At 65.6% G+C, this 56,662-nt stretch carries 54 protein-coding genes, 1 tRNA gene and 1 pseudogene (1 of these 56 cut by a window edge); 21 read left to right on the plus strand and 35 right to left on the minus strand.

Features of this window, described 5'->3' with window-relative positions; all coding sequences use genetic code 11:
- The first annotated feature begins 75 nt into the window (after nucleotides 1–75).
- The 11 genes from ABQF30_RS17215 to ABQF30_RS17265 all read left to right on the plus strand — a co-directional run bounded on the left by ABQF30_RS17215 (nucleotide 76) and on the right by ABQF30_RS17265 (nucleotide 20,162).
- Nucleotides 76–12,438 (plus strand): toxin glutamine deamidase domain-containing protein, encoded by a 12,363-nt coding sequence (locus tag ABQF30_RS17215; RefSeq protein WP_448465904.1) that lies wholly within the window; start codon nucleotides 76–78, stop codon nucleotides 12,436–12,438.
- A complete protein-coding gene (locus ABQF30_RS17220) occupies nucleotides 12,435–12,692 on the plus strand; it encodes a DUF7161 family protein (protein WP_448465906.1) in 258 nt (85 codons plus the stop codon). The genes ABQF30_RS17215 and ABQF30_RS17220 overlap by 4 nt, the downstream gene beginning before the upstream one ends.
- 2 nt (nucleotides 12,693–12,694) lie before the next feature.
- On the plus strand, nucleotides 12,695–12,925 hold the full coding sequence (locus ABQF30_RS17225) for a hypothetical protein (RefSeq protein WP_448465908.1): 231 nt from the start codon (nucleotides 12,695–12,697) through the stop codon (nucleotides 12,923–12,925).
- Nucleotides 12,926–12,930: 5 nt separating this feature from the next.
- Nucleotides 12,931–14,460 (plus strand): hypothetical protein, encoded by a 1,530-nt coding sequence (locus tag ABQF30_RS17230; protein WP_448465910.1) that lies wholly within the window; start codon nucleotides 12,931–12,933, stop codon nucleotides 14,458–14,460.
- Nucleotides 14,461–14,655: 195 nt separating this feature from the next.
- Nucleotides 14,656–14,988, plus strand: a complete 333-nt coding sequence (locus ABQF30_RS17235) for a hypothetical protein (RefSeq protein ID WP_448465912.1) — start codon at nucleotides 14,656–14,658, stop codon at nucleotides 14,986–14,988.
- A gap of 29 nt (nucleotides 14,989–15,017) precedes the next feature.
- Complete coding sequence (locus ABQF30_RS17240; protein WP_448465914.1) at nucleotides 15,018–16,496, plus strand: hypothetical protein; 1,479 nt, start codon at nucleotides 15,018–15,020, stop codon at nucleotides 16,494–16,496.
- Nucleotides 16,493–17,494 carry a beta-ketoacyl-[acyl-carrier-protein] synthase family protein gene (locus tag ABQF30_RS17245; RefSeq protein WP_448465916.1) on the plus strand — a complete coding sequence of 334 codons (1,002 nt, stop codon included), beginning with the start codon at nucleotides 16,493–16,495 and terminating at the stop codon, nucleotides 17,492–17,494. Before ABQF30_RS17240 ends, ABQF30_RS17245 begins: the two co-directional genes overlap by 4 nt.
- A gap of 4 nt (nucleotides 17,495–17,498) precedes the next feature.
- The gene (locus tag ABQF30_RS17250) at nucleotides 17,499–18,323 is read left to right on the plus strand and encodes a hypothetical protein (RefSeq protein WP_448465918.1); all 825 of its coding nucleotides are present in this window, start codon (nucleotides 17,499–17,501) and stop codon (nucleotides 18,321–18,323) included.
- 143 nt (nucleotides 18,324–18,466) lie between these two features.
- Nucleotides 18,467–19,420, plus strand: coding sequence for a WXG100-like domain-containing protein (locus tag ABQF30_RS17255; protein ID WP_448465920.1), 954 nt, complete (start codon nucleotides 18,467–18,469; stop codon nucleotides 19,418–19,420).
- A gap of 2 nt (nucleotides 19,421–19,422) precedes the next feature.
- Entirely contained in the window at nucleotides 19,423–19,869 is a 447-nt protein-coding gene (locus tag ABQF30_RS17260) for a YbaB/EbfC family nucleoid-associated protein (protein ID WP_448465922.1), read from the plus strand.
- Complete coding sequence (locus ABQF30_RS17265; RefSeq protein WP_448465924.1) at nucleotides 19,866–20,162, plus strand: WXG100 family type VII secretion target; 297 nt, start codon at nucleotides 19,866–19,868, stop codon at nucleotides 20,160–20,162. Before ABQF30_RS17260 ends, ABQF30_RS17265 begins: the two co-directional genes overlap by 4 nt.
- Here the strand turns inward: ABQF30_RS17265 and ABQF30_RS17270 are convergent.
- The 13 genes from ABQF30_RS17270 to ABQF30_RS17330 form a co-directional block, all read right to left on the minus strand.
- Nucleotides 20,154–21,917, minus strand: coding sequence for a hypothetical protein (locus ABQF30_RS17270; protein ID WP_448465926.1), 1,764 nt, complete (start codon nucleotides 21,915–21,917; stop codon nucleotides 20,154–20,156). The genes ABQF30_RS17265 and ABQF30_RS17270 overlap by 9 nt on opposite strands.
- Nucleotides 21,918–21,948: 31 nt before the next feature.
- Nucleotides 21,949–22,269: a hypothetical protein gene (locus ABQF30_RS17275; RefSeq protein WP_448465928.1), complete on the minus strand. Its 321-nt coding sequence runs from the start codon at nucleotides 22,267–22,269 to the stop codon at nucleotides 21,949–21,951.
- 39 nt (nucleotides 22,270–22,308) lie between these two features.
- Entirely contained in the window at nucleotides 22,309–23,325 is a 1,017-nt protein-coding gene (locus ABQF30_RS17280) for a 3-oxoacyl-[acyl-carrier-protein] synthase III C-terminal domain-containing protein (RefSeq protein ID WP_448465930.1), read from the minus strand.
- A complete protein-coding gene (locus tag ABQF30_RS17285) occupies nucleotides 23,312–24,091 on the minus strand; it encodes an ESX secretion-associated protein EspG (protein WP_448465932.1) in 780 nt (259 codons plus the stop codon). Before ABQF30_RS17285 ends, ABQF30_RS17280 begins: the two co-directional genes overlap by 14 nt.
- Nucleotides 24,092–24,192: 101 nt before the next feature.
- Nucleotides 24,193–24,483, minus strand: coding sequence for a hypothetical protein (locus ABQF30_RS17290; RefSeq protein WP_448465934.1), 291 nt, complete (start codon nucleotides 24,481–24,483; stop codon nucleotides 24,193–24,195).
- A 20-nt stretch (nucleotides 24,484–24,503) separates the two neighbouring features.
- Complete coding sequence (locus tag ABQF30_RS17295; protein ID WP_448465936.1) at nucleotides 24,504–24,773, minus strand: WXG100 family type VII secretion target; 270 nt, start codon at nucleotides 24,771–24,773, stop codon at nucleotides 24,504–24,506.
- A gap of 77 nt (nucleotides 24,774–24,850) precedes the next feature.
- Nucleotides 24,851–25,663: an ESX secretion-associated protein EspG gene (locus tag ABQF30_RS17300; protein ID WP_448465938.1), complete on the minus strand. Its 813-nt coding sequence runs from the start codon at nucleotides 25,661–25,663 to the stop codon at nucleotides 24,851–24,853.
- The gene (locus tag ABQF30_RS17305; protein WP_448465940.1) at nucleotides 25,660–26,733 is read right to left on the minus strand and encodes a PPE domain-containing protein; all 1,074 of its coding nucleotides are present in this window, start codon (nucleotides 26,731–26,733) and stop codon (nucleotides 25,660–25,662) included. Before ABQF30_RS17305 ends, ABQF30_RS17300 begins: the two co-directional genes overlap by 4 nt.
- Nucleotides 26,734–26,780: 47 nt before the next feature.
- A complete protein-coding gene (locus ABQF30_RS17310) occupies nucleotides 26,781–27,074 on the minus strand; it encodes a PE domain-containing protein (protein WP_448465942.1) in 294 nt (97 codons plus the stop codon).
- A 25-nt stretch (nucleotides 27,075–27,099) separates the two neighbouring features.
- On the minus strand, nucleotides 27,100–28,155 hold the full coding sequence (locus ABQF30_RS17315) for a hypothetical protein (protein ID WP_448465944.1): 1,056 nt from the start codon (nucleotides 28,153–28,155) through the stop codon (nucleotides 27,100–27,102).
- Between the two features lie 249 nt (nucleotides 28,156–28,404).
- Nucleotides 28,405–28,689 carry a hypothetical protein gene (locus ABQF30_RS17320; protein ID WP_448465946.1) on the minus strand — a complete coding sequence of 95 codons (285 nt, stop codon included), beginning with the start codon at nucleotides 28,687–28,689 and terminating at the stop codon, nucleotides 28,405–28,407.
- Nucleotides 28,690–29,164: 475 nt separating this feature from the next.
- A complete protein-coding gene (locus tag ABQF30_RS17325; protein WP_448465948.1) occupies nucleotides 29,165–29,518 on the minus strand; it encodes a YbaB/EbfC family nucleoid-associated protein in 354 nt (117 codons plus the stop codon).
- Nucleotides 29,515–29,835 carry a hypothetical protein gene (locus ABQF30_RS17330; protein ID WP_448465950.1) on the minus strand — a complete coding sequence of 107 codons (321 nt, stop codon included), beginning with the start codon at nucleotides 29,833–29,835 and terminating at the stop codon, nucleotides 29,515–29,517. Before ABQF30_RS17330 ends, ABQF30_RS17325 begins: the two co-directional genes overlap by 4 nt.
- Nucleotides 29,836–29,976: 141 nt before the next feature.
- Here ABQF30_RS17330 and eccA point away from each other — a divergent pair, with 141 nt between their 5' ends.
- Nucleotides 29,977–31,794 carry a type VII secretion AAA-ATPase EccA gene (gene eccA, locus ABQF30_RS17335; RefSeq protein ID WP_448465952.1) on the plus strand — a complete coding sequence of 606 codons (1,818 nt, stop codon included), beginning with the start codon at nucleotides 29,977–29,979 and terminating at the stop codon, nucleotides 31,792–31,794.
- A 40-nt stretch (nucleotides 31,795–31,834) separates the two neighbouring features.
- Nucleotides 31,835–32,854 (plus strand): annotated as a pseudogene (locus ABQF30_RS17340) (MinD/ParA family ATP-binding protein); the annotation flags it as partial.
- Here the strand turns inward: ABQF30_RS17340 and ABQF30_RS17345 are convergent.
- Nucleotides 32,811–33,554: a class I SAM-dependent methyltransferase gene (locus ABQF30_RS17345; RefSeq protein WP_448465954.1), complete on the minus strand. Its 744-nt coding sequence runs from the start codon at nucleotides 33,552–33,554 to the stop codon at nucleotides 32,811–32,813. The pseudogene ABQF30_RS17340 and the gene ABQF30_RS17345 overlap by 44 nt on opposite strands.
- Nucleotides 33,555–33,612: 58 nt before the next feature.
- Between ABQF30_RS17345 and glpK the strand changes: the two genes are divergently transcribed.
- Nucleotides 33,613–35,130 carry a glycerol kinase GlpK gene (gene glpK / locus ABQF30_RS17350; RefSeq protein ID WP_448465956.1) on the plus strand — a complete coding sequence of 506 codons (1,518 nt, stop codon included), beginning with the start codon at nucleotides 33,613–33,615 and terminating at the stop codon, nucleotides 35,128–35,130.
- A gap of 45 nt (nucleotides 35,131–35,175) precedes the next feature.
- On the opposite strand, the gene ABQF30_RS17355 is transcribed toward glpK, so the two are convergent.
- The 3 genes from ABQF30_RS17355 to ABQF30_RS17365 all read right to left on the minus strand — a co-directional run bounded on the left by ABQF30_RS17355 (nucleotide 35,176) and on the right by ABQF30_RS17365 (nucleotide 37,202).
- Nucleotides 35,176–35,853 (minus strand): hypothetical protein, encoded by a 678-nt coding sequence (locus ABQF30_RS17355; RefSeq protein ID WP_448465958.1) that lies wholly within the window; start codon nucleotides 35,851–35,853, stop codon nucleotides 35,176–35,178.
- 20 nt (nucleotides 35,854–35,873) lie between these two features.
- A complete protein-coding gene (locus tag ABQF30_RS17360) occupies nucleotides 35,874–36,596 on the minus strand; it encodes a PadR family transcriptional regulator (protein ID WP_448465960.1) in 723 nt (240 codons plus the stop codon).
- Nucleotides 36,597–36,680: 84 nt separating this feature from the next.
- Nucleotides 36,681–37,202: a PadR family transcriptional regulator gene (locus ABQF30_RS17365; protein ID WP_448465962.1), complete on the minus strand. Its 522-nt coding sequence runs from the start codon at nucleotides 37,200–37,202 to the stop codon at nucleotides 36,681–36,683.
- Nucleotides 37,203–37,259: 57 nt separating this feature from the next.
- On the opposite strand from ABQF30_RS17365, the gene ABQF30_RS17370 reads away from it, so the two are divergent.
- Entirely contained in the window at nucleotides 37,260–38,579 is a 1,320-nt protein-coding gene (locus ABQF30_RS17370) for a carotenoid oxygenase family protein (protein ID WP_448465964.1), read from the plus strand.
- Here the strand turns inward: ABQF30_RS17370 and ABQF30_RS17375 are convergent.
- Nucleotides 38,576–39,505 (minus strand): AraC family transcriptional regulator, encoded by a 930-nt coding sequence (locus ABQF30_RS17375; protein WP_448465966.1) that lies wholly within the window; start codon nucleotides 39,503–39,505, stop codon nucleotides 38,576–38,578. The two genes, ABQF30_RS17370 and ABQF30_RS17375, sit on opposite strands and share 4 nt — an antisense overlap.
- A gap of 16 nt (nucleotides 39,506–39,521) precedes the next feature.
- Nucleotides 39,522–40,280 (minus strand): methyltransferase domain-containing protein, encoded by a 759-nt coding sequence (locus ABQF30_RS17380; protein WP_448465968.1) that lies wholly within the window; start codon nucleotides 40,278–40,280, stop codon nucleotides 39,522–39,524.
- A gap of 76 nt (nucleotides 40,281–40,356) precedes the next feature.
- Between ABQF30_RS17380 and ABQF30_RS17385 the strand changes: the two genes are divergently transcribed.
- On the plus strand, nucleotides 40,357–40,836 hold the full coding sequence (locus tag ABQF30_RS17385) for an anthrone oxygenase family protein (RefSeq protein WP_448465970.1): 480 nt from the start codon (nucleotides 40,357–40,359) through the stop codon (nucleotides 40,834–40,836).
- Nucleotides 40,837–40,960: 124 nt separating this feature from the next.
- On the opposite strand, the gene lfrA is transcribed toward ABQF30_RS17385, so the two are convergent.
- From lfrA to ABQF30_RS17400, 3 genes are read right to left on the minus strand one after another with little or no spacing between them, the layout of a single operon-like run.
- Complete coding sequence (gene lfrA, locus ABQF30_RS17390) at nucleotides 40,961–42,490, minus strand: efflux MFS transporter LfrA (RefSeq protein ID WP_448465972.1); 1,530 nt, start codon at nucleotides 42,488–42,490, stop codon at nucleotides 40,961–40,963.
- Between the two features lie 50 nt (nucleotides 42,491–42,540).
- Nucleotides 42,541–43,116 carry a TetR/AcrR family transcriptional regulator gene (locus tag ABQF30_RS17395; RefSeq protein WP_448465974.1) on the minus strand — a complete coding sequence of 192 codons (576 nt, stop codon included), beginning with the start codon at nucleotides 43,114–43,116 and terminating at the stop codon, nucleotides 42,541–42,543.
- 52 nt (nucleotides 43,117–43,168) lie between these two features.
- Nucleotides 43,169–44,047: an RDD family protein gene (locus ABQF30_RS17400; RefSeq protein WP_448465976.1), complete on the minus strand. Its 879-nt coding sequence runs from the start codon at nucleotides 44,045–44,047 to the stop codon at nucleotides 43,169–43,171.
- 32 nt (nucleotides 44,048–44,079) lie between these two features.
- On the opposite strand from ABQF30_RS17400, the gene ABQF30_RS17405 reads away from it, so the two are divergent.
- Entirely contained in the window at nucleotides 44,080–45,072 is a 993-nt protein-coding gene (locus ABQF30_RS17405; RefSeq protein ID WP_448465978.1) for a stage II sporulation protein M, read from the plus strand.
- Here ABQF30_RS17405 and ABQF30_RS17410 read toward each other — a convergent pair.
- From ABQF30_RS17410 to ABQF30_RS17430, 5 genes are read right to left on the minus strand one after another with little or no spacing between them, the layout of a single operon-like run.
- The gene (locus ABQF30_RS17410; RefSeq protein WP_448465980.1) at nucleotides 45,069–46,391 is read right to left on the minus strand and encodes a DUF58 domain-containing protein; all 1,323 of its coding nucleotides are present in this window, start codon (nucleotides 46,389–46,391) and stop codon (nucleotides 45,069–45,071) included. The genes ABQF30_RS17405 and ABQF30_RS17410 overlap by 4 nt on opposite strands.
- Nucleotides 46,391–47,362 carry an AAA family ATPase gene (locus ABQF30_RS17415; RefSeq protein WP_448465982.1) on the minus strand — a complete coding sequence of 324 codons (972 nt, stop codon included), beginning with the start codon at nucleotides 47,360–47,362 and terminating at the stop codon, nucleotides 46,391–46,393. Before ABQF30_RS17415 ends, ABQF30_RS17410 begins: the two co-directional genes overlap by 1 nt.
- On the minus strand, nucleotides 47,359–48,501 hold the full coding sequence (locus tag ABQF30_RS17420; protein ID WP_448465984.1) for a DUF4350 domain-containing protein: 1,143 nt from the start codon (nucleotides 48,499–48,501) through the stop codon (nucleotides 47,359–47,361). Before ABQF30_RS17420 ends, ABQF30_RS17415 begins: the two co-directional genes overlap by 4 nt.
- A complete protein-coding gene (locus tag ABQF30_RS17425; protein WP_448465986.1) occupies nucleotides 48,498–49,151 on the minus strand; it encodes a DUF4129 domain-containing protein in 654 nt (217 codons plus the stop codon). Before ABQF30_RS17425 ends, ABQF30_RS17420 begins: the two co-directional genes overlap by 4 nt.
- Before the next feature lies 1 nt (nucleotide 49,152).
- A complete protein-coding gene (locus ABQF30_RS17430; RefSeq protein WP_448466585.1) occupies nucleotides 49,153–50,289 on the minus strand; it encodes a DUF7847 domain-containing protein in 1,137 nt (378 codons plus the stop codon).
- Between the two features lie 81 nt (nucleotides 50,290–50,370).
- On the opposite strand from ABQF30_RS17430, the gene ABQF30_RS17435 reads away from it, so the two are divergent.
- Genes ABQF30_RS17435 through ABQF30_RS17445 form a run of 3 tightly spaced genes read left to right on the plus strand, consistent with a single transcriptional unit; the run spans nucleotide 50,371 to nucleotide 51,697 of the window.
- On the plus strand, nucleotides 50,371–51,051 hold the full coding sequence (locus ABQF30_RS17435) for an SIMPL domain-containing protein (RefSeq protein ID WP_448465988.1): 681 nt from the start codon (nucleotides 50,371–50,373) through the stop codon (nucleotides 51,049–51,051).
- A 9-nt stretch (nucleotides 51,052–51,060) separates the two neighbouring features.
- Entirely contained in the window at nucleotides 51,061–51,525 is a 465-nt protein-coding gene (locus ABQF30_RS17440; protein WP_448465990.1) for a GatB/YqeY domain-containing protein, read from the plus strand.
- Nucleotides 51,526–51,571: 46 nt separating this feature from the next.
- Nucleotides 51,572–51,697: a hypothetical protein gene (locus ABQF30_RS17445; RefSeq protein WP_448465992.1), complete on the plus strand. Its 126-nt coding sequence runs from the start codon at nucleotides 51,572–51,574 to the stop codon at nucleotides 51,695–51,697.
- A 1-nt stretch (nucleotide 51,698) separates the two neighbouring features.
- On the opposite strand, the gene ABQF30_RS17450 is transcribed toward ABQF30_RS17445, so the two are convergent.
- The 6 genes from ABQF30_RS17450 to ABQF30_RS17475 all read right to left on the minus strand — a co-directional run bounded on the left by ABQF30_RS17450 (nucleotide 51,699) and on the right by ABQF30_RS17475 (nucleotide 55,473).
- Nucleotides 51,699–52,373, minus strand: coding sequence for a PIN domain-containing protein (locus ABQF30_RS17450; protein WP_448465994.1), 675 nt, complete (start codon nucleotides 52,371–52,373; stop codon nucleotides 51,699–51,701).
- Between the two features lie 42 nt (nucleotides 52,374–52,415).
- Nucleotides 52,416–52,604 (minus strand): three-helix bundle dimerization domain-containing protein, encoded by a 189-nt coding sequence (locus ABQF30_RS17455; RefSeq protein WP_448465996.1) that lies wholly within the window; start codon nucleotides 52,602–52,604, stop codon nucleotides 52,416–52,418.
- Nucleotides 52,605–52,688: 84 nt separating this feature from the next.
- Nucleotides 52,689–53,483 carry an acyl-CoA thioesterase gene (locus ABQF30_RS17460; protein WP_448465998.1) on the minus strand — a complete coding sequence of 265 codons (795 nt, stop codon included), beginning with the start codon at nucleotides 53,481–53,483 and terminating at the stop codon, nucleotides 52,689–52,691.
- A gap of 68 nt (nucleotides 53,484–53,551) precedes the next feature.
- A complete protein-coding gene (locus ABQF30_RS17465) occupies nucleotides 53,552–54,364 on the minus strand; it encodes a class I SAM-dependent methyltransferase (protein WP_448466000.1) in 813 nt (270 codons plus the stop codon).
- A complete protein-coding gene (locus ABQF30_RS17470; protein WP_448466002.1) occupies nucleotides 54,361–54,999 on the minus strand; it encodes a TetR/AcrR family transcriptional regulator in 639 nt (212 codons plus the stop codon). Before ABQF30_RS17470 ends, ABQF30_RS17465 begins: the two co-directional genes overlap by 4 nt.
- Before the next feature lie 63 nt (nucleotides 55,000–55,062).
- A complete protein-coding gene (locus ABQF30_RS17475) occupies nucleotides 55,063–55,473 on the minus strand; it encodes a nuclear transport factor 2 family protein (protein ID WP_448466004.1) in 411 nt (136 codons plus the stop codon).
- A 78-nt stretch (nucleotides 55,474–55,551) separates the two neighbouring features.
- Here ABQF30_RS17475 and ABQF30_RS17480 point away from each other — a divergent pair, with 78 nt between their 5' ends.
- Nucleotides 55,552–56,331: a TetR/AcrR family transcriptional regulator C-terminal domain-containing protein gene (locus ABQF30_RS17480; RefSeq protein ID WP_448466006.1), complete on the plus strand. Its 780-nt coding sequence runs from the start codon at nucleotides 55,552–55,554 to the stop codon at nucleotides 56,329–56,331.
- Between the two features lie 55 nt (nucleotides 56,332–56,386).
- Here ABQF30_RS17480 and ABQF30_RS17485 read toward each other — a convergent pair.
- Together ABQF30_RS17485 and ABQF30_RS17490 are read right to left on the minus strand one after the other, a co-directional pair.
- Nucleotides 56,387–56,460 (minus strand) — tRNA-Pro (locus ABQF30_RS17485).
- Nucleotides 56,461–56,546: 86 nt separating this feature from the next.
- Nucleotides 56,547–56,662: the final stretch of an SHOCT domain-containing protein gene (locus ABQF30_RS17490; protein ID WP_448466008.1), read on the minus strand. The gene runs 148 nt beyond the window's last position; the window shows 116 of its 264 coding nt (coding positions 149–264); its start codon lies off the right edge, out of view; its stop codon occupies nucleotides 56,547–56,549.

Raw genomic sequence — 56,662 nt, forward strand, 5'->3', positions numbered from 1 at the left:
GACGAACGGCGCCGGCCGCTGACGGGTGGGGTCCGGCAGCAGACTGTCGAGCCTGCGATCGGCCGCCCGCTGCAGTTGGCCGACGATCCGGCCGCCCGCCACTCGGTCCATGGCCGCAACCGGTGGAACCCGGATTTCCTGCGCAGCACCAACTGTGCCTACACCGTCGCAGAGGAGCTGTCGGTCCGCTACGGGCGCGACTTCAACGTCGACGCCCCTATCTCGCCCCGCGGCGTCCCGGCCAGGAGCTTGTTCGAGGCGGTCGGGTCGGCTGCCCGGTTCGGATCCTATTCTGAGGTGGAGGCCACCCTGCAACGCCTCGGCCCGGGCTCATCGGCAGTTCTGGCGTCCCGTTGGAGCGGCCGGGGCCAGGGTGGCCACGCCTATCTCGCGGTCAACGACAGTGGCACCATCTACTTGCTCGACCCGCACAGCGGTCAACGCTCGGGATGGCCGCCGCACTGGGGCCGGGACGCCGTCAAGCGCACCGCCGTCGGGTATCTCGATGCCGACGGTGTCGCCGTCAACCCGCTGGACGGCAATACCGACAGGCAACTGCTCGACGCCGATGCCGTCGGCCACGTACAGGGTGATCGGACCGACAACGCTGACCACGCGATTGCCGAGGAGGCGCTGGCGCAGCGCACACCGGCGGTGCGGCCCGATGAACTCCGCAATCCGCTCGGGGTGCCCGAAGAGGCCGCTGCCCGCGCCAGGAACAACGCTGTCTGGTGGGCCGGTCTGTCCGAGACGCAGCAACAGGCACTGATCGGGACCTATCCCCAGCACATCGGGAACGCCGAAGGGATCCCGGCGGCCGCCCGCGATGCGGCCAACCGCAATGTGCTGCAGGAACTTCGCGATCGTGCCGATCTCATCCAGACCAAGATCGACGAGTTCGAACGACCGTCCCGGGCCGAACGCAAGTTCCTGGCGAAAATCAATCAGTTGGACCGCGCTCTGGACAAGGCCCGCGCCGACGCTGCGCGCGCCGGCGAAGATGGCCCTCTACTGCTGGCCTTCGATCCTCAGGAGTTCGGCGGCGACGGACGCGTCCTACTGAGCTTCGGCCATGACCCCTATTCGGCGGACTCGGTGTCCTGGCACGTGCCCGGCGTACAGACGACGATGCACTCCCTGCTCGGCTTCTACAGCCACTCAGCGCTCAACCATCTGCAGTCGGTGCGGGCGGAGAATGCCGAGCTCAAGGCTACATCGATCGCGTGGGTCGGCTACGACGCGCCCAGCGGCAGAAAGTTCTGGCGCGCTGCCGGTCACGGATACGCACGCACTGGCGGCGACATGCTGTACAGCGACATCACCGCCTTCAATGCCGTACATGAATCAACCAGTGGCACAGTGGTTTTCAACGGGAACCACATCTTCGGCTACTCCTACGGGTCGACCACAACCGGTTACGCCGGCCGTGACGGGCGGCTGGGCGATCACGTCAGCACCGTGACGCTCGTGGGGTCGCCCGGGGCCGGCCCGATCACGCACGCATCCGCCTTCGGCATCGGGGCGGACAACGTCTTCGCGGCATCCTCGTCGCGTGACGTGGTCACCGCGCTCGGTGGACGCACACCTGAGTCCTCCGGCCGGATCCTGGGGATCGGCCTCGGCATCGATCCCGCCATGCATTCCTTCGGGGCGGTGCGGGTCACCGCCGAGTTCCCGTCCGGGCTGAATCACCTGCTCACCGGCGGCACACATCACGCCTACTTCCTGCACACCCCTTCGTCGGGACGCAGCGAATCGCTGGTGAATCTCGGCCGGATCGCATCGGGCCATTCCGGCCGGGTCGCGGTCGAACCGCACCGGACCGTCGATGGCCGACACACCGTCGAGCCCGCTGCCGGGTCGTCGGCGCGTCGAATCTGGAACCTGCCGTGGCGATCTGGCCAGAACTGCGCTCTAGGTGTCGCCCAGGAGTTGTCGGCGATGTACGGGCGCGAAGTTCAACTCGCGACCCAACCGACGCGAAGCGGCGTCCCGGCCCGCGTGTTGTTCGAAGCGGTCGGGACCGATGCGACGTTCGCGACCTACGCCGAGGTCGAGCAGCGCTTGCGCGAACTCGGTGACGGGTCGTCGGCTGTCCTCGCGTCGCGGTGGAGCGGCGGGCGGGGTGGTGGGCATGCCTATCTCGCGGTCAATGTGGGCGGGGAGATTCATCTCGTCGATTCGCACCGGGGCCGTTCGGGATGGCCGCCGCACTGGGGACAGGACGCGGTGAGCCGCACCGCGGTCGGTTACCTCGATCCCACCGGAAAGCCGGTGGGGCGCAGCACTGTCGATGCCGCGCTGAGCCTTGCGGCGGCCGACGACATCGGCCATGTGCGGGGGCACCGCGATGAGCCCGACTTCGGGCGGCGTCAGGCCGAATACCGTGCACAAAACCCCGCCACCCGACCGGTGGACAGCCGATACGCCCAGTCGTTGGACGAGGTTGTCGGCAGCCTCGACCCTGCCGCGGTACATCAACTGGCCGAAGACCTTTCGGGCACATACGGGCCGCATCGGATCCAGCTCGAGGGCGAGATCGTCGGCCGTGAGGTCATGCTCACCGGCACGATCTTCCACGGCAACCGTAAGATCGGCACGATCCAGCGGACCTTCCAACGGGAGGCTGATGGGAACCTCGTCGCTTATCACAACGGGCTGGTGATCGAGGAGGAATTCGAATACCTGCGTGGTAAAGGCTTCTCGAAGGCGGTGACCGCCGAGCTCGAGCGCTACTACGTGGATTCCGGTGTTGACCATATCGAGCTGAAGTCGCATGACACCGGCAGTAATGCGTGGGCGCGCAGAGGTTTCACCTGGGATCCGAAACCACACCGGCTGGCCGAATCGCTGGGGAGCATCAAGAGTGCGGCCACGCGTCTGGCACCGAACCTCAGCCCGGAGGGGCGCGCGGTGCTGGCGGACATGGTGGCCCGGCTCGAACCCGGCCATCCGCGGCTGCCCGAGCCCATCGAGGTGGCCACCCTGGCCACCGCCGCCGAGCCTGGGCTGGGCACGAAACTGTTGCACCGCACCGAAGTCAGCTTCGTCCGGCACCTGCCGGTCGCCGAGGAACGAGTTCAGCCGAACACCGGGTTGATGTCCCGGCTGCAACGCTGGCTCGGGCTCGGCGGACAGCAGTCCTCGGCGCAGAACTGCGCCCACGGCGTTGCCGCGGAGCTGACGCAGCGGTACGAGCGGCCCTTCCGAGTGGACGTGCGGGCTTCGCGCACAGGGGTTCCGGCGTGGGCACTGTTCCGGGCCGTCGGATCAACCGCCCAGTTCGCGACCAACGACGACGTGGCCGCGACACTGCACGATCTCGGCGATGGCTCGTCGGCGGTGTTGGCCTCGCGCTGGGCGGGCAGCCAGGGCGGCCACGCGTATCTCGCGGTCAACGACGGCGGTCAGATCTATCTGGTCGATCCGCACACCGGAAAGCGCTCGGGTTGGCCGCCGCACTGGGGCCAGCAGGCGGTGGACCGCACCGCAGTCGGGTACCTCGACACCGACGGCACCGCGGTGCGTCCGCTGCAACAAGCGCCGCTGCACGTTTCGCTCAGCGTCGCCGACGGCATCGGAGATGTCCGGGGCCACGGGGCGGCCAGCGATTTCCCGGGCAGACAGCAGGAATACCGCGCGCAGGATCCCCTCACCCGGCAGGTGGACACCCGCTACACCGAACCGCTCGGTGAGGTCGTGGACAACCGCGAGCCCGCGCAAACCCGCCGGCTCGCCGAGGATCTCTCCGGGGTATACGGCCCGTACCGCGTGGAGTTCCAGGCGTTCGAACACCCGCGCGGGGTCGTGCTCAACGGTTCGATCTTCGCCGGCGATGTCGAAATCGGCTCTGTCGAGCGGATGTTCAGCCGTGACGTGTCGGGAAACCTGGTGGCACACCACACCGGAGTCGTCATCGATCAGCCGCAATTCCGCGGCAAGGGATTCTCCACGGCGCTGTCATCGGAACTGGAGCGGTTCTACACGCGTGCCGGAATCGACCGAATCGAGCTCGAAGCACAGCACGACGGCGCACACGTGTGGGCGCGCCGCGGCTTTACCTGGGACCCCCAGCCGCAGAAGCTGCAAGGGTCCCTCGACGACATCAAGGCGTCGGCGCGCGAGCTGGCACCCGGGCTCGATGAGCACAGTCGCGCCGTGCTCGACGAGATGGTTCAGCGCCTGGATCCCGAACGGTCCGATCTGCCGGAGCCCGTGGAGATTGCGTCGCTGAGCACCCCCGAGGTGACAAATCTCGGCCAGCAGTTGCTGGAAGGTTCGACCTGGCAGGCGGTCCGGTATCTGGACGGTTCTGACCCGCACGCGGCCGGTCAGAACTGCGCCCACGATGTCGCCGGCGAACTGTCGTCGAGATACGGCCGTGAGTACCGGGTGGCGGTGGCACCCTCGCGCACCGGGGTGCCCGCCTGGTCGCTGTACCAGGCCGTCGGATCGCGGGCCCAGTTCGCGACGTACGACGATGTGGCGGCGACGCTGCGGCAGATGCCCGATGGTTCGTCGGCCGTCTTGACTTCGCGCTGGGCCGGGGGACGCCACGGCGGCCACGCCTACCTGGCGGTCAAGGACGGCGGCCGAATCTTCCTGGTAGACCCGCACACCAGACAGCGCTCGGGCTGGCCACCGCACTGGGGCCGGCATGCCGTCGACCGCACCGCGGTCGGATATCTCGATGCCAACGGCGATCCGGTAGAACCCCTGCACCGCACTTCCTCGCAGCAGGCGTTCGGCGCCGCCGACACGATCGGTGACGTGCGGGGCACCGTCGACACCCGCTACGCCGAACCCTTGGGTGAGGTGATCAACGAGTCGGGGGACCAGGCTCGGGCGCAGCGACTGGCCGACGATCTGTCGGGTGTGTACGGGCCGTACCGCGTGCAGTTCAGCGCCGAAGCGCTGCCGAGCGCGGTACAGCTCAGGGGAGAAATCTTCAACGGTGACAAACGAATCGGGGAGATCGACCGGATCTTCATCCGCGATGACACCGGAACACTCGTTGCCCACCACAACGAGATGAAGATTGAGGACGAGGCCTTCCGCGGCAAGGGCTTTTCCAAGGCATTCCTGTCCGAATTCGACCGCTACTACGTGCGTTCCGGGGTCGACCGCATCGAGCTGCTGGCCGCGTGGGACGGCGCCTACGCATCGGCCCGGCGTGGGTTCACCTGGGATCTACGCACGCATGAACTGCAAGAATCTCTCGACTCGGTCAAAATCGGGGCAAGGCGGCTGCTGGGTTCAGTCAGTACTGAAGCCCGCGAGGTTCTCGAACAGGTCATACCGCGGTTGGAGCCCGGGCACCCCCAGCTTCCCGAACCCTCGGACGTCGCGAATCTCACCGCTCCCGGTCACCCCGAGTTGGGACGCGAGATACTCCGCCGCGCGACCTGGCACGCGGTCAAGTACGTCGACAAGACCCCGGGTCACCGATCGCCGGACGACGTGGAACTGGCCGGATTCTGGGACCGCATCGGGCAATTGGATCAGGACGCATTGTCGCCCGAGGCGCTGGCCGATGCGGTTTACCGCTCGGTACCGATCGATACGGTCACCGGCTTCTACGAAGGGCGCGTATCGGGGTTCAAGAGTGCAGAGGTCCTGCGCGCGCAACGACATGTTGAAGACACGCTCGACAACGCGTTCTTCGTGTCAGCTGACATCGCGAACCTCAGAGGCTTGAATCAAGCGGCTGCGAACCGGACCGAGGCGAACGCGCACTTCTCCGGCCTGTCGGCGGTCTTCCATGCCGCACTTGCGGAATCCGGGGCCGATGTGGTGCCGATGCGAATCGGCGGCGACGAACTTGGTGCGGTGGTGGTCGGCGACATCGACGAGTCGACCATCGAGTCGGCCATCGCCACGATCCGCGCGCGTGCCCAGCAGTATGCACAGGAACACGGTCTGGCTGACATCCCGCACCCAAAGCATCCGGGGCAGCCCGAATACAACGGTGTGGGATTACACGTTGGATACGCTGGGGTTCAGCCCGATCTCGATGTCCGCGATATCTTCGATGACGCGGATCTCGGGGTGGACCGCAGCAAGACGAGGAGGTCGCATGTCGCAGGAGGACCGGGACGAGCGACTGGGATTGACCGGGCTGACACCGCAGGAGAGGCAACGCCGGGTCGAGGAGATGGAACGCGAACTGGCTCGCAAGCAGCAGGAAGCGAAAGCCAAGTTGCAAGCCGCGCGGGCACGGAAGGCCAAGCTGGACAACGGCTGAACGGCCGCACCGCGTATCAGCAGCCCGAAGACCTGAAACGTGCCACGTTCCTGGCCGACGCAGCCCGGCTGGGTGCGGAGGGTCGCAGCGCACTACAGGCCCTGTACGAACCACAGGGTCGCGACGAGGTTTCGGGCTTTTATGACGGCCGCGCTTCGGAGTTCAAGACCGGAGAAGTCTCGCGGGCCAGGCGGTGGATCACCGAGTCAGGTGAAGCCGGCATCCTCGTCTCGGCTCAGCTCGACAACCTGTCCGGTCTCAATGCATACGTTCAGAACCGCGCTGAGGTAGCCAATGCCCACTACCGGGCGATCACCCAGATCTTCCGCGCTGAAATCGAGGCGACCGGCGCGACGATTGTCCCGATGCGCACGAGTGGCGATCGGTTCGACGCCGTCGTGATCGGAGCCGTCGACTCCACCGCCGTGGACGCCGCGCTCGACCGGATCGGCAGCCGCACCGCCGCCTACGCACAGAACGAGGGCCTGACGGACATCGCGAACCCGTCGAATGCCGACCGGCCAGGCGTGCGGTTGTTCTTCGGATACTCCGACCTCACGTCGCACGGCACTGTCGACGAGGTCATCGAGGCGGCCGAGCGCCAGATGTTCGGCCGCCAGGACTCGGGTGATCCCAGACGAGTTTCGCAACCCGAGGTCGACATCCCCAACCCTCGCCAGCCGTACAACGCGGCGGATTTCGTCGGTGACGTCCAAGGACACCCGGACGACAGCGAATTCCTGGCCAGGCAACAGGAATACCGGGATCAGGACCCCGCAGGCAGGCCGGCGGACAGCCGGTACGCCGAACCCGTGGGCGACGTGGTGGACAACGCGTCCGACCCGCAGCGGGTGCACCAGCTGGCCGAGGATCTCTCCGGCGTCTACGGGCCCTTCCGCATTGAGCTCCAGCGGGTCCCCGACGAGGCCGCGGGTATCGCCGGTTACATCCTGAGCGGCGGTAAACGAGTCGGGAACATCTACTGGTCGTATCGCCGAGACGCCGAGGGCAATCTGGTCGCCTTCCACGGGATGATCCAGATCACCAGTGCATCCAATCGAGGAAAGGGATTCTCCAAGGCTCTGGCGAAGCAGCTGGAGCCCTTCTATGCGCACTCGGGCGTCGACCGGATCGAGATGGAAGCCGCCTGGGACGGTGCATATGCTTGGGCCAGTTGGGGTTTCAACTGGGCACCGGAACTTGCAAAACTGCAGGAGTCGCTGAACAGCATCAAGAGTTCGGCCCAGCGGCTGCGGCCGCAGGTCGGCCCTGAAGCGCAGGCCGTCCTCGATGAGGTCGTGCAGCGGCTGGATCCCGACCACCCGCGCCTGCCAGAGCCCATCGATCTGGCGCGTCTCACCGCGCCCGGTCATCCCGATCTGGGCCAACGTCTACTCACCAACACCAACTGGCATGCCGTCAGGTACCTCGATCCCAATGCCGGCGATGTCATCGGCGACGTGCGGGGGTACCCCGAGGACGGTGAATACCTTGCACGGCAGCAGGATTACCGGAATCAGGATCCCGCCATCCGCCAGGCCGACACGTCCTTTGCCGATCACATGGCCGAAGCGATCGACAGCTATGACCGTCAGGATGCCCGCCAGCTCGCCGAGGATCTGTCGGGGCGCTACGGGCCCTATCATGTCGATTTCTCGGTCGAGCGCTCCATCGGTGGCGAAAGCGTGTCGCTGTACGGGCAGATTCGCAGTGGTGAGTCCGGAATCGGCTACGTGTCCCGCAAGTTCTCGCGTGACGACGACGGCAACCTCGTGGTCCACAACACCATCATCAAGATCGAAATCGCCGAATATCGCGGGCAGGATTTCTCGAAGGCGCTGACCTCCGAGCTGGAACGGTATTACGCGCGATGTGGTGTCGATCGCATTGAGTTGGTGTCCAAATGGCAGGGCAGCAATGCCTGGGCGCGTAGAGGTTTCACCTGGACCACCGATCAATACCATCTCAACGAGTCCCTGAATCACATCAAAGAAGCGGCACGTCAATTGCGCGGCCGGGTCGGTACCGAGTCCCAGGCATTGCTCGACCAGACGGTGGAGCGCCTGGAAGTCGGTCATCCACGGTTGCCCGAGCCGATCGACCTTGCGAACCTAGCCACCAGCGAGGAACCTCAGCTGGGCCGCAAGCTGCTCGACAACACCTCGGTTCACTTCGTGAAGTACTTGCCCAGCCTGCCCAGCGCAGACCTACAGGCACCTGATCAGAACTGCGCACACGGGGTCGCCGACGCGCTGTCGGAAAGGTACGGACGCGAATTCCGTGTGGCCGCAGAGCCATCCCGCACCGGGGTGCCTGCGCGCGCACTGTATGAGGCCGTCGGTTCGGCTTCGCGATTTGCCACCTACGACCAGGTGGAGGCGAGTCTGCGCCAACTCGGTGACGGCTCATCGGCGGTGCTGACGTCGAGATGGCGTGGTGGACGCAGCGGTGGACACGCCTACCTGGCGGTCAACGACGGTGGGCAGATCTACCTACTCGATCCGAGCACCGGAGAGCGCACAGGGTGGCCGCCGCACTGGGGTCAGTTGGCCGTCGACCGCACTGCTGTGGGCTATCTCGACGCCAACGGTGATGCGGTCAACCCACTGCACGACGTTCCGCTTCGGCTCGGCACCGCCGAGTCTGTCGGCGACGTCCAGGGCCTTCCGGCTGAACCACCATCTCCTCAGCAGATCGCCGGCGAGGCGTTGGCGCAACGGAACCCGGCGGTGGACGCCACGGAGTTGGTCCGTCCTACCGGCGATGTTCGGCTGGCGGTAGAACGGGCCCAGGCCAATGCGGTGTGGTGGCAGGGACTGAGTGAGGATCAGCAGCAGGCGCTGATCGAGGCCTATCCGGTGCAGATCGGCAACGCCGAAGGTATCCCGCCGATGGCTGCCCACGAGGCGAATTCCCGTGCCATGCAGGATTGGCTGGCCAAGGGTCGTGAGATGCAGTCCAGGCTGGACAGCGGCATCCGTCTGGGTTGGGAAAAGCACCTGGAGATGCTGCGTGCCAAGGCGGTCGGGGATGCCCTGCAGCGGGCGATCGATGCCGCACGGCGGGCCGGCATCGACGGTCCCTACCTGCTGCGGTTCGACCCCGATGCACATGGCGGCGCCGGTGTCGCGGTCGTCGGATTCGGCGTCGATCCGTATCTCGCGGAGTCGGTTTCGTGGCATGTCCCCGGTAGAGGCATGACCATCCAGGAACTCGGCCCCGGCATGGGTTCGGCGCTCAACCATGCGATGTCGGTCCTGCTGGAGAACCCCACTGCGTCAGTGGCCTCGATGTCCTGGATCGGGTACGACACGATGGCAGACGATGCAGCTCAAGTCGGTGGTGACAGCCTTCGTAGCGACATCAGCGGATTCAACGCCGGCCGCGATGCCTGGACATCAGGCGAGCGGTTCATTGACAACCACGTGTTCGGGCACTGCCAGGGATCGACGGTCGCTGGTCATGCCGGCGAGGCGGGGCGGTTGAGCGGCCAAGTCCGCACGGTCACCCTGTTCGGCTCGCCCGGGCTGGGCCCGATGGACCACGCCGGGGAATTCGGTCCTGGCATCGATGTCTACGTGGCCTCGTCGTCAACTGACACCTTTACTTGGCACGGCGGCACGACGCCGGGTGCACGCGGAGACTTCCTCGGCGGATTCGGTGTCGACCCGGCGATGGATTTCTTTGCTGCACAACGAATCACCGCTGAATTCCCGCCGGTCGAGATGACAAGGGCGGGGGACTACGACATCCACAACTTCTATTACAAGTTCGTGGACAAGGACGCGGGTGTGCGCAACGAGTCGCTCGCCAATTTCGGTCGCATCGCCGTCGGGCACGTCGAGCGCGTCGGAATCGAAGAACACCGGACTGTCGTCAGCGGGCCGGATCAGGAGACGAAGGTCCGCGACCCGGCTGCCTCGAGGTCGGTGCTACTTGACGATCTCGGGGTGCCTGATGCCGACCCGGCGGGCAACTGCGCCTACGGCGTCGCTGATGCGGTGTCGCAGAGGTACGGGCGTGACATTCGAATCGAAACCGCGGTCACCGCAACTGGGGTGCCGGCGCGTTCGCTGTTCCAAGCGGTGGGATCACAAGCCGATTTCGCGACATACACGGAGGTGTCCGAGAGATTGGCGCAGCTGGGGCCGGGCTCGTCGGCGGTGCTGACCTCTCGCTGGACCGGCGTGCGGCAAGGTGGCCACGCCTACCTCGCCGTCAATGACGGCGGCGAGATCTACCTGATCGACCAGCGCACCGGGCAACGTTCGGGATGGCCGCCGCATTGGGGACAGGGAGCGGTGGATCGCACTGCGGTGGGCTACCTGGACGAGAACGGCAATGCCGTTGCCCCGCTGGACGATCCATCGTCACAGCTGGTCGCCCCGCACGCCGTAGGCGACGTGCGGGGCCTTCCAGCTGATCCGGAATTCCTACGGAAACAACAGGAATACCGAGATGACCGTTCCAAAACCCGCGAGGTCGACAGCCGCTATGCGGATCCGCTCGCAGAGCTCGTGGACAACCCCGATCCCCAGCGCGGTCAACAGTTCGCCGATGACCTGTCGGGCGTGTACGGCACGTACCGGGTCGAGCTCGAAGCCGAAGCCGTACCAGGCAGCGACATGGTTGCCATGTCGGGTTTGATCTTCGATGGCGATACCGAAATCGGTTCGCTCGATTGGTCATTCAACCGAGACGACGACGGCAAGCTCGTCGCGTACAACGGCCTTGTGAGCCTTAGCCATGGGTATAGAGGACGCGGGTTTTCCAAGGCGATGCTGGGCCAGTTCGAGCCCTACTTCATCCGCAGCGGTGTCGACCGCATCGAACTGACCTCCGATTGGCAGGGCAGCAATGCCTGGGCGCGCCGCGGGTTCACGTGGGGGCCTGATCTCTACCACCTCCAGGGCGCATTGGACCAGATCAAGATGCGCGCCCAGGACTTGCGGGATCGGGTTAGCGCCGAGGGTGAGGTTGAGCTCGACGAGATGGTGGAGCGTCTGGAAATCGGTCATCCCAGGTTTCCCGAGCCCATCGATCTGGCAATCCTCGCCACTGAGGAAGAACCGGATCTGGGCCAGCGCCTGCTGGACAACACCTCGATCGACTTCGTGAAGTATCTGCCGTCTGACCCGCTCGCCGCGCTGGCACTCCCGCATCACGTTCCGGGCTCCCTGCCCGAAGGCGAAGCCATCACGGCCTTCACCGATGGCGAACTGAGGCTGCGCGCGCTCAACGAAGAACTCGTGCGCAACGGGGTCACAGCGGAGGACCGCGCCCGGCAGCTGACCGAAACTCGGAATGCCCTGCGATCCTGGGCATATGGGTTGATGACCAACCGGGTAGCCGCCGATTGGCTCTCGGCCACTACGGCGAACCCGACATTCGAGGAACTGGTCGCCCGCAACGAGGAACGGGGCCTGACCGGCGATGCGGTGTACGACGCGATCGTCGAGACCGCCACCCACAGTCGCCTCGCCCCCGGCAGCCTGTCCGACATCGAGACCGGCGCGGTGTATTCGCAATTCGAACTCGGAATGCGGGCGCTGGACGAGCAGATGATCCGCGATGGGGCCAGCGCCGAGGACCGCGCCAGGACCCTGTCCGGCCTGCGCAGCTCGCTGCGTGCCTGGACCCGTGAACTGATGGAGAACCGGCCCGCGGCCGAATGGCTGGCGGCCAACGAGAGTGCTCCGGCGTTCGAGGATCTGGTTGCCCGGTACGAGGCCAAGGGACTTACCGGCGACGACGTCTACCGAGCCATCATCGACGGCGCCACCCACAGCCATTACGCTGCGGGAACCCTGTCCGACGAAGAGACCCGCACCGTCTACACCACCTTCGAGCTCCGGATGCGGGAGCTCCGGGAACAGCTCCTGCGTGACGGCGTCGGGGCCGAGGAACGGGCCAGGACCTTGTACGGGATGCGGAACACCATCCGCAGCTGGACCCGGTCCCTGATGGAGGACCGCCGGCTGGCCGAATGGCTGAATGACAATGAACCCAATCTCACCTTTGACGAGCTGGTGGCGAGAAACCGCGCGAAAGGTCTGGTCGGGGACGAGATCTATGAGGCCATCGTTGCCAGCTCCACCCGCAGCCGTGGCAGTGTGAACGCAGACCTGGGCATCGACCCCGACAACCCGCCCGACTTGCCCCCGATGAGGGGTCCGACCGAGGAGCCGACATGACCGACCAGCGGTACACACCGCTGCGCTACAACCAGTCCGGACTGCGCGGTAAGCGCGCCCGGGTGCTGGTCGAGGAGCCCACCGACGAGATCGACTGGCCCGCCAACCTCCCGGCCGGGATCAAGACCGTGATCATCGTGGACGATGCGCCGAACCCCCACCACACGCTGCGGGTGCACCCGACCGATGACCCAGACCGCGTGGCGTTGGTGGTTTTCGACCAGTTGGCGCTGTACGAAGGTGACGAGGAGTAGGCATGGACCCGCGACGGATTGAGCTCAATCGCAAGCACAGCAGGGAGATGGGTGCACTGTTCAACCAGTTCCTTGACCTTCATCCGGACATCGAATCCGAGATCAACGATGCCCAGATGACGCCGGAGCAGGACGCGGCCTGGACCGAGTTCAGCGCCCAGTTGCTCGCACGTCAACAGGCTGAGCGCGCTGCGCTCGCCGACGTCATCGAAGCTGAACGAGAGGGAAGGTAGACGCAATGGAAGCGGCACAGGCAATTTCGTTGGTCACGGACTGGATCCGTTCGCGAGGGCTCGACTACCCGACTGATGGACTCGCAGCTGATCGGTTCGACGCCGGCTGGAGCGTGTACGCACCGGTCGAGATCGACGACAGCGATCCGATGGCGTTCCTCGACATCCCGGTCGGACGGTCGATTTTCCTGGTGGGCGACTCCGGACGGATCGAAGAAGTGTCGTCGTCGATCCCGCCGCAACAGGCACGCGACCAGTTCAGCGCCACGGAACGCACCACGGCTACGGCCCCCGGTCCCGCCGACGAAGCCGCCTTCATGGCCGAGTTCGAGAAGCAGTTCAACGCCGCGGCCGGTGACGGGCCGGCGCCGATCGCCGATTTCACCGTCGTCGACACACCACCGGCTGAGTCGAGTTCCCGTGATGACGCGCTGGCCGGGGACGAGGCGATCGCCGCGGAAGCCTCGCAACTGCTGGAGCCCATCGCACAGCAACTGGCCGCGCTCGGGCCGGCGGGCTGGGAGGAGTTCTCCGCCGAGTTCGCCTTCACAGTGTCGTCGCAGATCGCGCAGTTGCAGTTTTATGCGGCTGACCGCGCGGGTCTGGTGCCGGTGCCGCAATCGATCGCCGAACTCGTGCAAAGGCAACGTGAAGTCTCGGCGCGCATGAGTGCCGGACCGTGGTGGCGGCTGCTGCTGAACGTGACCAACCGCGGCGAGATGTCGGTCAACTACGACTACGGCGACGAGCCGTTCCCAGAAGACCAGTTGGTCACTCCCGAGTATTACCGCAACGATCTGGAAACCTATCCACGCGCTCAACTGCCGGTCTGGCTCGCCGCGTATGTCGCCGGGCCCGAGGCGCAGGGCCGCGACTCCACGCAAGCCGCTGCCGCAGCGGCCGCAGACAAAGTCGCAGGGCGGACGGCCGTCATCACCGACGAGATCCCGCCGCTTCCCGACCTGCTCGCTCGTTGGGCGTCGCTGTCGGCCGCGTACGCCGGGGCCGGATCGGAGTGGGGACCACGGATCTATCCCGGGTACGCGTGGTTCGAAAGCGACCGCCGCAGCGGGGCCACGTTGTACCTGCTGCCCGGCGACCGGGCGGTGCTTTCCGGGGGCAAGTGGAACTCCGCCTTGCTCGACGCCGCATACAACGGCGGGAAGCCGCTGCCAGACCTCTACACTGGGGCGCCGGCCTGGGTGAACGACAGTGTGCTCAACACCCGAAACCGCAACGGCCTCTTGAGCTTCTGCTTCTGGTGGGCCGACGGACGGTGGCATCGGGGCAGCAGCGACACCTCCGGTGAGCTCGAAGCGGCGCTGCCCGCGATCTGGACCGAGGATGCGACCGCCGCGGCGATGGCAGCTCAAACAGGTTCCGTCACAACGGATCAATGCCGGGCGGTGTTGGCCGCGGCAACCAGGGGTGGTGCCGCCTTCGATGACGTCGCCGCGCTGTTCGCCAACCTGCCCGACGCAGAGGTGGACGTGGCCGCAAACCAACTCAGCCTGGCCGGTCTGCTGGAGGTGTGAGCCAACACAGCAATCGAGTACTTCTTAGCCGAGTGATTCATTCGTGGTGAACCGTTGACCTGTCGAATGAATTCATGCAAAGTTAACCTCGACTTGCACGTGGGTCGGTGGCGTAAACAGCTGTACGCAGAAAGCGTCGACTCGCGACACAATCGACGCGGTCGGCCATGGTGCGCCACCGCATAGGACGTGGCAATGGCGATCGAGGACTTGACGTATCAGTTGACGGCGCTCAAACAGGGCGGTCAACCCGACCTCCAGTTGTCGGAGGCGGCCCGGGACGATTACGTCAACGCAATCAAGGAATACCGGCAGGCTCTCGTCGAGCAACGCGACAACGTACTCGTACTCAATGATTTGGGAAACGCGGGCGGGTATCGGTCTGCGCAGCAGACAAAGCAGGAGCTGGAGTTGAATGCTGTCGGCCTGGTTTCGATATATGAATCGCTGAACAAATACGTCGAATACCTCGATGAGCTTGAGGAAACGGTGAACGCAGCGTTCAAGCGGATGCAGGCCGAAGGCTAGAGATTCGGAAAACCTGACAGGGGGCTTCGGTGTGCGGTGATGCGATACAGGATGCGATCGTCGAACCGGTCGCCAACTTCATGGTCCAGAACCCGTTTGTCACCGACATCGTCAGTAGCCTGGCACCAGGCATGCTCGGACATGTCCTGCCACTGGCTGTGCGAGCACTCAGCGACTTCTCCAGCATCGATCCAGAGGATGTGAAAAAAAGCGAAACCAGACTGGACGAACTCAAAGAGCTTTCGTATGAGACCAATCCGACCGGTGTAACTCCCGAGGATTTCAGCAATGTGACGTTCGAGGAAGTCGCCTCAAAGTTCACCGACGCTACCGCAACATGCGGCGTGCCCGAAGCATGGCGCGATGTGAGCGGCAAGATCATCGATGCGACACAGAATTTCAATCGCACACTCGCTACTTTGGAGCGTCGGGAGGGCGAGGACAGCTGGACGGGTGCGACGCATGACGCGGTGATCGGCAATATTGAATCATCTTTTACGGAGCCGGATTCGGCGAGTAGCGGAGCGGCCGCGATGGAGATCTTGGCCGACGCCTGGGCGAAGACGATCGGGTCGATACATGCGAACATCCTGGCAAATCAGGAGACGTATCAAAACGATCTCGCTGCTCATCCAGAGTTCGTGGACGACATAAAACACGATTACGACACGTTTGCGCAGTCAGTCATGCAGGACGTATACGCACCGAACATCACCGATATCGCCAACAAGAACCCGGCATTCACCGCCGGTGGGCCACCCGAGGTCGGACCTCAGGAACCGGGCGGGCCGCAATTGCCCGGCGGTGTCGGACCAATGTCCAACCCCGGGTTGACACCGCCATCGTTCGATCGTCCGAAGCTGCCCACCACCTCTGCTGCAGGACCGAAAGCGTCCGATCCCGGACTCAGCGCCCTCACCGATCCGCTGCGAACCGTCGGCGATGCGGCACGTAACGCCGTCGGCCAGGCCGTGGACGCGGCGAAGAAAGCCGCTGCGGCAGCACAGACCCCACCCGATCCAAAACTCGGCGGGCCACCCGAGGGAGTGCTGGGCCTGGGGCCGAAAGGTTTGGCCGGCACGTCGAACGCCGGGGGCGGTGGAAAGACGGGTGCGGGTGCGGGTGCCTTGCGGGGCATGCCGACCGCCAGGCCGGTGGGGCTACCGTCCACAGCTTCTCCGAAGATGGCTGCGCCTGTTGCCGGTGCCGGCCTGAGCAATCAGTCTGTTCCCCCCGGGGCCGGGCCGGCTGCGGGGCAGCGCGCCGGGGACAACAACAGCAAGGGCCACCAGATCAACAAGGCTCTGCGACACAAGAAGAACGGCAACGCGGTCGCGGGCGAGGCAGGGGCAGTGGTTCCGGTCATCGGCGCGAAAGAACCCTCCGAGGAAGCCCAGAACGAGCGATCCCACCAACCCGACCGCCCCACCGACGTCGAGGGACCCACGAAAACTCCGCCTCGGCCGGTGCGTCCGTCCCCTCAGCCGATACCGATTCCCGGGCAATGACCGATATCCGCGCGATCGGGCTACTGGTACCCACCGCACGGTCGACAAGTCCCGAGGAGGTTGGCTCCGCGCCTGACTGGCGGGCGGTGTGTGAGCTACCGGGACGATCACCCGCACAGATGGCCACACAGGTGGGACAGGCAGTGCTCGCGGCAGCTGAAGTTCCGGCTTCGGGAATCGGCTGGGTGATCCACTGCGGCTCCTGCTACCAGGGCAGCGCCGGGTGGCCCGTGCACCACGAGATCCAATATGGCGTCATCGGCAGTCACGGAAACGCCATCGAGATCCGCCAACACTGTAGTGGTGGACTGACATCGTGGTTGGTCGGTGACCGGATCGCCGGGAAGCCGGGCGCGGTCATCTGCACCGGTGCCGACAACTGGTCGTGGGCCGACCGGTTCGCGACGTCCCGATCCGATGGTGGGGAGCCGTTCTCAGATGCCGCGCACGCGGTGGTGTTGTCAGCCGGCGAGGGTTTCGCGAGGGTTTTGGGCACCGGCACCGCAAGCTGTCCGGAACAGGCGCAGGATTGGAAAACTCGCGAATGGTACTGGGAACACGCAACGATGGCCGACTTTCAGACGACGTTTGCGCGGGTCGCCGGCACGAGGACAGAGGGCGCCGGCCGTGATTCCTTCGAAATGCTCTCCCGGGCGGTGATGGCGGCCCTGTTGGACGCAAAACTCAGCGCGCAGTATGTAACCCATTTCGTCCCGCACTCGTCATACAGTGGCGAACCGTACCGAGCGGTGGCGAAGGCCCTTGGTCTGCCCTGGTCGGACGCCCTGCATCAGAACAACCTCGACCATGGCTACCTCGGGGTCAGTACCCAGGTCGCCGGACTGATCGCACTCGCGGAATCCGAAAGCCTGCCCGCCGATTCCATCGTGATTCTTCTCGCCGCGGAGTACCAACTGAGTGCGACCGCGGTGGTGCTTCACATCGTCCGCCGACCCGTCGTATCCGCTGAGGGTCTGATCCGGACGATACGGGGGTGAGCAGGTGAAATCTGACGAGCGACATCCGCACCAACGGACGGTCAACCGGGCACCGATCAATTCGGTATCCCTGCAACCGGTGGGCAGCATAGGGCTCACCGACGTCGATATCCTCAGCAAGTCGTACGGGCGCGATTTCCTGCCGTATCCGTTCATGTCGACGCAGCCATCGCGCTTCGCCTCCCGCGACGAATACGTCGAGTACGCGATATCGGTGCCTGATCGATTCAACTACGGTGACCTACAGGTCTTTCGACGGTGGGCGGCGTCATACGCGTATGCCGATATCCGCGTCGAATGCCACGTCCAGTACATACCCTCGAGTCGGCCCAGCGTCCGAATCGTCGCCAACCGAGTCGGCGAGATCGGATATCTGGCACGGCAACGCCCGGAGGATGACGCCATCGACGTGTATGAGGTCTCCCCCTACGACCTCGGCGCCGCGGTGGCCCAGTGCGCTGAACTCACCAGGCCAGGTCGTCACCACACGGTTGTCATACCCGAGTACGGGCTGCCCGCCGAGGAACTGCCCGACGACGAACCGTTTACGATCCAGCACATGGTCGAGGTGACCACCGCGGAGGCGATCTGTCGTGCTCAGGTGACCACATTCGGCACCGTGCAGAGCCATTGGCGGCCCACCCGGCGTTGGGGCTTCGATCGCGGCAAGGCCGCCGCGGTGTGGGTCGGGATCAAGGATGACGGCGACTATCTCTACCCGGAAGACAGTCATCAGGCCCAGCCGATGACCCGACGTCATCTGGCAGATCGGATTGACGAACTGATCGCCGCCGACGTCTCTGTGTTGCGAGAGTTCCGGAATCGTTAAGCCACCAATGAGATCGGTATCGCAGCTTCCTCGTCATCCAACTGACCGGTAGCTGAACTCTCGGCGAACAAGACCGTCCGCCGTGGCGGACTTTGCAAACGCGGAATAACGTGAAACCCAATGCTGCATGGAATCTTTCGGCGATGGGGGATCGCGTGACCCTGCAGATTCCGGGCTACCTGCAGTGGGTGTCGTACCTGGTGGGCTACCAATGGCCGCAGGGCGACGAGGACGCCATGTACCGCATCGGCGGTGAATGGGGTGTTCGTGCGGACCAAATGACGGAACTGATACCCGAACTGAACCGGATGCGGGCGAGCACGAGTGCCGTCCTGCAGGGCGTGACCGCCGGAGCGGCTGACGGGGAGTTTGCGTTGTTGTTCGACGGGGACGCCTCTGTCGACAAACTCGCCGAGGCGATGGCTGCGCTCGGGACTCTTTCCGAAAGCACCGGCAAGAACATCGAATACACCAAGCTGCAGATCCTGACTTCTCTGGCGATCGCGGCATTCGAGATCGCCTGGGCGCTGGCGCAGACCTCGGTGACGTTCGGCGCATCGGCAGCCGCGATCCCGGTCATCGAAGGCACCACATACGCAGCGATCCGGCAGGCGGTAGCGATGCTGATGAAAGACGTCATGACCGACCTGGGCAGGGCCATGACGAAGACGACGGTGCACCGGATCGTCAAGAAGTCCGGCGTCGAGGCGTCTGAAGCCGTGGGCCAGGAACTGTTCATCCAAGGAGTGCAGCAGTCGAGGGGTCATCAGCAGGGTGTCGACTGGAATCGACTGGGAACGGTCGCGGTGGCGAACTCGGTCGGGGGTGCGGCTCAGGGCACCGTCAGCATCTACGGCCAGCGCGCACTGGGTAATTCAACGTTGAAGGGCGCGGTCGTCGGCTACGCCGCCGGCATGTCCAAGGATGTGGCAGGCTCGCTGGCCACCGGTCAACCCGTCGACGTCGTTTCTGTACTCGGCTCCGCCAGCACCGCGGCGACCGGTGGAATTCGCGGTAGAGCCGCGGCGCGCAGCAATACGGCGTCGACGGCGGATGGGGGCGGTGCTGCGGCGGCGAGCGGGGGAGACGGGGACTAGGCATGGACAACGACGCGGCGCGACACGAACTGATCGAGGCATTGGCCCTTTTGCAGGAACAGATGGCCGATCTGGCCGCAGTGGAGACCGCGCGGGCAACCTTGTCCGCGACGGCCACTCGCGCCCACGGGACCGTCACGGTGACCGTGAACGCAGATGGTGTCGTCACCGGCACTATGGTCAGCGAATCCTATTTGGATAACCACGATCTCACTGATCTCGGAAGCCATATCACCGCTGCGGCCCAGGATGCCACCCGCGACGTCGAGCGGAAAGTCTCGGAGCTCCTTGCACCGCTGGCGCGGCGGCGCGAGGAGATGCCCTCGCTGTCGGACATCGTCGACGGCGCCCCCGACATCAGAGATCTGTTGTCGACGCCGGTGCCCGTAGCGGCTAGCGACGGCGAAGAAGAGCGAGACGATTACCCCACTGTGAGGAGTGCGCGATGACGGTACCGCTGGGTGTCACGCCGAATGAGTTGCGGGCCACCGCGCGGTACCTCGCCCAGGTCAGCGGCGACATGAAAGCCGTGCAGTCCGGGCTGATGCAGACGCTGCGCAGCGAAGGCGAAGCTTGGGGGGACGACAAGATCGGCAAGCAATTCGCCGACGGCGCCAAAGGCTACGTAGCGCAGCGGGATTGGGTCGACGGGTCGATCACCGCCAAGACCGACCTGCTCGACTTCTACGCGAACGGCTTACAGGTCACTGCTGACGCGCTCGAACAACAAGACTCACCCTGATTGCCCCGGCGTGAACTTCGGCGTCCGGGGCGGTTGCGCCGGCGAGGTGTGAACAGCCGAGTCAGGTTGCCAACTGGTTCCCCGCTGCGGAATGCGGCGGCGGGACTCGGGCTGCTCGGCCGGCGCGCTCTCGGCCTGCGCCAGTTCTTCGTCGGCGCCGACCACCGGCACCGCCGCCTCGGCGCCCCCGATGACGTCCTTGCCATTCTTCTTGCGCCGCAATGCCTTGTTGACCTGATGGCCCTTGCCGTTCTGATCGCCCGCGCGCTGGCCGGCGGCAGGGGCGCCCGCACCGGGGGAGCCCGCCCCGGCACCCAGACCGGCGGCGGCCGCTGGGGCCGTCACCTTCGCCGCCGTAGTCGCAGGTGCCGTGGTAGGAAGGCCACTCGGCATGCCGCGCAGGGGAACTCCGCCACCGGCTCCGCCGCCGCCCTTGCCCGCGCCGGCACCCCCGAGTCCTTGCGGCCCGAGCCCGAGGACACCCTCGGGCGGGCCTCCCATCCCTGACCCCAGCGGATTCTGCCCGCCTTGGGCAGCGTTCTTCATGGCATCTGCGAGCTGGCCGGCCGCGTCCTTGCCGGCGCTTGTAGCCGAGTCGATCGCGGACTTCACCGGATCGGTCAAGCTGTCGAGAGCGTCGGTCTGATCGGAGTTGTTGGTGGAATCATTCTGGTCAATCGGCTTGAGCTCGTCGAGCGGGTTCTTGTCCAGGTTGAGCTTGTCCAACGGGTTCTTGTCCATGTTCAGCTTGTCGAGCGGCTGGGTGCCGCCTGGACTCGGCATGTTGGGGCTGCCCGGACCACCGGGGCTACTCGGACCACCCGGACCACCCGGACCGCCGGGTGCCGTCGGATCCCCGTACTTCATGTTCGGTGGCGTCGGAAGGTTGGGGAAGTTCTTCGTGACCGCCACCACGGCCGGGGTGTACACGTTCTGGAATAGCTGAACGGCCTTCTGGTACGCATCGATGGAGCGGTTGATCTCGTCGAGCTTTCTGAGCGCATCGGCCGCCGTCACGTAACCGTCATCGTTGTTCCGCAGGTATCCGCTGCCGTCGATGTGGTACTTGGAGTTGAAATCGTTGATCGCCGAGTCTAGTTCTTGCTTGTTGAACTGGCCCTTGTCGATCAGCTGATCGTTGGCGTCGTCGGGGAAATCGTCGCGAACGCGGGTGAACGCGTCTTTCAGCACGGTCAGCCGGTCGGCTATGGCGTCAGAAGCCGGTGTGAAGTCGTAGATCGCACTGTTCGTAACCTGCTTGGATGCCGCTTCGGCCGCCGCGGCGCTGTCGCCGGACCACTTTCCGGTGATTGCGGTGGTGACGGTTTCCTTGAAGTTTTCGGACTCTGTCTTGAGGGTGTTTCCGTGGCTCGTCCAGTCCGAAGCCAGCTCTTCGATCTTGGCGGGGTTGAGTGAATCCCGCTCCGCACGCATGAAAACGAACTCTTTGTCCTCCCAGTTCAGGGATTCGGGACCGGTGAGTTCGTCCTGGACCTCCAGGTACGTGCTGTTGTCGGATATCAATCCGGGGACCTCGCCGAGGAGATCACTGTTCGGCTGATATTGAGCGACTTTGTTCTCGTCCTGCAAATCTGAATCCAGCTGGATGAACTCGCCGTCATCGCCGATCAGCGCAGCGCGTTGGGGGTAATTGGAGTTGGTGACGAACGCGTTGTCATAGATGGCACCACTTTCGCCTTCCTCGTTGGTGCTGGTGCCCAAGGTCGCGCCGAGGTGATTTCCGAAACCACTCATGATTTCCCCAAGCTATTCGTTCGTGGTAAGACTAGCCGTTCTGCGAGGCGCGCATGGCTTCGGCCGCGTCCCGGGCGGTCTTGACGAAAGCCTGTGACTGCGACAACTGTTCGGTCAGATACTCGGTCAACGCCTTGCCGCGGGCATCGAAAACCTTCTGCACCAGGACCGCGAGGGGATTGGCCGCTGTCCCGAAGTATCCGGTGGTCTCGTCGAGGGCATCGTTGATGAGCGTTTGGAGGCTTTCCTCATACGGCTCGAAGACCCGGTTGACCTCTGCGATGACGGTCGGGTCGAGGTAGAGCTTCTTGTTCGTGGTGTCGGCGTTCAGGCCGCCCCAAGGGTTGGTCATCATGCTCCTCTGCGCTGATCGTTCATGCGAATATCGGTGTCACGCTGGCACATTGAATGGCAGGGTCACCTCTTTCTCGATGCGGAGGAGGACCGCCGCCGAGTTGACGAAATTCCCGGCCGCGAACAGCATGACCAGGTCGCCCACTTTGGCGATCTTGTTGTTCATCAGATAGGCGAGGTTCACGCCGAAATCTGAGACGGTCAGATGTCCGAATTGCGCAGCGAAGGAATACAGACCGGGTGCGGGTTGCAGGAACGTCTGTTTCGCCAGCATGTCCGTGACGTAGCTCGGCTCGATGAAGGATGGAGCGAACCAGTCGATGTCCTCCGGGCGCACGCCTGCGCGTTCGTAGCATTCGGTCACGGTTCTGACAGCCACCCGAAAACTGGCTATCGCGTTGTCTTTCACAGTGCCCGGGCCACGTTGGTCATAGTTCTCCCACCGGGCGATCCAATCCGCCAACGTCGGAAACCCCGGATCGTCGATGCCGCTCTCAGCACTGCCGTGCATCATGCCGGCCGACGGATTATGCGACCGTGCCGCGGCTGACACGATGCGGGCGAAACCTTCATTCCTGTTCACGAGCGCGCAGAATCCGCTGTCGCCCAGCAGTGATCCTTCGGTAGCCGGGCTTGCCGCATACTCATGCCGGTCGAAGTAGAAGATGCTGTCGCCGCCCGTGACCATCGCGTAGTCGCCGGCCCAACCCGCTTGCAGCACCGCGTCGGCGAGCATCACGCCGTAGAGGCCGCCGGAACAGAACTGCCGGATCTCTGTCGCGGAACCGGCGGACGTCCTGCCCAGAATGGACTGTTGGAGCGAATTCGTTATCGGCCAGAAATGTTCACCCTGATACAGGGTGCCGCAATGAAATGAAGCGGCCATACTGTCTGCTGCCGCGGCCAGCGCAGAGCCGTCGATCTGCTGCCCGGCGGCTTCCACCATCTCGTGGACCGACTGCATCTCAGTTGCCGCGGTCGCGAGATGCTTGGGACGACCTTGACTGTCCGTACCTTCGGGTACGTAGACGGAGACGGTGTCAAGGTATGGCATCGAAATCCCGGTCCGCTTTCTCAGCAGAGAGCTTGTCCGCCAATGCCTCTGATTGCCGCATCTCGATCTTCTTGAAGACCTGCATCAGATTGGGCACCGTTGCCGGAATGATCTGAAACGACTTCACGCCCTCGTTCACCACGTATGCGCCATCGTCGGCGATGTTGATCACCGTCAGGTGCGTGGGATCGCGCAATTGATAGTCCATCGTGAACTCAGCGGAACCGCTGAGCAGAATCGATCCGGTGATCTTCGCGTCGCGCAGGGCGGAGGTCGGTGTCTCATCCTCGAGCAACTCTTCCTTGCGGGGCCGGGTTCCGGGCTTGTACACGGGCAGCGCTTCCAGGACGACCTGTGGAAAATCGATGTTCACACAGCCGATGATCTGAACGTCTTCGCCGAAGATGAGCTGGTCGCTCGGATCCTGGGTGATGACCGCGCAATAACCGGTCGCGCCGATTACGCCGAGTAATCGATAGATCTGGCCGGCCTCGATCTGGCCGAATCCCTGCAGCAGGTAGGCCGGATACCGCAATGCTTCAAGGATGCGAACACGATTCGGTGTCAAGCTGGAACGCAACCGGGCAAGTGCCTCCCGACGATCGGCCTCCACCTCGGACATGTAGGTGGGTCCCCGGTGACGGTAGGACAGCGGGGACGGCAGGCGGTCCAGGCCGAGTGCCTCCCAGGCACACCGGAACTCGAAGCCGCTCATGAACCACGGTTCGACGCCATGGCGCAGCGGGGCCACTTCATCAGTGATCATGCTCAGCCCCCCGGAACTCTCTCGCTGTAGAAAACGGACGCGCAAGCGGGCTCAGTCGCCGATGGTGCCGACAACCGAGCCCGCCGGCAAGACCCGCCGACTCAGAACCCGCCGGCAAGATGGGCGTCGAGCGCCGCAGCGTCGTCCTGCGACTGATTGCCGCCGGACCGGGTCTGGGTGATCTCGTTGAGGATCGCGTCCATCTGCTCCAGGATCTGAATCTGCTTCCCGTGCAGCGCTGCCGCGGCGTCGCCCTCGTACACGCCCTGCAGCGCGGCGAAGACCTGGCTGACTTCCTCACGCATTGCGTGTGCGGTGTTGGTCGTTCCCTGTATGTCGTCGAGGGACGCGTTGTTGGCGCCGTACTGGTATGTGATCTTGTCCATGTCCATTGGATCAGACCTTTCGATTTCTAATCGGCTTCGTGGGTGACAAGTGTGTTGATGTCAGACTTACCTTTGTCGACGATCTGCTGCAGGTTGTTGATGACGTAGTTGAAGTCCTCGTTGTGCTGCGTCATGATGCCGCGAAACTTCGCCGCCCTGCCGCCGGTCCACGAGCTGGACGTCATGGCCTCGGTGGATTCGAGGATCTGGGCGGCCAGCCGCCTGACATCCATCATCTGTTGGTCGATGTTCTCGATCTTCTGCTGGGCTTCTGCAGGCGTCAGTTGAAGCGCCATACCTTACCTCTCTTTGTCGAATCCGGCGCGAATCGCCGGACGGTGGTTGGGAATTCGATGTTGAACACGGAGCGGATCTAGCAGTCCCCCCATCTGTAGCCGGACAGCTCGACAAGCTGGCCGATGGCCTGCTTGATTGTGTGGTCCGACCCCGGCTTGAGGGTGGTCCACAACTGGCCGCTGGGTGAGGCGCTGGGGGCGCCGACGACCCGTCCACGTTTGGTGTAGAAGACGCCGACCGCCCCGGCAGAGCGCGAGATCCGGTCCGTGTCGTCATCTAGCGCGTAGTAGACGATCTCGGCGAACGCCAGCCGGGCAGCCAACGCCGATCCGAGCATCATCGCGGGCCGGGATTCGGCGCCCAGTGCCCGGATGCGGTCGGACAACACCGTCGCGTCGTGCGTGCCCGACAATGCCTGGCTGACCTCGGCGAGCGGCCCGCCCACCGGATTGATCTCGGCGGGGGCGGCGGCCGGCAGGTGACGCAGCACGGCCGCTGCGGCGGTTGCCATGCCGGCGTCGTCGGAGTCCATGTGCAACGTGATCTCCTGACCGACCCGGCATGCCGAGATGCATTGTGCGCCAGACCGTACAACGGTGACTCGCGCCAGGCCGTCAGGGGTCACCAACCGCATGGCCAGCTCACGCTCGGGCCGCTGCAGGGAATGCACCAACGCTGCGAGTTCTGCGCTGACCTCCCCGGCCACGATCATGCCGCGCTCGGTAAGGCTCCGGCTGGCGTGCATTACAGCGTCGGCCCGGGCCGTCTCGGTGGCATGCCGTGTCCGCACGTCCAATACCAGCGGCAGAGCCTGGACTCCGAGTCGTTCTGTCAGAGCCAGCATTTCGTCATCGGTCACCACGAAATGCGATGCCAGCGCGGCAGTCATAGGTTGAGCCCCCGATCGACACCGATCACCGGGGGGGACACCCAGCGGTTGTCCACCTGCTCCAGTGTGCGTTCCGGTTCATCGGCGAAGCCCTCACCCGCGGGCGCTTCGGGCGTGGCGAGTTCGTCGAATATCGCGGTGTCAGGGCCCCAACTGACATTGGACACCGTGAACTCGTTCTGCTCTGCGGCGGGCAGCCACGATTGTCCTGCGTCCGACAGCCCAGCACCTGGTTCCCCGGCCCCGTCCAGCGCTGATGCGGGTTGAACTGATTCGTAGTCGCGGCCCTGGTCATTGCGACCCATGGCGGCCATCGGTGCGTAAGGCGCCCCACCCATCCCGGCACCCGATGAGCCACCGGTGCCGGCGAAACCGGTCTTCTGCAAGGCCTTCGGATCGGCGCTCGAGTTGATGCCAGGAGCGAACATCGGTGCCAGTGGCGGTGGTGGCACCGCGGCGCTGCCACCGGAAGCGCCGCTGCCGCCAGGTTCCCCGGAACTGCCGTGCTCGGCCTTGAGCGCGTTGCCCTTCGACACTTGTGGCGGCACCGGCTGCTCCCACGGTTGGGCCAGCGGGGCCACCGCCTCCTCATACTGATGCATGACGGCCGCGGCATTGGCCTGGTCGGCGGTCGCGGCCGCGTCGAACTCTGCGAAGCTACCGGTGAGCACCGCCCCGTTGTAGGCGGCCAATGAGGCCATCATGTCCTGGGCGGTCTTGGCCTCGATCGCCTCTGACACGCTGGGCATGGCGAGCACCGCCACTGTGTTGGCCACCGCGGCTTCTTCAGCGCGTTGACCATTTCCGGCCGCGCTCAGGCTGACCGCCTGCAGCCACTTGCCGAACTCTTCCAGGCGCTGGGCCGCGGCACTCGAGGCCTGGCTGTCCCAGGCGGTCCGCAGCCGTGCCACGAGCTTGTCGAAATCGGTGGAGACATTGGCCAATTCGTTGGCAACGCGGATCCAGGCAGCGCCGGCGCCACCGACCGACGCTGGGCCGGGCCCGTCGGTGAGGTCGCGTGCCAGCTGCTCGGTGCTGCGCGACTCCCACGCAACATTGGTGAACCCCACGCCCAGATCCCTCCCCTCGCCGACAGAACCGGATTTAAGTGCGTTGGTCAGCCGGCGAAGTCTTCGGACGCGGCGATGTTGGCCGAGTGGCCGCGCAGGGTCGCTGCCACTTCGTGAATCTCGGTCGACCCGTGATCGGTGGCGGTGCCGAACGAGGTGTGAACCTCGTTGAGAGTCTGCGCAACTCGCTGCGACACCTCGTCGCGCGCCGATGGGGTAACCGCGAGGTTGGGCGCCTCGTCGGTCATGACCCGCTGCACACGGTTGGCAAGTTCGTCGAGTTGACGGCTGATCTCCTGGACCTCTGCAGGCTGGATGGACATGCCGGCGCTGTCGGCCATAACAGTTCTCCTTAAGTGGGAATGACTAGATCCGGAGTTCTACGTCCGGGGTCTGATACGGGTCGGCCTCCCCGAGTACCGGGGGTGCCGCGGTGCCGAGATCGCCGACGATCTCGCCGCCCTGGTCGGTGGTGTGCAGAAACGATGCGGCAGTGTGGTTGTTGTTCGACGAGGCGTTCGCGCCCTGTCCGGCGCCCATTGCCCCCATAGGTGCGCCACCCATCATGCCCGGTGCGCCGACACCGCCAACCCGCGGTGCGCCTGATTGCGCTGGAGCGCTTGCACTTTCGGCCTGAATCATCGCCGACATCGGTAGTGACCGGGGCGCGAGTCCCCCGGCCCCGATTCCCCCGCCGCCTGCGCCGCCCGCTCCCGCCAGGGCAGCGCCACCACCGAGCGCGGCCGGGTCTGATGCGAGGGGATCGACGGCAGGATCGATGGCAGGCTTCGCGGCGGCCTGACTTGCCGCCGACGCTGCCCCGGTGCCGGCTTGCACTCCGGCTTCGGCACCCTTGGTCGCCATCGACATCAGCGGGGACGCGAGGGCGGCCAGCGACGAGGCCTCGGGAGCGGAGGTGACGCTGACCGGCGCGCCGGCAGCGGTGACCTGCGCGGCCTGGGTGGCCAGTGAACTCTGCAGTTCCGTCATCACCTCGGCGGTGGTGGCAATCGCCTTGTTGGCAGCCGCGATCGCCGCTGCCCAGCCCCACGGAAAGATGATCATGGGCCCGATGGCCGCGATCGTCGCAGCGAATTCGGCGACGATCGCGATGAGGCGTACCCGCGCCTGCCCTACGTTGACCGCAGCCGTCTCCAAACTGCTTCGCAGCGCATCGGATTGGGCGCCGACCTCGGCTCCATCGGAAATCGCGCTGGTGGTCTTGGTGGTCGCGGCCGTGCCGGAGGCGCCCTGCCAGGCATCGCCCGCCGAGTTGACCGACTGCGAAAGTGGGCCGCCGGTGGACTGGAATGTGCTGGTGATGGCCTGCAACATCGCCGTCGGATCAACGCCCTCGAACAGGCCGCTGCCCAATGTGCTGAGCGCGTCGGTGACCGGGCTGATCAACGCGCTCGGATCCATGGGATTCGCAGGTGGTTGATCTTCGGGCTGAGGCTCGGGCGGAGGTTCTTGTCCAGGCTTGGTATCTGCAATTGGCGGCAAACCAAGGCGGTCAAGAATTTGTCGGACTGGCAAATTCAGAAAGTCTTGCAGACTTTGTTCTTGAGCTGCGATAACCGGGGTGGCGTCGTAGCCGGGCATCTGCTGAGCTAGCTGACCTACCGGGGTGACCGGTCCGGGGGGCAAAATCGAAGGCATGTCGAATTAGGCCTAGGCGTCTTCGTTGGAAAGGATCGCGGACCGGGACAACCCGGTGGCGGCGCCGGTTGCGGCGTGTACCCCGCCGACCAGCAGTGTGCCCGCCAAATTGCTTGCCTGCGCTTGGCCGAACGCCATGAGATAGACCGCCCCGATCGGACCGAGCGCGGCCGCGGCGGCCGTCAGCATCGCTGCCGAGTCGGCGGATCCTGCTGCGGTTATGGCCGATGCGGCAGCCTCGTTTGCGGCGGAAAAGGTAGCCATCCCGGTGGGCTGGGCAGCGAAATTTTCGCTCATCGTGCTAATACCTTTCCAGCTGAGTGTGGCGCTGTGTGGGCACAAGACCAATAAACTATAGCCGCGGGAGCGGTCCGCAGCTAACTGAATTTTGTGCAAATAGTGCGTGTAGATCGTTCGTTGTGGTAAATAGCTCAACCGTAAGATTGCTGGTTAACCGAATTTCGCGGGCACTGCGGGCGTGCGATGGTGACTGCGTCGCAGTTCAGGGCCAACCGGTTGGTCGAGTTGATCGGGAGGCGCTTGGTTTGCCGACCTGGCCACCGTGGGGCTCAAGTGAAAGATGGTGTGCGAGGCCGGATCCGAGACCGTGCGTGGTGAGGTCGCGATAACTCGATGGGCTGCAACCGATCCGGCCAAGTTTTAGCTAACGCCAGCCTCGACGAATGGCAAATATCCGAGATGCCTATTACCTGCACGAAGTCCAATCACCGCCCGACTGGGCGAACTTTCTCAGGATGGTCCGGCGAAGCTGTTAGTGCTCAGGTTCGAAAGTGCCCCCGTCCCAACGGGTCAGCGGCGCCTGCTGGAGCTCATGCAGTCGCGTTGCGAACTCCTGGGAGAGATAGCGCTGCCGGCCTGCCGCCACCTGTGCGGCTGCGCCGGCGGTCTCGACGATGAGTTTGGCCAGCGCATCAGCGCCCAGCTTGTGCGCGGCGGGACCCAGCCACAGCCCGGTCATCGCACCCAAGCCGTCGACTTCGACGCTGACGTTCTCGTCGCGGCTCGTGACCCGCGCCGAAATGGATTGGCAATGCTCATCCATCGCAGCCACCAGGTCACGCTGCTTACGGATGCGGGCGATCAAGGAGTCGGCCAGGCCGGTCATACCGACCTCCGCCAGGTTGGCGGCAGGTCGTCGTCCTCGCCCATGGCCGCTTCTTCGGCTCTGGCCAGTTCTTCCTCCGTGGCCAGCTGCAATGGCCGGATAACCGATGTGCTGAAACCTTTTTCGGTCAGGTCCCGCCTGCGCTCAACCTGTGCGCGTGCCGCCGACAACCGGCACAATGCCATGATGTCGTCGGCCAGCTGTGCAGGCGGCTTCTTCAACTCGACGGCGTCGAGGCGTAGTGCGACAGGAAGGCCGCGTTCGGTGGTCAGTACAGAAATCGTCCCACCCGGTGACTGCACGGGCTGCTGTGGCATCCAGATCTCCCTCGCAGCGGAGCGTGTATTCCGATCCCCGAACTTAGTACACTCGCGGTCGTCCGTTCGGTGCTCTCCGAGACGCAATAATGTGCGAGTCTCTGCCGGATCACCGCGCAGTGAGGAGACGTGTCACCTCCGATGAGTGGATCCACCGAAGCGCAGCGGGTTTTCGACGCCGGAGTGCTATCGCTCGGCATTCCGATCGATGGTCTGGAGACCGAGCGTGACCTGCAGTACGCGGCGCTGGCATTCCGGCGGGCCACCGAGTACGACCCGGACATGTGCGATGCGTGGTTGGGTCGCGCGGCCACGGGTGACACCAGCCCGGAGGTGATCTACCACCTGTACCGGACCAGCACCATCTCGTTGTTCCGTGAGCAGCGTCGGCTCGGGCTCCCGCAGCGTGCGTTGAGCGGGCGTTTCCAAACCGGGCTCTATCTCGACTATCCGCTGAGTACCAAGGCCGAGATGTGGCTCGCATATGCCGCCAGCATGATCCACGCCAAAGATTTCGACGAGGCGCAGCAGGTTCTCGACGAGCTGGACAGTTCCCGCGCCGCACTGCCCGACGGCGATGCCGGGTCGGCCGAAATCTGCGCCTACATCCGCGGGGTGCTGCACTTCACCACCCAGCGCTGGCCGGACGTGCTGACCGCGCTGAGCAGATCGGGATCATTCACCGACAACTACATCGCCGCCGGAGCCGATTTGATGGTCGGATCGGCGTGCGCGCAGCTTGGACTGTTCGGGGAGGGCATCCGCCGCCTCGATCAAGCGATCGAAGGACCCGTGCCGGGGGCGCGTCGGGCCGCCGAGTTCTGCAAGGGACTGACCTTGCGGGAGATGGGCGAAGAGCGCGACGCGCGGGTGATCTTCGAGCGGATCTACAGCGAGGATCCCGGGTTCGAGGCGAACGCCGCCGCGCTGGCCGATCCGAAGTACCGGCTGGTCGTCACCTCCAAGGAGATCATCGACTCGCGCACCAATCGGTGGGACCCGGCCAGCGCGCCCACCGGCGAGGAACTTCTCGTCGACGATCTGACCGAGCGGGGCAACGAGTACCTGCGTGCCGCCCAACAGGAATTGGACCGTCAGATCGGTTTGGCGGACGTCAAACTCCAAGTGGCCAAACTGAAGTCGGCGGCGATGTTGGCGAAGGTGCGCGGGGACAAGGGGCTCAGCGCGTCGGCTCGCAGTCTTCATCTGGCGTTCACCGGCCCGCCCGGCACGGGTAAAACCACGATCGCCCGGGTGGTGGCGCAGACCTATTGCGGGTTGGGGTTGCTGCGGACGCCCAACATCGTCGAAGCCAAGCGCCACGACTTCGTCGGGCAGCACCTCGGCAGTACCGCGATCAAGACCACCGCTCTGATCGACTCGGCGATGGATGGGGTGCTCTTCATCGACGAGGCTTACACGTTGATCCAGACCGGACTGTCCGGCGGCGATGCGTTCGGTCGGGAAGCCGTCGACACCCTGCTGGCCCGGATGGAGAACGACCGGGACCGCCTGGTGGTGATCATTGCCGGATACGACGCCGAGATCGACCGGTTCCTGGCCTCCAACGAAGGTCTGGCGTCCCGCTTCACCAAACGGGTCCGGTTCGGCTCGTACGGCCCGCACGAGCTCGGAGATATCGGCCGGCTCATCGCACGTAACCGGGATTCCGAATTGTCGGAGGCCGCCTACGACGAACTGGTGACAGCATGCGTGACCCTGTGCCAGGGCGAGGCGATCGACTCGTCGGGACAAGTGCGCCACGGCATCGACCTGGCCGGCAACGGCCGGTTCGTACGCAACGTGATCGAGGCGGCCGAGGAGGAGCGTGAATACCGGCTCAGCGAAAACCATGGTGCGAACCTGTCGGAACTCGACGAAGCGGAGTTGATGCGCATCGAACTCCCGGACATGCAGGCGGCCCTCAAGCAGGTACTCGGCATGCTGGCTCCGAACTGACGAGGAGTGACGAACAGCCATGACCTTCAGCAACGATGAACGGTTGCCTCCGACGCCGCAGGGATCGACCCCATTCACCACATCCACCCCCAGGACCGAGCCGCATCAACGCCCGCCGGTCGTGCCGACCAACGGCGACCTCGGTCTGGTTCGCGGTGCGCCAACGCCTCGGTCGGGTTGGCGCAAGGCCGTCTACCGGGCCACCGGGCTGAATCCGGGAGTCTCGACTCACGAGGCCGCCAACCGCTCGCTCATCGACCGGGTCAACCAGCCGGTGTTTGGCGGTCCCTTCAACATCGCCCTGCTGTCGCAGAAGGGCGGGGTCGGCAAGACCACCACCACCGTGGGCTTGGGCGCCACGCTGGCGGCGACCCGAGGTGACCGCGTCATCGCGGTGGATGCCAATCCCGACTTCGGCACTCTCGCCCAACGCGGACCGAACGAATGCCACTCCACGGTGCGCGACGTGCTGTTCGACGAGAGCATCGCGCGCTACTCCGATATGCGTCGGCATACCTCTCAAAGTTCAAGCCGCCTGGAGATATTGGCATCTGAGCGTGACCCGGCGACGTCGGAGGCGTTCTCTGAATCCGACTACCGCGGCGTGCTGAGCGTGCTGCAGCGCTTCTACAACATCATCCTCACCGACTGCGGCACCGGGCTTGTGCACTCGGCGATGGCGGGGGTGTTGGATGAGGCGGATGTGATCGTGATCGTCGCATCCCCGGCCATCGACTCGGCCCGTAGCGCGCTTGCCACCCTCGATTGGCTTGAGCGCAACGGCTATTCGCGACTGGTGCCGTCGGCGGTGGTCGTGGTCAGTGCATCGCGGCCGGGCGCGCTCGGGCTGGATATGGGGCAGTTGGCCAACCATTTTCTGCCAAGGGCACGTGCGTTGCACGTGATCCCGTTCGACGATCATCTCGCCGAGGGCGCGGAGATCGACCTCGGATTGCTCAGCCGGCCCGCTCGGCAGGCGTTCCTGCAACTGGCCTCCACCGTCGCGGATGCCTTCGCTACGGCGTCGCCCGACTGGCGATCGCGATCTGTGGGCTCATGAGGCCACCGTCCAGCTGCACATCTATCGCCGGATCGGCGTGTGCGGCCAGCGCCCGCAGCGCAGACGGGCTGTAGCAGCGCAGTGAGCTGATCACGCCGTCATGCACGAACGGTACGACCAGGGCCAGCGGCAGCATCGTGGCCAGCCGGACCAAGTGCACTGGGGCAGGCGGTCGCGGCAGGTCGATGATCAGAAGTTTCTTCGCCACCCGAGTGCCCTCGGCGAACGCCTGCGCACCCTGTTCCGGGGCCAGGTGGTGAAACGACAACGCGAAAATCGCCAAGTCGTAACTGCCGTCGGCGGCGTCGATCGCGGTGGCGTCCATCTCGCGCACCACGGCGCGTGGGTGACTGCCCAGATCGCTTGCGGCCATGTTGGCCACCGAGACGGGGTTGACGTCGGTGACGGTGACCTGCGCGGTCGGGTGGTTCTCGAGCAGTTTGCGCGACACGCTGCCGTGGCCCGCGCCGAGTTCGAGGATCCTGGGATCGGGCACGTCGGCCACCAGGTCCAGTGCTGTCGCGGCGAAGTGCTTGTGGTTGCCGAAGAATTCGCCCGTCCACTCCAATGCGCGAACGACGCTGCGCTTCACGCCTTCGTCGACGTCCTCGCGGTCCAGATACTCCAGCCGGTCGGTTTCCAGCAGCCGATCGAGACACGAGGCGTCAGGTCCGCCGCGGGGCATCCGATCCATACTCATGTAGTCCATCATGGACGTTTCGGAGGGTAGGAGCGAAGCGACCCGGGAAAGGAACACAGTGGCCGAGTTCGTCGCCGCAATCGACCAGGGCACCACCAGCACCCGATGCATGATCTTCGACCACGACGGGGCAGAGGTGGGCCGCCACCAGCTCGAACACGAGCAGATCCTGCCAAGTGCGGGATGGGTGGAGCACAATCCGGTGGAGATCTGGGAACGCACCGCCTCGGTCATCATGACCGCGCTGAACAGGACGAATCTCAGTGCCACGGACCTGGCTGCGCTCGGCATCACCAATCAGCGCGAGACCGCACTGGTCTGGAACAGGCGAACCGGCAGACCGTATTACAACGCCATCGTCTGGCAGGACACGCGCACCGATCGCATCGCGTCGGCGCTCGACCGCGACGGCCGCGGCGACGTGATCCGGCGCAAGGCCGGATTGCCGCCGGCGACGTACTTCTCGGGCGGCAAGATCCAGTGGATCTTGGACAACGTTGATGGGGTACGACGCGACGCGGAGAACGGTGACGCCATCTTCGGCACCGCCGACAGCTGGGTGACGTGGAATCTGACCGGGGGCTCGCGTGGCGGTGTGCACGTCACCGACGTCACCAACGCCAGCCGCACCATGCTGATGGACCTCGAGACACTCGACTGGGACGACGAACTCCTGTCGTTATTTTCGATTCCCCGCCAGATGCTGCCGGAGATCAAGCCGTCGTCATACCCGACCTCGTTCGGGGTCACGCGCGATGACGGGCCGCTGGCCGGGCAGGTGCCGGTGACGGGGATTCTCGGCGATCAGCAGGCCGCGATGGTCGGCCAGGTGTGCCTGGAGGCTGGGGAGGCGAAGAACACCTACGGCACCGGCAATTTCCTGCTGCTCAACACCGGCGAGAAGATCGTGCGCTCGTCCAACGGCCTGCTCACGACGGTGTGCTACCAGTTCGGGGATGCGAAACCCATTTACGCTCTTGAGGGTTCGATCGCGGTGACCGGGTCGGCCGTGCAGTGGTTGCGCGACCAGTTGGGCATCATCAGCGGGGCGGCGCAGAGCGAGGCGCTGGCCCGGCAGGTCACCGACAACGGCGGCGTCTATTTCGTGCCTGCGTTCTCGGGCCTGTTCGCCCCGTACTGGCGTTCGGATGCCCGCGGCGCGATCGTCGGGCTGTCGCGGTTCAACACCAACGCACACTTGGCACGCGCGACGCTCGAGGCGATCTGCTACCAGAGCCGCGATGTGGTCGACGCGATGGAAGCCGATTCCGGTGTGCACCTTGAGGTTTTGAAGGTGGACGGTGGAATCACCGCCAACTCCCTGTGCATGCAGATCCAGGCCGACGTGCTGGGCGTGGATGTGGTCAAACCCGTGGTCGCCGAGACCACCGCGCTCGGTGCAGCCTATGCGGCCGGGCTGGCGGTCGGGTTCTGGGAGAACGCCGACGATCTGCGGGCCAACTGGCAGGAAGGCCAGCGCTGGTCACCGCAATGGAGTGAAGAACAGCGGTCAAGCGGCTACGCGGGCTGGCAGAAAGCTGTTGGGCGCACGCTGGATTGGGTCGACGTCGAGTGATTTCGGCGCATTCACCGGCGCTGACCGCCGCTGATTGCGCCAAAATCACTGGGTTGAGGGGCACTTGGTCAGCAAGACCTTGAGTTCGTCGTAGTACTGGGCGCCCAGCAGGGCGTGGCCGGCCTTGTCGTTGGCCCGCACGGCGTCGTTGATCTGCCCCGCCAACTCGCCCAGCCGGTTGGCGGGCTGGGCGACATCGCCCTCGGTTACCTGCTCGGCCTGTTCGCGGATCAGTTTGGTCCAGTTGTCGAAGTCGCCGACCGTCGGGCCCTGGTTGGCGTCGAAGACCGGCAGGATGAAACCTGAGCTCGCACGGCTGGACTGGATCAATGGGTCAGCCTGCCGACACCCTTGGCTTGATATGTAGGCGAACGTGACCGAGGCGGCGATGACGACCACTGCCGCTGCTGCTGCCGCCGTCGCCTGCCATTGGGTGCGCGGTTCGGCGTCGGGAACCAGCCTGCGCCACATGAAGTGTGCGAAGACCACGGCTGCCCCTGCGAACAGCGCCAGCAAGGCCGCCTCCAGCAGGCTCCCGACGCCGGACGCCGAGCCGGTTGCCCCCATCGTCGCGGCGGCTGCAAGCAGGACCAGCAACCACTGCCAGACACCGCGGCGGCGCTCGTAGGCGTCGGCTTCGCGGAACTGCACGCCGATGACGGCACCGGCTGCGGTCAGTACTGCAACGAGTGCCGGCACGACGACGTTGAGGAGGCTGTCCACGTGGGCAGCCTACGGGCACCTCACTCCTCGCCGAGGATCTGGTAGATCTCGCGGCGGGCGTTGTTGACGATGTCGAGGATGCGTTGCTGCTGGTCCTCGTTGGCATTGAAGCTCGATTGGGCGACCGCACCCATCAGCTGGCCGACGGCGCCGCGAAGGTTGACCTCGGCCGGGTCGACATCTTCGGCGAACTGCTCCCACGGCGGGGTCTCGACTTTGGCCGCGACGTCGCGTCCCTCGGAGGTCAGCTCGAAAAGCTTCTTGCTGCCCTCGGATTCGGTCCCGATGATCAGGCCCTCATCGACCAGCAATTGCAGGGTCGGGTAGACCGAGCCGGGGCTGGGGCGCCAGAGGTTCTGGCTGCGTTCGGCGATCTCCTGGATCATCTCGTAGCCGTGCATTGGCCGTTCGGCCAGCAGCGTGAGGATGGCGGCGCGGACGTCACCGCGCCGGCCCCGGCGGCCGCGACCCGGCCCGCCGCGACGCCCACCGCGGGGCCCGCCGCCGAATCCGAAGCCGAAACCGCCGCGCGGATCGAACCCGAACTCGAAGCCGCGGCCTGGGCCGAAGCCGGGACCGGCCTGGCAGGTGGGGTCGGCATTGTTCTCGAGCATCTGGGCGCGGATCTGATCGCGGAACTCGCGACGTGCGGCGCGGCGCTGGTGATGCATGGCCCGGCGATGCGTGTGGTCGCCCGGGCCGAAGCCGAAACCGCCTGGTTGTGGTGTGAATGGGGTGCTCATGTGGCAATTCCTTCGTTAGACAGGAAGCACCGTGCGCGCTTCCGATACGTCAACGATATATCGGAAGCTATCGCGATGCAACGCCTATTTCTGCCGATCGATGTCCTCGGCGAGCTCTCGGGCCCATTGGGCCTGCATGGCATTGAGGCGCAGGCCGTAGTCCAACGCCGCGTGGCCGTAGAAGTCCGTGGGGCTGTCGGTCCAGGTGATGGACGCTTCGAGTTTTGTGAGTCGTTCGATCTCGGCGTCCGAGTAGTCGGCCAGGGCGAGAAGGTGCGCGCGCGCCTCATCGAGGGGAAGTTCGGTGAGCAGGAAAACCCGCAGCAGTTCGGCGCTGCGTTCGGGCGGATCGTCCTGCGGGTTGGCGATCCAGCGCAGCAGTTCGGCGCGGCCCGCCTCGGTGACGCGATACTCCTTGCGGCCGCGTGGCCCGATGTCGGAGACCTCGATCAGGCCGGCGTTGGCGAGCTTGTTGAGCTCGCCGTAGAGCTGGCTCTGGGTGGCGGGCCAGACGTTGGCCATGGACTTCTCGAAGCGCTTGAGCAGGTCATATCCACTGCCCGGGTGTTGGGCGAGCAGGCCAAGCGCCGCCATCCGCAAGCTCATGGAAGCATCTTAGCTTCCACTATTGACATGTCAGTTGTGGAATGTCAGGGTTGTGCCATGACCGAGACCGACCTTGCAGGACTGCCCGGCGAAGGCACGTTCTTCCAGCGTGGCAACTACGCGCCCGTCGCCGACGAACTGACCGAGTACGACCTGACCGTCGACGGCGCCATCCCACCCGAACTCGACGGCTGGTACCTGCGCAACGGGCCCAACCCTCGACAGGCAGGAGCGCACTGGTTCACCGGCGACGGGATGATCCACGGGGTTCGCATCGAGAACGGCGCGGCCAAGTGGTACCGCAACCGCTGGGTGCGCACCGACAGCTTCGTCAAGGACTTCCCGCTGTACAACCCCGACGGCACCCGCAATCTGCGGTCCGCCGTCGCCAACACTCACGTGGTCAACCATGCGGGCAAGACGCTGGCACTGGTGGAGTCGTCGCTGCCGTACGAGGTCACCAACGACCTGGAAACCGTTGGCGCCTACGACTTCGGCGGAAAGCTCGTCGACTCGATGACCGCGCATCCCAAGATCTGCCCGACCACCGGGGAGCTGCACTTCTTCGGCTACGGCAGCATTTTCGAGCCCTACGTGACCTATCACCGCGCCGACGCCAATGGCGAACTCACCATCAACCGGCCGGTGGATGTCAAGGCGCAGACCATGATGCACGACTTCGCGATGACGGCCGGGCACGTGATCTTCATGGACCTTCCGGTGGTGTTCGACCTCGATATCGCCATCAAAGACGAAGGCGATATGCCCTACCGCTGGAGCGACACCTACGGTGCGAGGTTTGGCGTACTGCGTCGAGACGACCCGTTCGGCGAGATCCGCTGGTTCGACATCGACCCCTGCTACGTCTTCCACGTCGCCAATGCCTACGACGACGGTAACCGGGTTGTGTTGCAGGCGGTTCGGTATCCGGAACTGTGGCGCAAGGACGGCGGCTTCGACGTCGAGGGTGTGCTGTGGGAATGGCGCATCGACCTCGCATCCGGCACCGTCGCCGAACGTCAACTCGACGACCTCGGCGTGGAATTCCCCCGCATCGACGATCGGCTCGCGGGTCTACAAGCGCGCTACTCCGTAGCGGTGGGCGACCACAGCTGGATGCGTTACGACCTGACCACCGGCGACGCGGTGCGCCACGAGTTGGGATCCGGTGGGCCTGGTGAGGCGGTGTTCGTGCCCGGGTCCGGGCCGGCCGACGAGAGCAACGGCTGGTATCTGGGATATGTCTATGACCCGGAGCGCGACGGCAGCGACCTGGTGATCCTGGACGCCGCCGACTTCGCAGGCAAGCCGGTCGCGAGAATCAAACTGCCGCAGCGTGTTCCCTACGGCTTCCACGGTAACTGGATCAGCGGCTAGCCGGTGGCGCGGTGCTCGTTCGGGCTGACACCATAGGCGCGCTTGAACGCGCTGCTCAACGCGAAGGGCGTGGAATAGCCCACCTGGCGGGCCACCGAGGCGATGGTGGCCTGGCTCGTCTGCAGCAGATCTGCGGCCACGGCGAGGCGCCATCCGGTCAGGAATGCGATCGGCGGTTCACCCACGTGCTCGGTGAATCGCCGGGCGAACACCGCGCGCGAACATCCCACGGCGGCAGCAAGATTGGCGACAGTCCAGGGATGGGCGGGGTTGTGGTGAATCAGCCGCAGCGCCGGTCCGACGATCGGATCCTGTTCGGCCTGCCACCACGACGGTGCATTGCTGCCGCGGTCGAACCAGGTGCGCAGCACCGCGATCAGCAGCAGATCGATCAGCCGGTCCAGATAGGCCTCCTGTCCCGGCCCGTCACACCCTGCCTCGGTCGCGAGCAGATCCACCAGCAGGGAATCCCACTCACCACTACGCACCACGGTCACCGGCGGTAGTGCGTCGAGCAACCGCGCGCTGACCGCGCTGCGGCCCTCGTAGGCGCACACGATCGCCTGCGTGGCACCCGATATCGAGTTGCCCCAGGTCCGTACGCCCAGTGACATCTCGAAATGCAGATCGGCACCCGAAAGCGACGTGCAGCGTTGTCCGGGAAGGATCACCACCGTCGGCACCGTGGCCGGATCGTCGGCGAAGACATAGTGTTCGGTGCCCCGGGTCAGTGCCACATCGCCGCGCTCCAACCGGGTGGTTCCACTGGATTCACCGACGATGACGGCGCTACCCGCGGTCTGGCAGATCAGGGCCAGCGGTGCATCATCCCGAATGCTCATCGACCACGGCGGGTCCATCCGCATCCGGAGAACGAAAGCGCCGCGCGCACGCACACCGTCCAGCAGTCCGGCCAGGGCATCCACGTCGGTAGCGTAACCCTCAGTGCGCTTTTCGTGCCTCGATCAGGTGCCGGGATGAGTGCGCGACGAACGGGCCGTCCGCCTCGATCTGGCGGTGCAGGGCATAGAGGCGGTCGCGGTAGCCGTCGACGGTGAACCCGGGCACCGTCCAGATCACCTTGCGCAGGAAATACACGACCGCGCCGATATCGAAGAACTCCATCCGCAGCCGCTCGGACCGCAGGTCCACGACGTCGAGGCCGGCCGCGCGCGCCGCCGCGCTCTCGTCCTCGGGCCTGCGTTTCCTACGCGCCTGCTGCTGCGGGCCGAGAAAGTACTCCACCAGCTCGAAACAGGTTGCGGGTCCGACATGTTGGGCGAAATAGGTGCCGCCCGGGGTGAGCACACGCGCGATCTCGGTCCACGACACAGTGGCGGGATGACGGCTGGTCACCAGGTCGAAAGCGGCGTCGGCGAACGGCAGCGGTGGCTCGTCGGGGGCTGCGACGACCACGACGCCACGCGGGCGGAGCACTTGGGTGGCCCTGGCCAGATTGGGCGCCCACGACTCAGTCGCCGCCATGGTCTGCGGGAACTTTGGCACCCCGGCCAGCACCTCACCGCCACCGGTCTGGATATCCAGCGCAGAACCGGCCGCAGCCAACCGCTCACCGAGCAACCGCTGGTAACCCCAGGAGGGGCGCGCTTCGGTGGCCCTGCCGTCCAGCCAGGAGAAGTCCCACCCGTCGACGGGTGCCGCCTCGGCCTCGGCCACCAGTTCGTCGAAATCACGCGTCACGCTCTCAAGACTCCCACGTATGAAAATGGGACTGTCAGCGATGGAACGTCTGGCCGGGCGGCGCTTCACTATAGGTATGAACCTGAGCCCAGTCGTCGTTCTCACCGCGGTTGCCGCGCTTGCCAGCGCCGCCATGGGTGGCATCTTCTACGCGTTCTCCACCTTCGTCATGCGCGGCCTGAACCGCACGGAACCGGTCGAGGCCTTCACCGCGATGCGCGGCATGAACGCCGAAGCCAACGCCAACCCGGCGTTTCTGTTGTTCTTCCTCGCGTCGACGGTGCTGGCGGCAGCGGTCGGCGTCGTGGCGCTGACCCGGATCGGCCAGCCGGGCAGCTGGCTGCTGTTGGCCGGCGCAATCTTCGGCGTGCTCGGATTCATCGTCACGATGGTGTTCAACGTGCCGCTCAACAATCGCCTTCTGCGCGCCGACATCGCCGACGCGGTCACCGAGTGGCAGTCCTACTTCACCACCTGGACCGCCTGGAACCACGTTCGCACTGCGACCGGTTTCGTCGGTGCGGCGTTGATGTTGGCCGGATTGGCGTACCGCTGAGCGCTAGCTGTGCGCACTGGACAGCCTTTCGTGAAGCTCTGAAGCGTGTTTTTCCGCCACAGCGTTACTGGCGCGGATTGGGCGTATCCACGTGGATGCCGTTGGTGTGCAGGTATGTTTTGGGCTACCGCCGAGCCTGACGACCGAACGAGACCGCCACCACAGCCGCAGCGGCCAACGCCAGGGTCGCCGCGATAATGGCCGTCGGCGCGATGCCGGAATCGAACGCCACACGTGCCGAATCCACCAGGGCCGCAGCGGTCTTGGCAGGCAACTCGCCAGCTACCGACACCGCGCCGCCGATGCTCTCGGCGGCGTCACCGGCCTGAGTGGGCGTGAGCCCGGCCGGAACATCGATGTTGGTCCGGTAGAACGCGGTGAAGATCGTGCCGAGCGTTGCTGTGCCGACCACCGCGCCCAGCTCATACGCCGTCTCCGAAACCGCCGACGCCGCACCGGCTTTGGCGGCCGGGACGGACGCGACGATGGTGTCGTTGGACACCGTCTGTGACACCCCCACGCCGAGCTCGAGCACCACGAACGAGACGATGATCGCGGCCACTGAGAGGTCGTGGCGGAACAGCAGAATCAGGAGGAACCCGGCGGCGACGAACACCAGGCCGAAGATCATCAGGGACTGCGGGGAAAAGCGTTTGGCGGCCTTCACCACCGCGAGGCCGGCGATCATCGACACCACCGCCCCCGGCAGCGTGACCAGACCGGCAGCCAACGGCGACATGCCCAGTACCAGCTGCAGATGCTGGGAGATGAAGAAGATGAACCCGATCAATCCGACGATGGACAGGAAGTTCGCCAGGATCGACGAGCTGAACGGCCCGTAGGAGAACAGCCCGATATCGAGCATCGGTGTGGCACTGCGCTTCTGCCGGCGCACGAACAACGCGCCGGACGCGATGCCTGCGGCGAATGCCAGGACCACAATGAGCGACAGGCCGTCGTGGGCCGCGGTCTTGATGGCCCAGACGAAAGGCAGCATCGCCGTGAACGACAGCACCACGCTGGTCAGATCCAGCGGGCCCGGATTCGGGTCGCGGGATTCCGGGATCAGCTTCGGGCCAAGGACGAGCAGCGGCAGCAGGATCGGCACCGCCACCAGAAACACCGAACCCCAATGGAAATGCTGCAGCAGCGCGCCGCCAACGATGGGGCCGAGCGTCGACCCGGCGGTGAAACACGAGGCCCAGACGGCGATCGCGAGCCGGCGAGCCGAGGCGTCGGTGAAGATGTTGCGGATCAGCGACAGTGTCGATGGCATGAGCATCGCGCCGAACACTCCGAGCAACGCACGGGCTGCGACCAGGTACTCGGCGCTGGGTGCGACCGCGGCCAGTGCGGAAACCACGGCGAAGCCGGTGGCGCCGATGAGCAGCAGCCGGCGCCGGCCGAATCGGTCACCGAGCCCGCCCATGGTGACCAGCAATGCGGCCAGCACCAGGGAGTAGACGTCGACGATCCACAGCTGAGTGGACGCCGCGGGCCGGAAATCCTCGGCGATCGACGGCAGGGCGAAGGCCAGCACGGTGTTGTCGATCGCGATCAACATCACCGGCAGCGCGAGCATGGCCAGTGCCAACCAAGACCGGGCTGGAGTCTTGGTGGTTGTCGACGGCGCACCGTCGATACAGGTGGACATTCGGGAAGCTCCTGAGAAAAGCGAAGAATTGGATTGCGGCGCGAGAAGATTCAGGCGCGCGGCAGGTGGATGGTGCCGGTGGTCAGGCTGGTCATGATGGCGTCGACGATCTGGTGGCGCGGGGTGCCGTCCTGCTTGGCGGCTTCGTAGCCCGCCAGTATCAACGCCCAGAACACCCGTCGGGCCCATCCTGGGGGATATTCGGGCCTCTCGGTCGATGCCCGGTTGAGCACCTCGACGATGGCCTCGTCGCCGGTATCCAGGTAGGCCGCCAGCTCAGGGTCGGCGAGAATCGTCGGCTCGCTGTAGACGAAGAGGAAGATGGGCCCCAGATCGAGCTGGCTTTCCACCACCCGGCGCAGCGCCGCGTCGGCAGGCCCATGGGCGGGATCGGCTCGTTCGATCGCAGCGTTGCTCAGCTCGTGCACGTGGCGGGCCAGCGCGCGCAGCAGGTCGGTGCGTTCCGGGTAGTACCGGTGCACCGTGCTACGGCCGACGCCGGCGGCCGCGGCGATGTCGCCCAGCGCGGCCGCGGGTTGATCGGCGAGCACCGTCATCGCGGCATCGAGGATCGCCTTGCTGGTGCGTTCACGCACCCCGCTGTGCAGCGATACCTGGCTGGTCATGGATCAAAATATAACACATCTGGGTCAAAATGAGACAGTAGTGTCCCAAAACTCAGCTTGGTGGGGTGAATCCGCTGGTAGGAGGCGGAGGCGGCGCGGGAGGAGCAGGCGGAGGCGGAGGCGGCGAGTGAGGCGCGTAGTAGGCGGCCTGTGGCACAGCCATCGGCTGCATCGGCCCCGCCGGCATCAGCCGAGCGAGTTCGCGGCGGTGACGTTCAGCGAGGACCGCTGCCAGAACATATTGCGGAGGAGCGCCCGGCGGCGGTGGCGGTGAGATCCGCGTGGCGACCTCACCGAGGATCCGGTAGGCCATGTCGTCACGCACCGGTGGATCGAGTTGCGCGGCTCGGGACAGAAACTGCCGGGCCAGCTCGACTTGCTCGGGCCCCAGCCCGGACAGTTGCAGTGACGAGGCCCACCACGCCAGCGCCGGCGGCATGACCGGGGGCGGGGTCATTTTCGGTCCGCGTTCGCTGATCACCACGGTGCCGGCGAAGATGTCGCCGATCCGCTTGCCTTTGGGCGACAGCAGGCTGCAGATGACCGCGGGGCCGCCGGTGAACATCCAGATCTCGATGAAGCCGGCCAACGCGCGAAACAGAGCCTGGCGAAAGCGTTCGGGGCTGCCGTCCTCGGACACCACCCGCAATCCGAGTGCCATCTTGCCCAGGGAGCGGCCACGCGTCGCGGTCTCCATGATCACCGGGTACCCCACAAGGGCCAGCACGGTGAAGATGATCAGAATGGCCGCCGACAGTGCCTCGTCGAGTTGGCTGAGTGTGATCGCCCACAGCATCACCCCGGCGATGTAGGCGATGAAGACCACCAGGATGTCGATGAGCGCCGCCAAGGTCCGTACCGGCAACTGCGCGATCGAAACATCGAGGACCACGGCATCCCCGGTCACCACTGGCTCAGGCTGGGAAACCATAACGTCATACGCTACCGACTACGATTTGCCGGGTGGATGTCGATGCTTTCGTGATGGCCCATCGCGCCACCTGGGACCGGTTGGATCAGCTGGTGAAACGGCGGCGACGGTTGACCGGCGCCGAGGTGGACGAGCTGGTGGATCTCTATCAGCGGGTGTCGACGCACCTTTCGATGGTGCGGTCGGCGTCGGGGGATTCGGTGCTCGTCGGGCGGCTTTCCGGGTTGGTGGCCCGGGCGCGCGCGGCGGTGACGGGCGCGCATGCGCCGCTGTGGCGGGAGTTCGTCCGGTTCTGGACGGTGTCCTTCCCCGTCGTGGCGTACCGGTCGTGGCGGTGGTGGCTCGGTACCGCGGTGGGCTTCTTCGTCGTGACCGCCGCGCTCGCGATCTGGGTGTCGGGCAACCCAGAGGTGCACTCGGCGCTCGGAACCCCAAGTGAGATCGAGGAATTGGTCAACCACGATTTCGCGTCGTACTACAGCGAGCACCCGGCCGGATCGTTCGCGTTGCGGGTGTGGGTGAACAACGCCTGGGTCGCCGCCCAATGCATCATGTTCGCGATCCTCCTGGGCCTGCCCATCCCGTATGTGTTGTTCCAGAACGCTGCCAATCTAGGAGTGATCGCCGGATTGATGTTCCATGCCGGGGCAGGGGATCTGTTCCTCGGGCTGATCACCCCGCACGGACTGCTGGAGCTGACGGCGGTGTTCCTGGCCGGGGCGGTAGGAATGCGGCTGGGCTGGACAGTGATCTCACCCGGCGACCGGCCCCGCGGCCAGGTACTCGCCGAACAGGGCAGGGCCGTGGTCTCCGTCGCCATCGGACTGGTGGTGGTGCTGCTGATCTCCGGTCTGGTCGAGGCGTTCGTGACGCCGTCGCCGTTGCCGACGTTCGCGCGGATCGCGATCGGGGTCATCGTCGAGATCGCGTTCCTGGGCTACGTCTTCCACTTCGGGCGCAAGGCTGTTCGGGCGGGGGAGACCGGGGACGTCGAAGACGCGCCCGACGTGGTCCCGACGAGCTAGAGCTTGCCGGCGGCTTTCATCGCCAGGTAGTGGTCGGCCAGGGCCGGCGCCAACTCTTCGGGCGGGGCGTCGACCACATCGACGCCGTGGCGCCGCAGCCGTGATGCGATCGCGCGGCGATCATTGCGGGACCGCTCGGCTGCTGCCGCGTCGTACACCTGGGCGGCATCGGAGCGGCCAGCGGCCAGATGGTCCACCCGCGGATCGGCGACGGCGGCAATCAGCAGTTGATGGCGCGTGGACAGCCGGGGCAGCACCGTCATCAAGCCTTCGTCGAGGGCCGAAGCGTTCAGGTCGGTCAGCAGGACCACAAGTGAGCGGCCGCGTACGCGCCGGGTCACCGCCGAAACCATCCCGGTTGCATCGGATTCCACCAGCGCCGGCTGCAGTGGGGCCATCGCCCCCACCAGCTGGGCCAGCAGCTCGGTGCGCGAGGCGTTGAACACCGCGGCACGGGTGACCCGGTCGATGGCCAGGAAGTCGACGTGATCTCCCGCGCGTGCGGCCAGTGCGGCCAGCAGCAGCGCCGCGTCCATCGACCAGTCCAGCCGCGGCCAACCACCCGGATCGCTTGCGGTGGGGTCCACGCCGACACGGCCCGCCGACGTCCGGCCGGTGTCGAGCACGATCACCACCCGCCGGTCCCGTTCCGGCCGCCAGGTGCGCACCACGACGTCGGCGCGCCGTGCGGTCGCCCGCCAGTCGATCGACCGAACGTCGTCGCCGACGACATACTCACGCAGCGAGTCGAATTCAGTGCCCTGGCCGCGGATCAGCACCGGTATCGCGCCGTCCAGTTCGCGCAACCTGGCCAGTCGGGACGGTAGATGCTTGCGGGACAGGAACGGCGGCAGGATGCGGACCTGCCCCGAAACCCGATGCGACCGTTGCCGCCCCGCCAATCCCAGCGGACCGATCGAACGGACGGTGACCACTTCGGAGCGCTGATCGCCGCGGCGCACGGGCCGCAACCGGGTGACGATCCGGACCTGTTGCCCGGCCGCGATACTCACCGGGTGGGTGCGCGGCTCTGCGGCAGCACTCGGCGCCCACGCATCCCGGATCCGGCCGCGCAGCCTGCGCTGTCCGGTGTTGTGCACCGCGAGCACCGCGTCGACCGGCTGCCCCAGGCGTGCGGTGCCCTCGCCGCTGCGCAGGAACTGCAGGTCGCCGGCGCTGCCGGCCAGTGCCACGTCGACCGCCACCGCAACCGCCAACAGACCCAGCAGCACAGCGAAAGCCATTGCAGGCCAAGGCGCCAACGCGATCGGCAGGACGCCGATCAACGCGGCCAGGCCGGCGCGGCCGGTGAGAACCATCAGCGCGGGACCGGGACGGCTGCCAGGATGCCGTCGAGCACGCCGTCAGGTGAGGCGCCTTCCAGCTCGGCCTCGGGCCGCAGCGCCACCCGGTGCCGCAGGGTGGACCGGGCCATCGCCTTGACGTCGTCGGGGGTGACGTAGTTGCGGCCGGACAGCCATGCCCACGACCGGGCGGTCGCCAGCAGGGCTGTCGCCCCACGCGTGGACACGCCGAGTTGCAGTGCAGGCGAATGACGGGTGGCCCCGACGATGTCGACGATGTAGCCGAGCACCTCGTCGGCGACCAGGACCTGCCGCACGGCAGCGCGTCCCGCGGCAAGTTCTGCCGCCCCGGCCACCGGTTGCACCGCGGACAGGTCGCGGGGATCGAAGCCGTGCGCGTGGCGGCTCAGGATCGCGATCTCCTGATCCCGCGGTGGCAGTGGAACATTGAGCTTGAGCAGGAAGCGGTCGAGTTGGGCCTCGGGCAGCTGATAGGTGCCTTCGTACTCGATCGGGTTCTGGGTGGCCGCGACGATGAACGGGTCGGGCAGTGGCCTTGGCACGCCGTCGACGCTGACCTGACGTTCCTCCATCGCCTCCAGCAGAGCCGCTTGGGTTTTCGGAGGGGTCCGGTTGATCTCGTCGGCCAACATCAGGTTGGTGAACACCGGCCCGGAGCGGAACTCGAACTCGGCGGTGCGCGCGTCGTACACCAGTGAGCCCGTCACGTCGCCGGGCATGAGGTCTGGGGTGAACTGCACGCGCTTGAACTCCAAAGACAGCGCTGCCGCAAGGGTGCGTACCAACAGCGTCTTGGCCACACCGGGGACGCCTTCGAGCAGAACGTGTCCCCGGCACAGCAGCGCGATCACCAGGCCGCTGACCACCGCATCCTGGCCGACCACCACTTTGGCGATCTCATTGCGTAAGGCCAGCAACGCATTTCGTGCCGCATCGGAGTCATTGGGCTGGGCTGGCTGAGTCACGACTGGGCGACCTGCCTTTCGATGTCGTCGAGTTGGTGGGCGAGATGGATGAGGTCGGAATCGGTGGCAGGTGCCGGGCCGAACAGTACGTGGCCGGTCGACGCGGTGTCCCCGCCGCAGCGGGCTGCGACAGCGGCCACCACCGCTGGCGGTTCGGCGCCCGCCGTCAGTCCGAGACGGGGGAGCAGCCGTTGCAGTGTGGCGGTGCGCAAGGCGTCGGCGGCGCGGTCACGGGCCCGGCGGGACCGGTACAGGCGGCCGCGTCCCTCGACCGTTTCGGAGGCACGAACCACCACTGGCAAGGATTCGGCGACGAGTGGGCCGATACGACGGGCCTTCCATATCGCCAGCAGCGCCACGACCAGGCACAGCTGCAGGACCATCCACCGGATCGCGTCTGGCATGAGGTCGGACAGCTTGGCGTCGCCCGACGAGGTGCCGGTAAATCGTTGTGGCGCATACCAGATCACCCTTGACTGAGTGCCGGCCAAATTCATCGCAAGCGCTGCGTTGCCCTGCTCGAGTAGCCCGGAGTTCGACATGAACTCGGCGGTGCCGACGGCGGTCACCGTCCGGTCATCGTCGTGGTAGCGGGCCACCGCGCCGCCGTAGCAGCGCGTCACCGGGATGTCGCCGGATGCCTCGAACGTGTCGGTCAGACCGAACTGGGCTTCGCCGGCCCGGTTCGCTTCGGCGAGTTCACAATCGGGCTCGCCACCACCGAACGCACTCGGCTCGCCCAGTTTCAGGTGCGGGGCGAGCGCCTGCCTGGTCTTGGTCACCGGTTCGACCAGCAACAGGTCGCCGCGGGCCTGCGTCAGGTGGTCCAGTTGCTCCTCGCCGGACAGGAACATCGTCTGCGCCACCACCAGCAGGGTGCCGGGTTCGGCGGCGCGCTCGGCGTCCTCGGCGGTAGAGGCGACGGTGACGTCGACGCCGTTGTCGCGCAGCAGTGTTACCAGAGCGCGCGCGCCGCCGGGCGAGGTGGATTCGGGATCCATCTGGCCGCCGGGCCGCGGCGCGGTGAGATACGTCGTCACGATCGCCACCGCGACGATGACTACGAGCGCGAGTATCACCCAGCGCGTCGTGCGAGGCTGACGAGCGCTTGCGCGAGGAACCGAGTCCGTCTCCTTCATCGAACGTGCGCCCAGCCGTCGGCGGTGCCGGCCGTGGCGGCGGCGCCGGCCAATACCGGACCGTGGTCGGGCAGCTTGGCGTCGAGGTCGGCGATCATCCGGTACCCGGACTCGGTGCCGGGTTGCTCACCATAGGTGGCATCGTTGAATATAACTGCCGCCGAAGACAATTCACCGGATAATGTCGGTAGTGCGGCAGCGGCGTCGCGGGCGAGTTCGGTGGCTGTCCGTCCCGGAACGGGGTCGAGTATGCCGGACTCCTCAAGATGACGTGCCACCGCCCGGAGTCGATGCCGGATCGCAGCTGCCCAATTTCCTTCCGCCGCAAACCGTTCGGCGATCGCACGGTGTTCGGCCGAGCTCAACTCCCGGTTGCCGAACAGCGCATGCCTGTCGTCGCGATTGGTACGCATGGCGCGTCGGGCGATCCGCACCGCGACCACCAGCGCGATCACCACCAGGATGACAAGGACCGAGATGGTGAACCAGCCGCCGGGAACCGTCGAACCCTCGAAAGCGAGCCGATACAGCAGCTCGTTGATCCAATCCATGAACTGTTCGGTGAGCGAGGCCCTCGGATAGATCGGCTTGTTCAGCTCGGTCTGGGCAGCGTCGTGCGCAGCGTCCCTGTCGATGTCGATAGTCGTCACCTCAGAAGCGCCGGATCAGCCACAGTTGGTCGGTGGATTCGGCGGGCCCGGCCGCACCGGTCTGCAGCACCAGGTCGAATGCCTCGGCCCGGATACGCCGGTCGGTGTAGAGCAGCACGTCGACACCGGCCCCGAAGGGTGCGGTGATGATCTGCCCGATCATGCTGCCGATCGCCACCAGGATGAGGCCGATGATCGACATGCCGACCCGCTCGGGTTCCAGCGACAGCACTTGGCCGACGATGCTGAACGGGGCGCCCACCGCGGTCCCCACCACGGTGGTCACGATCGCCGCGAGCATCCAGATGCCCAACACCCGCCAGAAGTCCTTCTTCACCAAGGCGAACGACCGGGCGATCGCCGGGAACACCCCGAGTCGCTCGAGCACGATCAGCGCGGGCGCGAACAGCAGAACCGTCATCGCAAAAATGAAGCCGACGACGGCTGCCAGTACCAGCGGAGCCCCGACCAGGAATGCGGCTGCCCCGCCGGCTGCGGCGCCCGCGACCATGATGGCGGCCACGATGAGTGCGCAGACCACGATGACGACGAGCCCTTGCAGCGCCGTCAGTCCGATCAGCGCCAGAAAGCGCCCGCGCAACTGCTGCCAGGCCTGCCCGATGGTGATGGATCCGCCGAACACCGACCGCCCGATGACGACCGTCAGCATGCCGGTCAGCAGTACCGATGCGAGCTGGCTGACGAGAACGCCGGCGATCGTCGCGCCGGAGAACGCTGCCAACGCCCCCACCGACGGCGAGTCGCCTTGCGGGGTCGATCCCAAGCCGCCGATCGCGGCCAGCGGTCCGATCTGCAGCACGAGCGCGATGAGTTGGGCAACGACCACGACCATGGTGGTGAGTCCGAGGGTGGCCTTCGGGTTTTTCCGGATGTAGGCCACCGCACCGTTGAAGATGTCGGACAGGCTCAGCGGCCGCAGCGGGATGACACCCGGTTTCAACGCGTCCGGGTATGGCGCGTAACCCGGTGGCGGGTAAAAGCCAGGTGGTGGCCCGTAGCCAGGTGGAGGTCCGTATCCGGGTGGGGTGTACCCCAGATGGGGCGGGCCCGGCGGCTGCGGGTGGTACGGGATGGACCCGTCGACAGCCCATGGGGAGCGGTTGCTCATGCTCCCCATCCTGTCCATGGCCGGACAAATTGACAACGTGGCCTGCCCGCGACCCCAAACGTGTGGTGTGCGTGGAATACGGTGAGACGTATGCCGACCGAAATCATCGTGCGCGGATCATATTCCGCCTACGAGCCGCCCGAACGGGGGACGGTGCATGCCAGCATCGCCTACGAGGGTCCCGCGATCGAGTCGGTGTACGACCAGGTGGTCCGCGATCTGGAAGTGGTGAAGGCCACCATCGAGCCGCTGCACAATCCCGATGGCGGTCCGGTCACCTGGTGGTCCACTCAACAGCTGCGCACCTGGGCGAACCGTCCATGGAACAACGAGGGCAAGCAGCTGCCGCTGGTGCATCACGCCAGTGTCGGCATTCAGGTGAAGTTCAGTGATTTCACCGCGTTGTCGCGCTGGGTCGGCGGGCACATCACCGATACCGGGGGCTTTCAGCTGTCCCGCATCGAGTGGGCGCTGACCACCAGACACCACGACGAGTTGGTCGGCGAGGTACATACCCGCGCGGTTGCGGATGCGGTCACGCGCGCCCAGCGGTACGCCGACGCGTTGGGCCTCGGCCCCGTACGCCCCGTTGCGATCGCCGACGCTGGAATGCTGGGCCGGTCGCCGCACGAGGGCGGCCCACCGCCGGTGGCAATGCGGGCGATGGCCGTGGCAGGCGCACCCGAGGTGCAACTCGCCCCCGCCGATATCGAGGTCTCGGTCGCGGTTGATGCGCGTTTTCACGCCGGCGAGGATCCGGGCGCGGCGTAGGTTTGCCGTATGGCCGAACTCAAGGACAGGCTGCGCGCGGACCTCACCAGTGCGATGAAGTCCCAGGACAAGCTGCGCACCGCCACATTGCGGATGCTGCTGGCGGCGATTCAGACCGAAGAGGTCTCGGGTAAGCAGTCGCGTGAGCTCAGCGACGCCGACGTGATCGCGGTGCTGGCCCGCGAATCCAAGAAGCGCGGTGAGTCGGCGGAGATCTACACCCAGAACGGCCGCGGCGAGCTGGCGGCCACCGAACACGCTGAGGCGCGCGTCATCGACGAGTACCTGCCGACGCCGTTGACCGATGCCGAGTTGGCCGACGTGGCCGACACGGCCATCGCGCAGGTGGCCGAACAGATCGGGGAACGCCCGAGCATGCGTCAGATGGGCCAGGTGATGAAGGCCGCCACCGCGATCGCCGCGGGCAAGGCTGACGGAGCGCGACTTTCGGCGGCGGTGAAGTCGCGGCTCTGAGCGGTACACCGGTTGAAACGGGTGGGGGCCGGGTACTTCGAGTGCCATGCCACGAGGAAACGGCGTCTACGACGAAGAGCACGCTGACGAAGACAAAGGCGCCAAGAAGGTGCCGGAAGACACCCCGGACGTGGATAACCCGGAAGGTCCTGAGCAGGAGCCGCCGGACTGAATCACTCGGCCCCGCGCCCGATCCGGCTCCGGCGGTATGCCACGCGGCGAACGTCGGACAGCCACCCCGGCACCAAAGCGACGCCGGGCGCCGTGTGCAGGGTCGGATCGAACGAGATGTCCCGGCCGGGCGGCAACTTCTTGTGCAGCGACAGGCGCGCCAGCGGGCGAAACTCACCGGTGGTCGAGGCTTGCTCCACATCGAATTCCAAGCCGGCACGGCCGAGTTGGTCGACGACACTGGCCAGCGACAAGCCTCTGCCGTCGAACACTGTCGTCAGGCGAGCTCGGAGCCACCAAACACTCCCGTCAAACCGCAGCGGCATCAGGCTCGAGAAGGTGATGTCGCGCCAGGAAGCCGCCGGCCACAACCCGATTCGTTGACCGGCCACAGTCGAGGCGAGCAGCACATCCCATGGCGTGCCGGACAACTGGGGCGGCATTCGCCATGCCAACCCGGCGATATCCGGCAGAGCGCCGGGCAGGCCGATCCCCTTGGACACCCGGCCGGTGATCTCGCACGAATGCAGAGGCAGACCTTCACCTACGGGTGCGGTCCTCTCGAGGGTCCCGTCAGCCAACACGCCCGTCGGATGGAACAGCCGCCGGTGCCGCAGTGAAGCGCTGATCTGGACCGGCATGGCAGCGGCACCCGAAAGGGCGTCGGAAAGCTTCATCGCCACGGATTGCCCGCAGCGGCGCGACCACAAACGTGCGGATTACACAGACGCGAGTTCGGAGGCCACGCGGCGCTCGACGAGCAACGGCACGAAGTCGCGGATAACGCTGCCATCGAAGCGATGATGAGCGTCGTCGACGGCTGCGGAGACGCGTTCGGGCGGGAATGATTTGAAACGTTTCACCAGGCGGTCCTGAACGTCTGCGATCAAATCGCTCTCGGATTTCATTATCACGATTTCTTATTGTCCGACCTGCCGGTTTATTGCGTCAACGCGTGCTTCGTCACAAACCTGACAGCTGTCAACGGTGGTTCACATGCGCCACAGGGCTTCTTGGGTCACGCTGGCCACCAGCGTGCCGTCGGCGGCGTACAGCGAACCCGCCGCCAGCCCACGCGAATCGTTGTGGTTAACCGAACGAACCTCGTAGCGATGCCACGCGGCCGGACTGAACGGGCGGTGAAACCAGATGGAATGGTCGAGGCTCGCGGCGAAGCCGAGGTCAGCCCGCAGGGGAGTTTGCGGTGGTAGCGCCGCAGGTACCGGTCCGAGGTCCGACATGTAGGTAAGGGCGCACGCCCGGATCAAAGGATCGTCCTCGATCTGTTCATGGGTCCTGATCCAGAACGGCGGGACCGCGAATTCCGAATCGTCGCCCGCCATGGTGCGCAATTCGAACAGGTCCCCGAAGTCGACGACCGCACTCTTGGCGATCGCGGATTCGAACTCGAGGATCGGGGTGCTTTCGGGTTGCCAGTCGACGCCTGGCTCGGGTTTGTGGAACGACGCGATCATCTCCAGGATGACCGCGCCGTCCTGGATTGCGGTGACCCGTCGGGTGGCGAATGCACGCCCGTCCCGGGTGCGCTCGACGTGGAACTCGACATCGGCGTCGTACCGGCCGCCGCGGACGAAGTAGGCGTGCAGCGACTGCGGCAGCTTGTCGGCCTCGACTGTGGCGCCGGCCGCGGCCAGCGACTGCGCCGCGATCAGGCCGCCGAAGAGCCGCTCGACCGCCCCGCTTCGGGGTTCACGAATCCGGAAGACGTCACCGACACGGTCGAACCGCAGCAGATTGCTTATCCAACTCGTGGTAGAGGCCGTCATCGCAGTGACGCTACCGACCGCTTGGTTGAGACCTCCGTCACGCCTGTTGGGTGACCAACGGGCCGGCGTCAGCCGAATGTGTACCGCAGCGGGCGGCCGAGGCGGCGCACTGCGGGCACTCGGTACATGGCGTGCAGCAGGCGCCGGTTCAGCCAGGACAGGTGCTGCTCCATGCCGGGTGCGTCGGAGTACCAGAGTTCGGCGTCGAACCTCAGGCCGGGCACTGCGCGCTCGAGGTCACGCGGATCCCCGATGCTCCAGCCCAGCCTGGCGCCTGAGGCTTTCACGCAGCCGTAGCGCTGCAGGAACCACAGACCTCCCCGGCCGTAGCCGTCGAAAAGCAGTTGGCCGGAAGGGAAATGGTCGGTGATGCGGCGCAGCAGGGCGATGCCGTCGTCGGCCGGCAGGTACGGCGTCACGCCCTCGGCGACGACCAGCACGGGCGTCTCGCCGGTGATCCCGTCAAGCAGCGTCGGATCGGTGAGGGACTTGGCGATCATCGGAACCTCGGAGCCGAAGAGCTTGCGCCGCAACGCGATCACGTCGGGAAAGTCGACGTCGTACCAGGCGACGGATGGCGGCGGGGCCACCCGGTAGACCCTGGTGTCCAGGCCGCAACCCAGGTGCAGGACGGTGCAGTGCGGGTGAGCGGCGATGAACTGCCCGGCCCAGGTGTCGTATGCTCTGGCCCGCACCGCGAGGGACAGGTGGTCAGTGCGGCGGATCCGCAGCTTGCTGAAGTCGTAGTCGACGCGACCCAGCGCCTCGTCGGCCGCGGTGTCCTGCAGGATCGAATCTGGGCGCCGGCTTTCCATTGCCTTGCCGTAGAGCGTGGCAAGCGTGGTCTCCTGCGCTCCGGTGAGGCTGACTTTCTCGGTCATTTGTGTTGCTCCTGCTGGTAACGGTCTAAACCACTGCGCACCAACGACATCAGGTCGGCACCGGCCAGATCGGGCGATATCGCGTCGAGCACCGCTGCGCTGATCCGGGTGAGCACCTCGGGGGTGAGCGCCTGCCCGCCGAGCGCGCGGACCAGATGCGGGTGCAGTACCCATACCCCGAGCCGCATCGCGACGTGGACCGCGGCCAGGGTCCGCAGATCCTGTTGCGCGGCGCGGCCCTGCGGAGGATGGGTGGTGAGGTACTGCTCGGTCAGTTCCACGAGACCATCGAAGAGCCTTGTGGCTCCGGGTGATTCGTCGACCAAGGCCCGTGAGACGTAGCGCAGCACGATAGGTGCGCTCTGGTAGACCTCGCCGAGATAGCCGGGGTCGGCGATCGCCTGCCCGTCTACACCGTCGGCGATCACGCGGCGAAGGTAGTCCATGACGTAGGCGTCGCACGCGTCGCGCAGGCCCTGCTTGTTGCCGAAGTGATGGGAGACCAGGCCCGGAGCCACATTTGCTTCGGTGGCGATCGTGCGGATGGTCGTTTCCTTCACGCCGTGTTCGGCGAACAGGCGCATGGCTGCGTCCCTGATCCGTGCCCTCGCGGTGACATCCTCGGTTGGACGCATGGTCAGTAGTTTAAACAGATGACCAGTTGATTGGTCAAGTGTTCAGTCAGTGCAACGCCGGCTTCAGTTGTCGCCCCAGCCGCCCTGAACCATGGTTTGAAATTTCCACGCGTCCGCCGACTTGACCAGGAGATCGCCGTATCGCACCTGCTGACTGAAATCCCCGACGGTGATGGTCGCGTCGGTGATGACGAAGACGAGGTTCTCGTTGATGAAGTGCGGCGTGCGGGTGGAGTCCATGGTGAATTCGCCGTCGGCGCTCAACTGTTCGGCCATCTGCGCCACGAAGCGCTCGCGGTCACACGACTCCGCGCGGCCGTCGGTGACCTCGTTGATCGGAAACATCGCCTGGTCCGCCATCCCTTCGATGTCCTTGGCCACCGCCAGGGCGTCGTATCGCTCGAACCAGGCGATGACCTCGTCGAGGTCCGCTTGGGTGGGGCGGAAGTCATTTCTCGGGGGCACGGTGGTCATGGCGTCTCCTTGCTCTCCAAACATCTCTGTACGTCGTACACTATACGTTGTACAGGAAGGGCCGAAGGTGAGGCGACTATGAGCAGGCGTGCGGGCGAGCGGAGCAGCGCGGGCGATCCGATACGCACGCTCGAACTGTTGTGGCGGGAGCCTGGCCAGACGGCGCCGACCCGAGGCCCCAGGCAACGCACCACCGTCGACGCGCTGATCGCGGCCGCCATCGACATCGCAGACACCGACGGACTCGGTGCGCTGACCATCCGCTCTGTCGCCGCCAAACTGGGTGTCACGCCTATGGCCACCTATACCTACGTCCCGGGCAAGGCCGAACTGCTCGATCTCATGCTGGATACCGTCTACCAACAGATGCCACGTGCCGATCTCACCGGAATGCCCTGGCGGCAAAGGGTCTCGGTCATCGCCGACGAGAACCGAAAGATGCTCGATCGCCATCCGTGGGTCGCCTACCTGCCCACCACCCGCCCTCCGCTGGGCCCAGGCGTAGTAGGCAAGTACGAGCACGAGTTGGGCGCCTTCGACGGCCTCGGCCTCACCGACCTCGACATGGACGCCGCGCTCACCCATGTCCTTGGCTTCGTCACGTCCGTCGCTCGCATTGCCATCGATACTCGCCGAGCCGCCTCCGACAGCGGTGTGAGCGACCACGAATGGTGGGAGCGCACCGGCCCACTGTTGGCGCGTGTCTTCGACGAGGACCGGTACCCATTGGCCTCGCGAGTGGGCTCAGCGGCCGGTCAGGCCTACGACAGTGCCTACAGTGCCGCCCATGCCTACGAATTCGGATTGGCTCGGGTGCTGGACGGTCTCGTGAACCTCATCGAAAAACCCGAGCAATAGAAAAGGCCCTGACCTGGAGAACCAGTCAGAGCCTTTCATCTGCGACAAACGCGAGTCGGGGTGGCGGGATTCGAACCCACGACCTCTTCGTCCCGAACGAAGCACGCTACCAAGCTGCGCCACACCCCGCGTGAAGCCACGACAGCGTATCGCACCGTGGCGGTCGAAAGCCAAACGGTTATGGCTCGCCGAGGGCTCCACGCGGGAACAACAGCTCAGCGGCGGGTCTCGCGCAGCACCGCCAGCCGTTCGCGGTATTCGGCCTCGTTGACCTCACCCTTGGCGTACGCATCGCGCAGGGTGCGTTCGCCGCCGCGGCCGCGGAATCGCC

This window comes from Mycolicibacterium sp. XJ870 (assembly GCF_053483975.1).

Bases quoted from the DNA above. Each gene is read 5' to 3' on its own strand.
- ABQF30_RS17270 (WP_448465926.1), bottom strand. From the start codon at position 21,917: ATGAGTGGTTTCGGAAATCACCTCGGCGCGACCTTGGGCACCAGCACC.
- ABQF30_RS17220 (WP_448465906.1), top strand. From the start codon at position 12,435: ATGACCGACCAGCGGTACACACCGCTGCGCTACAACCAGTCCGGACTG.
- ABQF30_RS17325 (WP_448465948.1), bottom strand. From the start codon at position 29,518: ATGACCGGCCTGGCCGACTCCTTGATCGCCCGCATCCGTAAGCAGCGT.
- ABQF30_RS17370 (WP_448465964.1), top strand. From the start codon at position 37,260: ATGACCGAGACCGACCTTGCAGGACTGCCCGGCGAAGGCACGTTCTTC.
- ABQF30_RS17400 (WP_448465976.1), bottom strand. From the start codon at position 44,047: ATGGTTTCCCAGCCTGAGCCAGTGGTGACCGGGGATGCCGTGGTCCTC.
- ABQF30_RS17395 (WP_448465974.1), bottom strand. From the start codon at position 43,116: ATGACCAGCCAGGTATCGCTGCACAGCGGGGTGCGTGAACGCACCAGC.
- lfrA (WP_448465972.1), bottom strand. From the start codon at position 42,490: ATGTCCACCTGTATCGACGGTGCGCCGTCGACAACCACCAAGACTCCA.
- ABQF30_RS17385 (WP_448465970.1), top strand. From the start codon at position 40,357: ATGAACCTGAGCCCAGTCGTCGTTCTCACCGCGGTTGCCGCGCTTGCC.
- ABQF30_RS17300 (WP_448465938.1), bottom strand. From the start codon at position 25,663: ATGACTGCCGCGCTGGCATCGCATTTCGTGGTGACCGATGACGAAATG.
- ABQF30_RS17365 (WP_448465962.1), bottom strand. From the start codon at position 37,202: ATGAGCTTGCGGATGGCGGCGCTTGGCCTGCTCGCCCAACACCCGGGC.
- ABQF30_RS17255 (WP_448465920.1), top strand. From the start codon at position 18,467: ATGGGGGATCGCGTGACCCTGCAGATTCCGGGCTACCTGCAGTGGGTG.
- ABQF30_RS17480 (WP_448466006.1), top strand. From the start codon at position 55,552: ATGAGCAGGCGTGCGGGCGAGCGGAGCAGCGCGGGCGATCCGATACGC.
- ABQF30_RS17320 (WP_448465946.1), bottom strand. From the start codon at position 28,689: ATGAGCGAAAATTTCGCTGCCCAGCCCACCGGGATGGCTACCTTTTCC.
- ABQF30_RS17475 (WP_448466004.1), bottom strand. From the start codon at position 55,473: ATGACCACCGTGCCCCCGAGAAATGACTTCCGCCCCACCCAAGCGGAC.
- ABQF30_RS17430 (WP_448466585.1), bottom strand. From the start codon at position 50,289: ATGGGGAGCATGAGCAACCGCTCCCCATGGGCTGTCGACGGGTCCATC.
- ABQF30_RS17455 (WP_448465996.1), bottom strand. From the start codon at position 52,604: ATGAAATCCGAGAGCGATTTGATCGCAGACGTTCAGGACCGCCTGGTG.
- ABQF30_RS17450 (WP_448465994.1), bottom strand. From the start codon at position 52,373: ATGAAGCTTTCCGACGCCCTTTCGGGTGCCGCTGCCATGCCGGTCCAG.
- ABQF30_RS17235 (WP_448465912.1), top strand. From the start codon at position 14,656: ATGGCGATCGAGGACTTGACGTATCAGTTGACGGCGCTCAAACAGGGC.
- ABQF30_RS17315 (WP_448465944.1), bottom strand. From the start codon at position 28,155: ATGGATCCGAGCGCGTTGATCAGCCCGGTCACCGACGCGCTCAGCACA.
- ABQF30_RS17460 (WP_448465998.1), bottom strand. From the start codon at position 53,483: ATGACGGCCTCTACCACGAGTTGGATAAGCAATCTGCTGCGGTTCGAC.
- ABQF30_RS17345 (WP_448465954.1), bottom strand. From the start codon at position 33,554: ATGAGTATGGATCGGATGCCCCGCGGCGGACCTGACGCCTCGTGTCTC.
- ABQF30_RS17285 (WP_448465932.1), bottom strand. From the start codon at position 24,091: ATGATCACTGATGAAGTGGCCCCGCTGCGCCATGGCGTCGAACCGTGG.
- ABQF30_RS17295 (WP_448465936.1), bottom strand. From the start codon at position 24,773: ATGGCGCTTCAACTGACGCCTGCAGAAGCCCAGCAGAAGATCGAGAAC.
- ABQF30_RS17445 (WP_448465992.1), top strand. From the start codon at position 51,572: ATGCCACGAGGAAACGGCGTCTACGACGAAGAGCACGCTGACGAAGAC.
- ABQF30_RS17465 (WP_448466000.1), bottom strand. From the start codon at position 54,364: ATGACCGAGAAAGTCAGCCTCACCGGAGCGCAGGAGACCACGCTTGCC.
- ABQF30_RS17280 (WP_448465930.1), bottom strand. From the start codon at position 23,325: ATGCCATACCTTGACACCGTCTCCGTCTACGTACCCGAAGGTACGGAC.
- ABQF30_RS17310 (WP_448465942.1), bottom strand. From the start codon at position 27,074: ATGGCCGACAGCGCCGGCATGTCCATCCAGCCTGCAGAGGTCCAGGAG.
- ABQF30_RS17470 (WP_448466002.1), bottom strand. From the start codon at position 54,999: ATGCGTCCAACCGAGGATGTCACCGCGAGGGCACGGATCAGGGACGCA.
- ABQF30_RS17360 (WP_448465960.1), bottom strand. From the start codon at position 36,596: ATGAGCACCCCATTCACACCACAACCAGGCGGTTTCGGCTTCGGCCCG.
- ABQF30_RS17330 (WP_448465950.1), bottom strand. From the start codon at position 29,835: ATGCCACAGCAGCCCGTGCAGTCACCGGGTGGGACGATTTCTGTACTG.
- ABQF30_RS17225 (WP_448465908.1), top strand. From the start codon at position 12,695: ATGGACCCGCGACGGATTGAGCTCAATCGCAAGCACAGCAGGGAGATG.
- eccA (WP_448465952.1), top strand. From the start codon at position 29,977: ATGAGTGGATCCACCGAAGCGCAGCGGGTTTTCGACGCCGGAGTGCTA.
- ABQF30_RS17410 (WP_448465980.1), bottom strand. From the start codon at position 46,391: ATGGTTCTCACCGGCCGCGCCGGCCTGGCCGCGTTGATCGGCGTCCTG.
- ABQF30_RS17260 (WP_448465922.1), top strand. From the start codon at position 19,423: ATGGACAACGACGCGGCGCGACACGAACTGATCGAGGCATTGGCCCTT.
- ABQF30_RS17290 (WP_448465934.1), bottom strand. From the start codon at position 24,483: ATGGACATGGACAAGATCACATACCAGTACGGCGCCAACAACGCGTCC.
- ABQF30_RS17435 (WP_448465988.1), top strand. From the start codon at position 50,371: ATGCCGACCGAAATCATCGTGCGCGGATCATATTCCGCCTACGAGCCG.
- ABQF30_RS17245 (WP_448465916.1), top strand. From the start codon at position 16,493: ATGACCGATATCCGCGCGATCGGGCTACTGGTACCCACCGCACGGTCG.
- ABQF30_RS17275 (WP_448465928.1), bottom strand. From the start codon at position 22,269: ATGACCAACCCTTGGGGCGGCCTGAACGCCGACACCACGAACAAGAAG.
- ABQF30_RS17265 (WP_448465924.1), top strand. From the start codon at position 19,866: ATGACGGTACCGCTGGGTGTCACGCCGAATGAGTTGCGGGCCACCGCG.
- ABQF30_RS17230 (WP_448465910.1), top strand. From the start codon at position 12,931: ATGGAAGCGGCACAGGCAATTTCGTTGGTCACGGACTGGATCCGTTCG.
- ABQF30_RS17440 (WP_448465990.1), top strand. From the start codon at position 51,061: ATGGCCGAACTCAAGGACAGGCTGCGCGCGGACCTCACCAGTGCGATG.
- ABQF30_RS17420 (WP_448465984.1), bottom strand. From the start codon at position 48,501: ATGAAGGAGACGGACTCGGTTCCTCGCGCAAGCGCTCGTCAGCCTCGC.